Origin of the sequence: Streptomyces sp. NPDC048002 (assembly GCF_040653275.1) — a bacterium.
Lineage (GTDB): Bacteria > Actinomycetota > Actinomycetes > Streptomycetales > Streptomycetaceae > Streptomyces.
This window is the reverse complement of the sequence record NZ_JBEZNL010000057.1, coordinates 1-45,080: the sequence shown is the minus strand read 5'-3', so window position 1 is coordinate 45,080 and position 45,080 is coordinate 1. Positions and strand designations below refer to the sequence as shown.

The following is a 45,080-nucleotide window of genomic DNA, read 5'->3' as shown; positions in this document are numbered from 1 at the left end:
GGCCGATGCCCCGCCATACCGCAACCCCCGTCACGCGCACCTCAACAACACCCGTATGCACAAGTGAACATACAAGGCACGCCAGTTCGAGGCGAAGGAAGAAGGTGAATGCTCCGTCAGAGCCACTCCCCGTCGTCACCACTTCCCAGGTCCGCGGAGAACGCGCGCAGCACCACGACCAACTGCACCGGCGTCTCGGTGCCATCGTGCTTGACCCCGACGAGGAGAACCTTGTCGTTCACTCGCCAGGCCGTGTGCTCGATGTAGTCGGCGCCGCCGGTCAGGCCCTCGTCGGCGAACTCCAGGCGTCCGGCCAATCCTGACTCCAACTGCGCCGCGCAGGAGGGCAGTTCAGCACAAGCAGCGTCCTAGGCATCGTCGCTCCAGGCATCCGGGGCGGACCACTCGACCTCGCCCTCGACCTCGCGATGCCACACCGTGAACTCCACCTGCACCCAGGGGGCCGTCCCCCTGGATCCAGGCGTGCGCGTTGCCCTTGCGCCATGTCGTCGCCCAGGGCTTCGCCGGATTCCGACGCTCGCCCGCCCAGCCCGCAGCGGCCAGCACCGAGGTCACTCCCGAGCCGGTTCCTCGACCCCGATCTCCCGCGGCGTGCCGTCCCGCTCGTCCCACTCCGCGACGAGCCACACCCCGTCCCCGACCACTTGGATGTACGTGTCCATGGCACGACCGCTGAACCGCCCCTCTCGGTTCCAGTGCTGAACCACGGGGTCCAGGGATGGCCCGGAGCCTCAGCGCACGTCTACGAAATCGACCGCGCTCTTCGTGGCGCCGGTCGCCGTGTTGCCGTTGTAGAGCCAGCGCCAGTAGCCGTCGACGGACGCGGTGACCGTCGCGTTCACCGAGCCGGTGCCGCTGGAGGTGACCGTCCTGACGGTCTTGTAGGTCGAGGTGCCCTTCTCACGGAACTGAAGCCGCACCGTACGGCCGCCGTAGCCGTCGTACTTCTTGGTGCTCCAGTTGGCGCGGGTCAGCTTGCCCGTGACGGTGATCTTCTTGCCCTTGGTGACCGGTTCGGGGCTCGCGTTCACCGTGAGCTTCGACGCCCGCCTCAGCTGGACGGTCGCGGTGCGCTTCTCCAGCTCGCCGGCAGCGAGATTGCCGTTGGCCTTGAACAGGAGCAGCGACACACCGACCTTCCAGGTGGTGGCGTCACTGTTGGAGTCGACGTGCTCCTGGCTCGGGTGGGGATCGATGTGCAGGTTCCCCTCGCACTCGGCCTTCTTGGAGCTCTGCTCATAGCAGGTGTATCCGCCCGGACCGATGTAATCGTCCCCGCTGTTGGCGGCGGCACTGATATCGCCGCGGTAGAGGAAGGGGTGCGCGTCGTACCGGAACGGGTCGCTCGTGCTGTACCCGGAGGGCAGCGTAAAACTGAAGCTGAGGGACGGCTCGACCTCCTTGGTCGTGCCGACCACGATCGGCTCACCGTCATTGATGACGATGTTCGACACCGTGATCCCGGTGTCCTTGGCCTGGGCCGCCGGGGCGTTGAGCACGGAGAGCGCGAGTGCGCCCGTCAGCCCGGCCGCAACAGCCGTGGGTCTGCCAGATCTCATACGTACCTCGTGTGGTGATGCGGTGCGGAAAGAGCAGCAGCGTACTCAACTCCGTGATCTTGCAGGACGGCCGGGGCACCTCACTCCACGGGAACGCGAAAAGGCCCGCACGACCGAAGTCGTACGGGCCCCTTCCGGAGACCTAAGGGTCTACCAGGTCAATCAACAGACTTACTTGTTGATCTTGGTGACCTGGCCGGCGCCCACGGTCCGGCCACCCTCACGGATGGCGAACTTCAGGCCCTCTTCCATGGCGATGGGCTGGATGAGCTCCACCTTCATCTCGGTGTTGTCACCCGGCATCACCATCTCGGTGCCCTCGGGGAGGGTCACAACGCCCGTCACGTCCGTCGTACGGAAGTAGAACTGCGGACGGTAGTTGTTGAAGAACGGCGTGTGGCGGCCACCCTCGTCCTTGGACAGGATGTAGGCCTGCGCCTCGAACTCGGTGTGCGGGGTGACCGAGCCCGGCTTGATGATGACCTGACCGCGCTCGACGTCCTCGCGCTTGATGCCGCGGAGCAGCAGACCGACGTTCTCACCGGCCTGGCCCTCGTCGAGCAGCTTGCGGAACATCTCGATACCGGTGACCGTGGTGGTGGTCTTCTCGGTCTTGATGCCGATGATGTCGACGGTCTCGTTGACCTTCAGGACACCACGCTCGATACGGCCGGTGACGACCGTACCGCGACCGGTGATCGTGAAGACGTCCTCGATGGGCATGAGGAACGGCTTGTCGACGTCGCGCTCCGGCTCCGGGATGGCGGTGTCGACGGCGGACATCAGGTCCAGGACCGACTGGCCCCACTCCTTGTCGCCCTCGAGCGCCTTGAGCGCGGAGACCTTGACGACCGGAACGTCGTCGCCCGGGAACTCGTACTCGGAGAGCAGCTCACGGACCTCGAGCTCGACGAGCTCCAGGATCTCCTCGTCGTCCACCATGTCGGCCTTGTTCAGGGCGACGACGATGTACGGAACGCCGACCTGGCGGGCCAGGAGCACGTGCTCCTTGGTCTGCGGCATCGGGCCGTCGGTGGCGGCGACCACGAGGATGGCGCCGTCCATCTGAGCGGCACCCGTGATCATGTTCTTGATGTAGTCCGCGTGACCGGGGCAGTCGACGTGGGCGTAGTGACGGGTCTCCGTCTGGTACTCGACGTGCGCGATGGAGATGGTGATACCGCGCTGGCGCTCCTCAGGAGCCTTGTCGATCTGGTCGAACGCCGAGGCCTCGTTCAGGTCCGGGAACGCGTCGTGCAGCACCTTGGTAATGGCGGCCGTGAGGGTCGTCTTACCGTGGTCGATGTGACCGATGGTGCCGATGTTGACGTGCGGCTTAGTCCGCTCGAACTTCGCCTTCGCCACTGGGGTCCTCCTGTGGAGTGGTTCTGAACGCCTTGCTTCATCGGCGCCAGGTGATCTTTGCTGGAAAGCCCGGGCCCGGGGGCACTCTCACCACGATTGCGGTGGAATGCCCCACGAGGCTCCGGAGTCAAGCCTAAAGCGTGTGAACGCGGTGCGTTACTCGCCCTTGGCCTTCGCGATGATCTCCTCGGCGACGTTCCGCGGAACCTCGGCGTAGGAGTCGAACTGCATGGAGTAGCTCGCACGGCCGGACGTCTTGCTGCGCAGGTCGCCGACGTAGCCGAACATCTCCGAGAGGGGCACGAGGCCCTTCACGACGCGGGCACCGGCCCGCTCCTCCATGGCCTGGATCTGGCCACGGCGGGAGTTGATGTCGCCGATGACCTCACCCATGTAGTCCTCGGGCGTGGTGACCTCGACGGCCATCATCGGCTCAAGGAGCACGGGCGAAGCCTTGCGCGCGGCCTCCTTGAAGGCCTGCGAACCGGCGATCTTGAACGCGAGCTCGGAGGAGTCGACCTCGTGGTAGCCGCCGTCGAGAAGCGTGACGCGGACGCCCGTCATCTCGTAGCCGGCCAGGATGCCGAACTGCATGGCCTCCTGAGCACCGGCGTCCACCGAAGGGATGTACTCCTTCGGGATACGGCCACCGGTGACCTTGTTCACGAACTCGTACGAGGCGTCGCCGCCCTCGATCGGCTCGATCGCGATCTGCACCTTGGCGAACTGGCCGGTACCACCAGTCTGCTTCTTGTGCGTGTAGTCGAGGCGCTCGACGGCCTTGCGGATCGTCTCGCGGTAGGCGACCTGCGGCTTGCCGACGTTGGCCTCGACCTTGAACTCACGGCGCATACGGTCGACCAGCACCTCAAGGTGCAGCTCGCCCATACCACCGATGATGGTCTGGCCCGTCTCCTCGTCCGAGTGGACCTGGAACGACGGGTCCTCCTCGGCCAGGCGCTGGATCGCGACGCCCAGCTTCTCCTGGTCGCCCTTCGACTTGGGCTCGATGGCGACCTGGATGACCGGCGCCGGGAAGTCCATGGACTCCAGGATCACCGGCTGCTTGTCGTCGGACAGCGTCTCACCGGTGGTGGTCTGCTTCAGGCCCATGACGGCGACGATGTCGCCGGCGCCCACCGACTCGATCTCCTCACGCTTGTTCGCGTGCATGCGGTAGATCTTGCCGATGCGCTCCTTCTTGCCCTTGACGGAGTTCAGCACGGCGGTGCCGGACTCCAGGCGACCGGAGTAGATCCGGACGAAGGTGAGCTTGCCGAGGTGCGGGTCGCTCATGATCTTGAACGCCAGAGCCGACAGGGGCTCCTCGTCGGACGGCTTGCGCTTGACGACGACCTCGGGGTCCTTGACGTCGTGGCCCTCGATGGCCTCGACGTCGAGCGGGGTCGGCAGGTAGCGCACGACCGCGTCGAGCAGGGGCTGAACGCCCTTGTTCTTGAACGCGGTGCCGCAGAACACCGGGGTGACCGTGGTGTCCTTCGACTTGCCGGACGCGATGGTGATACGACGGATCGCGGCGTACAGCTGCTCCTCGGTGGGCTCCTGGCCCTCCAGGTACAGCTCCATGATCTCTTCGTCGTTCTCGGCGACGCCCTCGATCAGCTTGCCGCGGTACTCCTCGGCAGCCTCGGTGTGCGTGGCCGGGATGTCGACGACGTCGTACATCTCGCCCTTGGCGGCCTCGGCGGACCACACGAGCGCCTTCATGCGGACCAGGTCCACGACGCCCTTGAAGTCGGCCTCGGCACCGATCGGGAGCTGCATGACGAGCGGCTGGGCGCCCAGACGGTCCGAGATCATGTCCACGCAGCGGTGGAACTCGGCGCCGGTACGGTCCAGCTTGTTCACGAAGCAGATGCGCGGCACGCCGTAACGGTCGGCCTGACGCCACACCGTCTCGGACTGCGGCTCAACACCGGCGACACCGTCGAACACCGTGACGGCACCGTCGAGGACGCGGAGCGAACGCTCCACCTCGACCGTGAAGTCGACGTGTCCCGGGGTGTCGATGATGTTGATCGTGTAGTCGTTGTCCTCAAGCGGCCAGTGACAGGTGGTGGCAGCAGAGGTGATCGTGATGCCACGCTCCTGCTCCTGCTCCATCCAGTCCATGGTGGCGGCGCCGTCGTGGACCTCACCGATCTTGTAGCTGACGCCGGTGTAGAAGAGGATCCGCTCGGTGGTGGTCGTCTTGCCCGCGTCGATGTGGGCCATGATCCCGATGTTGCGGACCCTGGCCAGGTCAAGTGAAGTGGTAGCCATAAGGCTTCAGTCTTCTCTCGGTCTCGATGGGGGTAGCGACTACCAGCGGTAGTGCGCGAAGGCCTTGTTGGACTCGGCCATCTTGTGGGTGTCCTCGCGCTTCTTGACGGCCGCACCGAGGCCGTTCGAAGCGTCGAGAAGCTCGTTGAGCAGGCGCTCGGTCATCGTCTTCTCGCGACGGGCGCGGGAGTAGCCGACCAGCCAGCGCAGCGCGAGCGTGTTGGCGCGACCGGGCTTGACCTCGATCGGAACCTGGTACGTCGCACCACCGACACGGCGGGACTTGACCTCAAGGGTCGGCTTGATGTTCTCCAGCGCGCGCTTCAGCGTGATGATCGGGTCGTTGCCCGTCTTCTCACGCAGACCCTCCATGGCGCCGTAGACGATGCGCTCGGCGGTGGAGCGCTTGCCGTTCAGCAGCACCTTGTTGATGAGGGAGGTCACCAGAGGAGAACCGTAGACCGGGTCGATGATGACCGGGCGCTTCGGGGCGGGGCCCTTACGAGGCATTCTTACTTCTCCTTCTTGGCGCCGTAGCGGCTGCGGGCCTGCTTGCGGTTCTTGACACCCTGGGTGTCGAGGGAACCGCGGATGATCTTGTAGCGAACACCCGGCAGGTCCTTCACACGGCCACCACGCACGAGCACGATGGAGTGCTCCTGCAGGTTGTGTCCCTCACCCGGAATGTAAGCGGTGACCTCGATCCCGCTGGTCAGACGCACACGCGCGACCTTACGCAGGGCCGAGTTCGGCTTCTTCGGGGTGGTCGTGAACACACGCGTGCAGACGCCGCGACGCTGGGGCGAACCCTCAAGTGCGGGCGTCTTGTTCTTCTCGACCTTGTCCTGCCGGCCCTTACGGACCAGCTGCTGGATCGTAGGCACTACTTCTCCGGTTTCTGTGTGCCGAATGGTGAAGCTAACCTGGAACGTCGCCGACCCACGCGGTCGGGTGTGTCGAATCCGGCGGACTCCCGCCGCGAGGCGGAGAGGGCGCAGATTGCGGTGGCCGGTGGAGGCTCGCCATGCGGTTGAAGGCACGCACGAGAGCCAGGGCACACCCCAGGCACAAGGTCTGAGCGTACCTACCTCATTCGCTGCGGTCAAAACAAATGAGGCCCGCTCACATCCCGGCACAGGTCATGTCAAGACCGCCCGCCGTATTCGATCTTCGAATCGGCGATTCCGATCTTGGAATCTACGATCCGGACACCGCGGCCGCGACCATCAGCAGCGTCAGGAACAGGGCCCAGCCGGCCGTCGAGATCCAGCCCAGCACCAGCCCGGTGACCGCCAGCGCGTCGCCGGCCTCACCGGTCCGCCGTATCTCCGCCCGCGCCGAGTGCCCCAGAATGACCGCGGGTATGCCTGTGAGCCCGAAACTGACCACACACAGCATTCCGCACACCCCGGCGCCGACGGCCTTGCCGTTGGTCCCCCGCTGCGGCAGAGGCAGGGGCAGGGCCACGAAGGGCGCCGCGTGCGGCATGGGCCCGTTGGGCAGGTCCGCGACCAGCAGCCCCAGTTCGCCCAGCGTCCGGGCCGCGTAGGCCCGCGCCACCCGCTTCTCGAACTCGTCCCGCTCCAGCCGCCCCTCGGCGAACCCGGCCCGCAGCACGTCCACGGCCCGCTCCCGGTCCGCGTGCGAGGCGAGCATGGCCGCATGACCGCCCCCTGGACCACCCGGGCCGCCAGGACCCCCGCCCCACGGCTGGGGCGGCCCACCACCGTGCCACGGCTGCCACGGCTGCCACGCCGGCTGGCTCATGGAGCACCTCCCCGCAGTTGACCGGAGTCCCTCCATGATGCGCCGGTCCCGCAGTCCAGGCACCGGTCATGAACCCGGATAAAACCCGGATTCGGCCCCGCAGACACCCGGAGACACCCGGACACGCCCCGAACACGCCGAGGGGCGGCCACCCCGCAGGGTGACCGCCCCTCGACTCAAGCGGACGCTCGCTTACTGGTTGTACGGACCGTAGTCGTAGTCCTCCAGCGGAACGGCCTGGCCGGAGCCGGTGCCGAACGGCGAGTAGTCGATGTCGTCGTAGCCGACGGCCGAGTACATCGCGGCCTTGGCCTCCTCGGTCGGCTCGACCCGGATGTTGCGGTAGCGGGACAGACCCGTACCGGCCGGGATGAGCTTACCGATGATGACGTTCTCCTTGAGGCCGATGAGCGAGTCGGACTTGGCGTTGATCGCCGCGTCCGTGAGGACTCGCGTCGTCTCCTGGAAGGACGCCGCCGACAGCCAGGACTCCGTGGCCAGCGAGGCCTTGGTGATACCCATGAGCTGCGGACGACCGGAGGCCGGGTGACCGCCCTCCTGCACCACACGACGGTTCTCGGTCTCGAACTTCGAGCGCTCGACCAGCTCGCCGGGCAGCAGCTCGGCGTCGCCGGACTCGATGATCGTCACACGGCGCAGCATCTGCCGGATGATGATCTCGATGTGCTTGTCGTGGATCGACACACCCTGCGAGTTGTAGACCTTCTGGACCTCGCCGACCAGGTGGACCTGGACGGCACGCTGACCCAGGATGCGCAGCACGTCGTGCGGGTTGGTGGCACCCACGGTGAGCTGCTGGCCCACCTCGACGTGGTCGCCCTCACGGACCAGGACCTTGGCACGCTTCGAGATCGGGAACGCCGTCTCGTCGCTGCCGTCGTCCGGGGTGACGACGAGCTTCTTGGTCTTCTCGGTCTCCTCGATCCGCACGCGGCCGGAGGCCTCGGAGATCGGGGCGACACCCTTCGGGGTACGGGCCTCGAAGAGCTCGACGACACGGGGCAGACCCTGGGTGATGTCGTCACCGGCCACACCACCGGTGTGGAAGGTACGCATCGTCAGCTGGGTACCGGGCTCACCGATGGACTGGGCGGCGATGATGCCGACCGCCTCACCGATGTCGACCAGCTTGCCGGTGGCCAGCGAGCGGCCGTAGCACATGGCGCAGGTGCCGACGGCGGACTCGCAGGTCAGGACCGAGCGGGTCTTGACCGTCTGGACGCCGTACTTGACCAGCTCGTCGATGAGCACGTCACCGAGGTCGGTACCGGCCGGGGCCAGCACCTTGCCGTCGACGACGATGTCCTCGGCGAGGCAGCGCGCGTACACGGACGTCTCGACGTTGTCCGCCTTGCGCAGCACGCCGTCCGCACCGCGCTCGGCGATGTCGAGCTTCAGACCGCGGTCGGTGCCGCAGTCCTCCTCGCGGATGATGACGTCCTGCGAGACGTCCACCAGACGACGGGTCAGGTAACCCGAGTCGGCGGTACGCAGGGCGGTGTCCGCCAGACCCTTACGGGCACCGTGCGTGGAGATGAAGTACTCCAGCACGGACAGGCCCTCACGGAAGGACGCCTTGATGGGACGCGGGATGGTCTCGTTCTTGGCGTTCGACACCAGACCACGCATACCGGCGATCTGCCGCATCTGCATCATGTTTCCTCGGGCACCCGAGTCAACCATCATGAAGATGGGGTTCGTCTTGGGGAAGTTCTCGTTCATCGCCTCGGCGACCTCGTTGGTCGCCTTGGTCCAGATGTTGATCAGTTCCTGAGTGCGCTCTTCCTTGGTGATGAGACCGCGCTCGTACTGCTTCTGGACCTTCTCGTCCTGCGCCTCGTAGCCGCGGACGATCTCCTTCTTCGCCTCGGGAACGACGACGTCGGAGATGGCGACGGTGACACCGGAACGGGTCGCCCAGTAGAAACCGGACGCCTTCAGGTTGTCGAGCGTCGCCGCCACGATGACCTTGGGGTAGCGCTCGGCGAGGTCGTTGACGATCTCGGAGAGCTGCTTCTTGCCCACCGAGTAGTCGACGAACGGGTAGTCCTCGGGCAGCAGCTCGTTGAAGAGCGCACGGCCGAGCGTGGTCTTCAGACGGAAGCTGTCACCCTGCTGCCACTCCGGCTCGCCCTCCTCGCGCACCGGCGGGGTCCAGCCGCGCGGCGGGATGGTGCCCACCGGGAAGCGGATGTCGATCTGCGACTGAAGCGCCAGCTCGCCGGCGTCGAACGCCATGATCGCCTCGGCCGTGGAGCCGAAGGAACGGCCCTCGCCCTTGGTGTCACGCAGCTCGCCGTCGGTGGTGAGGAAGAACAGACCGAGGACCATGTCCTGGGTCGGCATCGTCACCGGACGGCCGTCGGCGGGCTTGAGGATGTTGTTCGAGGACAGCATCAGGATGCGGGCCTCGGCCTGCGCCTCCGCGGAGAGCGGCAGGTGCACGGCCATCTGGTCACCGTCGAAGTCCGCGTTGAAGGCGGTGCAGACGAGCGGGTGGATCTGGATGGCCTTGCCCTCGACCAGCTGCGGCTCGAAGGCCTGGATGCCGAGGCGGTGCAGGGTGGGAGCACGGTTCAGCAGCACCGGGTGCTCGGCGATGACCTCTTCGAGGACGTCGTACACGACCGTGCGGCCGCGCTCCACCATGCGCTTGGCGCTCTTGATGTTCTGCGCGTGGTTCAGGTCGACCAGGCGCTTCATCACGAACGGCTTGAAGAGCTCCAGCGCCATCGCCTTCGGCAGACCGCACTGGTGCAGCTTGAGCTGCGGACCGACGACGATCACGGAACGCGCGGAGTAGTCCACACGCTTGCCGAGCAGGTTCTGACGGAATCGACCCTGCTTGCCCTTCAGCATGTCGCTGAGGGACTTCAGCGGGCGGTTACCGGGACCGGTGACCGGGCGACCACGACGACCGTTGTCGAAGAGGGCGTCAACGGCCTCCTGAAGCATGCGCTTCTCGTTGTTGACGATGATCTCGGGCGCGCCGAGGTCGAGGAGCCTCTTCAGACGGTTGTTGCGGTTGATCACACGGCGGTACAGGTCGTTCAGGTCGGAGGTCGCGAAGCGGCCACCGTCCAGCTGCACCATCGGGCGAAGGTCCGGCGGGATGACCGGCACGCAGTCGAGCACCATGCCCTTGGGGCTGTTGCTGGTCTGCAGGAACGCGGAGACGACCTTGAGGCGCTTGAGCGCACGGGTCTTCTTCTGGCCCTTGCCGGTACGGATGATCTCGCGGAGCTTCTCGGCCTCCTCGTCGAGGTCGAAGGACTCCAGGCGCTTCTGCAGCGCCGCGGCACCCATCGAGCCGTCGAAGTACGTGCCGAAGCGGTCACGCAGCTCGCGGTAGAGGAGCTCGTCGCCCTCCAGGTCCTGGACCTTGAGGTTCTTGAACCGGGTCCAGACCTCGTCGAGGCGGTCGATCTCGCGCTGCGCGCGGTCGCGCAGCTGCTTCATCTCACGCTCGGCACCCTCGCGCACCTTGCGGCGCACGTCGGCCTTGGCGCCCTCGGCCTCCAGCTCGGCCAGGTCGGTCTCGAGCTTCTTGGCGCGGGCCTCGAGGTCGGCGTCGCGACGGTTCTCGATCTGCTGACGCTCCACGGAGACGTGCGCCTCCAGGGAGGGCAGGTCGCGCGTACGGCGCTCCTCGTCGACGAACGTGATCATGTACGCCGCGAAGTAGATGACCTTCTCAAGGTCCTTCGGAGCCAGGTCGAGCAGGTAGCCCAGCCGGCTCGGGACACCCTTGAAGTACCAGATGTGCGTGACGGGAGCGGCCAGCTCGATGTGGCCCATCCGCTCACGGCGCACCTTGGCCCGGGTCACCTCGACGCCGCAGCGCTCACAGATGATGCCCTTGAAGCGGACGCGCTTGTACTTGCCGCAGTAGCACTCCCAGTCCCGGGTCGGACCGAAGATCTTCTCGCAGAAGAGTCCGTCCTTTTCCGGCTTCAGGGTGCGGTAGTTGATGGTCTCGGGCTTCTTGACCTCGCCGTGGCTCCACTGACGGATGTCGTCAGCGGTGGCCAGACCGATCCGGAGCTCGTCGAAGAAGTTGACGTCGAGCACTATGCGTCAATCCCTCTCAGGGTTGTAAGTCATGGGGTCTGATACGGGGGTCCTGGGGCCGGCGGCCTTCATGGCGAAGGCCGCCGGACTCCCGTCAGACCTCTTCGACGCTGCTCGGCTCGCGCCGGGACAGGTCGATGCCAAGCTCCTCCGCAGCGCGGAAGACATCCTCGTCGGTGTCGCGCATCTCGATGGACATGCCGTCCGAGGACAGCACCTCCACGTTGAGGCACAGGGACTGCATCTCCTTGATGAGCACCTTGAAGGACTCGGGGATGCCGGGCTCGGGGATGTTCTCGCCCTTGACGATGGCCTCGTAGACCTTCACGCGGCCGGTGACGTCGTCGGACTTGATGGTCAGCAGCTCCTGGAGGGCGTAGGCGGCGCCGTAAGCCTCCAGCGCCCACACCTCCATCTCACCGAACCGCTGGCCACCGAACTGAGCCTTACCACCCAGCGGCTGCTGGGTGATCATCGAGTACGGACCGGTCGACCGGGCGTGCAGCTTGTCGTCGACCAGGTGGTGCAGCTTCAGGATGTACATGTAGCCGACCGAGATCGGGTCCGGGAACGGCTCACCGCTGCGGCCGTCGAACAGCCGCGCCTTGCCGGACGGGAGCACCATGCGCTCGCCGTCGCGGTTGGGGATGGTGTGCTGGAGCAGACCGGCCAGCTCGTCCTCGCGCGCACCGTCGAAGACCGGGGTCGCGACGTTGGTGCCCGGAGCGACGGAGTCGGCGCCGATCGCCTGGAGGCGCTCGGCCCACTCGTCGGCGAGCCCGGAGACGTCCCAGCCGCGGCTGGCGAGCCAGCCCAGGTGGATCTCCAGGACCTGTCCCGGGTTCATTCGGGACGGGACACCGAGCGGGTTGAGGATGATGTCGACCGGAGTGCCGTCCTCCAGGAACGGCATGTCCTCGATCGGCAGGATCTTGGAGATGACGCCCTTGTTGCCGTGACGGCCGGCGAGCTTGTCACCGTCGGTGATCTTGCGCTTCTGCGCGACGTAGACGCGCACCAGCTGGTTCACACCGGGAGGCAGCTCGTCGCCCTCCTCGCGGTCGAAGACGCGCACGCCGATGATCTTGCCGATCTCGCCGTGCGGCACCTTCAGGGAGGTGTCACGGACCTCGCGGGCCTTCTCACCGAAGATCGCGCGGAGCAGGCGCTCCTCGGGGGTCAGCTCGGTCTCGCCCTTCGGGGTGACCTTGCCGACGAGGATGTCACCGGCGACGACCTCGGCACCGATCCGGATGATGCCGCGCTCGTCGAGGTCGGCGAGGACCTCCTCGGAGACGTTCGGGATGTCCCGGGTGATCTCCTCGGGGCCGAGCTTGGTGTCACGGGCGTCGACCTCGTGCTCCTCGATGTGGATCGAGGAGAGGACGTCGTCCTGCACGAGGCGCTGCGACAGGATGATCGCGTCCTCGTAGTTGTGACCCTCCCACGGCATGAACGCGACCAGCAGGTTCTTGCCGAGCGCCATCTCGCCGTTCTCGGTGGCCGGACCGTCGGCCAGGACCTGGCCCTCGATGATCCGGTCGCCCTCGTTGACGATGACCTTCTGGTTGACCGAGGTGCCCTGGTTGGAGCGGGCGAACTTGGCCAGGCGGTACGTGATGTACGTGCCGTCGTCGTTGGCGGTGGTGATGTAGTCCGCGGAGACCTCCTGGACCACACCCGCCTTCTCCGCCTTGACCACGTCACCGGCGTCGACGGCGGAGCGGTACTCCATGCCGGTGCCGACGAGCGGGGACTCGGACTTAATCAGCGGCACGGCCTGACGCATCATGTTCGCGCCCATGAGGGCACGGTTGGCGTCGTCGTGCTCCAGGAAGGGGATCATGGCGGTCGCGACCGACACCATCTGGCGCGGCGAGACGTCCATGTAGTCCACGTCCTCGGGGCCGACGTAGTCGACCTCGCCGCCACGACGGCGGACCAGCACGCGGGCCTCGGCGAAGCGCATGTCGTCGCCGAGCGTGGCGTTGGCCTGCGCGATGACGAAGCGGTCCTCCTCGTCGGCGGTCAGGTAGTCGACCTCGTCGGTGACCTGTCCGTCGACGACCTTGCGGTACGGGGTCTCGACGAAACCGAACGCGTTGACGCGGCCGTAGGAGGCGAGCGAGCCGATCAGACCGATGTTCGGGCCTTCGGGGGTCTCGATCGGGCACATGCGGCCGTAGTGCGAGGGGTGCACGTCACGGACCTCGAAGCCGGCCCGCTCACGGGAGAGACCACCCGGGCCAAGAGCCGACAGACGGCGCTTGTGGGTGAGACCCGACAGCGGGTTGTTCTGGTCCATGAACTGCGACAGCTGGCTGGTGCCGAAGAACTCCTTGATGGAGGCGACGACCGGCCGGATGTTGATCAGGGTCTGCGGCGTGATCGCCTCGACGTCCTGGGTCGTCATGCGCTCACGCACGACGCGCTCCATACGAGCCAGACCCGTACGGACCTGGTTCTGGATGAGCTCGCCGACGCTGCGCAGACGACGGTTGCCGAAGTGGTCGATGTCGTCGGTCTCGACGACGATCGTGCCGCCGCTGTCCCCAGTGGTCTCGGTCTCGCCGGCGTGCAGCTTGACCAGGTACTTGATCGTCGAGATGACGTCCTCGACGGTCAGGACACCCGCGTCCAGCGGAGCGTCGGCGCCCAGCTTCTTGTTGACCTTGTAGCGGCCGACCTTGGCCAGGTCGTAGCGCTTGGGGTTGAAGTACAGGTTCTCCAGCAGCGTCTGCGCGGCCTCACGCGTGGGGGGCTCGCCCGGACGCAGCTTGCGGTAGATGTCGAGCAGCGCGTCGTCCTGGCCCTGGGTGTGGTCCTTCTCCAGGGTGGCGCGCATGGACTCGTACTCGCCGAACTCCTCAAGAATCTGCTCGGTGGTCCAGCCGAGCGCCTTGAGCAGGACGGTGACGGACTGCTTGCGCTTGCGGTCGATGCGGACACCGACCATGTCGCGCTTGTCGATCTCCATCTCCAGCCAGGCACCCCGGGACGGGATGATCTTGGCCGAGAAGATGTCCTTGTCGGACGTCTTGTCGATGGAGGAGTCGAAGTAGACACCGGGCGAGCGAACCAGCTGGGACACCACGACACGCTCGGTGCCGTTGATGACGAAGGTGCCCTTGTTGGTCATGAGCGGGAAGTCGCCCATGAAGACCGTCTGGGACTTGATCTCGCCGGTCTCGTTGTTGGTGAACTCTGCCGTCACGAAGAGCGGAGCGGCGTACGTGAAGTCGCGCTCCTTGCACTCGTCGATGCTGTTCTTCGGCGGCTCGAAGCGGTGGTCGCGGAAGGTCAGCGACATCGACCCGGAGAAGTCCTCGATCGGGGAGATCTCCTCGAAGATCTCCTCCAGACCGGACTTGGTGGGGACGTCCTGACCGGACTCCAGAGCCTCCTCGACCCGACTCTGCCACGCGGTGTTCCCGAGCAGCCAGTCAAAGCTCTCGGTCTGCAGCGCGAGCAGGTTGGGAACCTCGAGGGGCTCCTTGATCTTTGCAAAGGAGATGCGCAGCGGGGCGGTGCTGGCGCCGTTGTTCGTATTCGCGTTCGAGGCAGTGCGCGAGGCGGCCAAGAGGGGGTCCTTCCGAGGGCTCGGACTCACTACGCGCGTACCGGCCCCTCTCCGGGACACAGCGGACGGTCTTTCCCTCAGATGGCCGTTTGGCCAGGTCAGGGATGGTCCGGTCGTCTGTGCTCAGGTGAGGGCATGCCCCTGGTGACGGGCAGGGGACAGCTAACAGGCAGCGCAAAGGGTCAGTGTAGCCACTTGGCACACTGATGTCCAGTCCGGGTTTTTCCGAACCCTCTTAGCGACCCTCGTCGTCCTCAACGCCCTCGGCATGCCCGCCCTCGATGCACGTTGATACTGCCCTCTTCGCCGTCGATCCATGCCTCGGATTCGGACCGTTGTGACGACGCGTCCTGAGAATTGCGCGCTGCGTGCGGTTCGTCAAGACCTGTCTTGCCCAACCGGGGTCCCGCCGGAGACACGACGAAGATCACCATACCCCTCGTGACCTCAGGTGCAAGGCAACCGCGACCGCCCCTCCAGGAACGCCGAAGAGCGACCACCCGGATGGATGATCGCTCTTCGGTGCGCTCGCGTTACAGCCTTCTCAGGCCGCAATCAGCTCGCTGTGAGTCCGTGCGGACCCGTGAGGTCTTACTTGACCTCGACGGAGGCGCCGGCGCCCTTGAGGGACTCGGCGGCCTTCTCGGCGGCGTCCTTGGCGACCTTCTCGAGAACGGGCTTCGGGGCGCCGTCCACGAGGTCCTTGGCCTCCTTGAGACCCAGGGAGGTCAGCTCGCGCACGACCTTGATGACCTGGATCTTCTTGTCGCCGGCACCGGTGAGGATGACGTCGAACTCGTCCTTCTCCTCCTCGGCCTCGGCAACGGCGCCCGGGCCGGCCGGACCGGCGACGACGGTCGCGGCGGCGGCGGTGACGTCGAACTTCTCCTCGAACGCCTTCACGAACTCGGAGAGCTGGATGAGGGTCATCGTCTCGAACTCGGCGAGCAGTTCGTCCTGGGTGAGAGCCATGGTGGCTTTCCTTCCACTAATTCGGCTGGTGCCGGATGTACATGAATGGCGGGCGTACATTCGGCCCGCGACGACCGCTGCTTCAGGCGCGGGGCCTCAAGCGGCGATCATGATGCGAGCCGAATTACTCGGCACCGCCCTGCTCGTCCTGCTTGGCGCGAAGGGCGTCCACGGTGCGGACGAGCTTCGAGGGAAGCGCCTGGAAGAGCTGCGCAGTCTGCGTCTGCTTGCCCTTCATGGCGCCCGCCAGCTTGGCGAGCAGAACCTCGCGGGACTCAAGGTCCGCAAGCTTCTTGATCTCATCGGCGGACAGCGCCTTACCGTCAAGGACACCGCCCTTGATGATGAGGTTCGGGTTGTCCTTGGCGAAGTCACGAAGACCCTTCGCCGACTCCACCGGGTCACCGGTGACGAAGGCGACGGCAGTCGGACCAGCGAAGAGCTGGTCGTCCAGCGTGATCCCGGCCTCGTTGGCCGCAATCTTGGTCAGCGTGTTCTTCACCACGGCGTACTGGGCGTTCTCACCGAGCGAACGACGCAGCGTCTTGAGCTGCGCCACGGTGAGACCGCGGTACTCGGTCAGCACGGCAGCGCTGGAGCTGCGGAACTTGTCCGTCAGCTCGGCAACCGCGGCAGCCTTGTCGGGCCTCGCCATAGAGCCTCGGCCTCCTTCCGGGTGATTCGGACCGCGCGGACCCGAAGGAGGACTGGGGAAAACGAAACGCCCCGGCGCAGGCGCACGGGGCGTAGCTCAACCGGATGGGATTCCGCTGGAACGGAACCGATCCAGGAGCACTTCCACAGTCACCTGCGCGGGTCGTCCGCAGTTCAGCGGATCCTTCGGCCACCGCGCCCTCTTGCGAGCGCACGGCAACGACCAGCGGTCTTGGGCTTCTCAAGGAGAGTACGTGACCGGATCCCCGCGGGGCAAATCCGGTCCTGGGGCGCTCAGCCCTCCTCCATCTCCTGCATCATCTCGGCCAGGTCGAAGGTGTCCTGGGCGGGCGGCGCCTTCACGGTGACCGGCTGGTTGTAGTCGAGGAAGGTGATGGTCAGGTCGAGCGGGCCCTTGTCCCCCTCGCCCTTCACCCGGAACTGCTTGGTGTGGTCCTCGCCGTCGATCCACATGTCCATCGTGAGCGTCTCGATGCCCATGTCCTCGTACTGCTCAAGGCTCTTCTCGCGCTTCTCCCGGACGTCCTTGTCCTCGTCCTTCAGGGAGTCGCGGAGCGTGTCGAGGGGGACGGTGCCCTTGTAGTGGGTCGTCTCGACGCCGTCGACGGTCTCGGTGCCGACCTTCTCCAGGTCCTTGGAGCCGGTGAGGAGCGTGGAGTCGGCCGCCGGGTTCTGCTCGGCCTGGCTCGCCCCGGGCGCGCCCCCGCCGAGCGCGTCGTCGCCGAGCGCGGACATGTCGAACTTCATCCAGCTCTTGCCGTCCATTTCCTTGGCCATCTCGGGGTTGCCGCCGAGGTACATGGCCTTGTCGACGAGCCGGATCTCGACCGTGCCGTCCGCGCCCTCGTCGAGGGCGGTCATCTTCATGCTCATCGCCAGGTCGGGCTCCATGCGCATGCTGGCCTCGGCCTTGACCCGGCCCGTCTCCGGAACCTCGCCCGACATGCTGTAGCGCAGGGAGGTGATGTCGTCGGAGTTCTTGGCCGCCTCGGCCACGGCGGCCGCGGGAGTCATCTTCGGCGACTCCTCGGCGTCCCCCTTGGAACAGCTCACCGCGCCGGCGGCGAGGGCCACGGCGGCGAGCCCGGCGCCGAGGGCGCGGCGGTGCGTGGAGCGGCGTATGCGGCGTACGGACGTCTTCATCGATTCCCCCCAAGGAACACATGAGCGATGCACAGCGGAGCCGCGAGCGTAACCGATCACCGTGGAAGCGGTCCTCTCAATTCCGGGCCGCTGGGGCGCCGTTGGCGCCGGGGGGAACGGGAACGGGCCCCGCACCGGTGAAGGTGCGGGGCCCGTGACCGACTTCGGTGGGCCGTCAGGCTCAGACCGCGGCCGGGTCCTCCTCGACGAGGAGGTTGCGGGTGCGGTTCGAGTCGAGCGGAATGCCGGGGCCCATCGTGGTGCTGATGGCGGCCTTCTTGATGTAGCGACCCTTGGCGGCGGACGGCTTCAGACGGAGGATCTCCTCCAGGGCCGCGCCGTAGTTCTCCACCAGCTTGGTGTCGTCGAACGACGTCTTGCCGATGATGAAGTGCAGGTTCGAGTGCTTGTCGACGCGGAACTCGATCTTGCCGCCCTTGATGTCGTTGACAGCCTTGGCGACGTCCGGCGTCACGGTGCCGGTCTTCGGGTTCGGCATCAGACCACGCGGACCGAGCACGCGGCCGAGGCGGCCGACCTTGCCCATGAGGTCCGGGGTGGCGACGACGGCGTCGAAGTCCAGACGGCCCTTCGCCACCTCGTCGATCAGTTCGTCGGAGCCGACGATGTCGGCGCCCGCGGCCTCCGCGGCCGCAGCACGGTCACCGGTCGCGAAGACCAGGACCCGGGCAGTCTTGCCGGTGCCGTGCGGCAGGTTCACGGTGCCACGGACCATCTGGTCGGCCTTGCGCGGGTCGACACCCAGACGGAAGGCGACCTCGACGGTGCCGTCGAACTTGGACGTGGAGGTCTCCTTGGCGAGACGGACGGCCTCGAGCGGGGCGTAGAGCTTCTCCCGGTCGATCTTGGCGTCCGCAGCGCGGAGAGACTTGCTGCGCTTGCTCACTACTGCTCCTGGGGTTTCTTAGGAGTCGTGGTCGCGGGCCGAGCAGGCCCTACCACTCTGTCCTGGCTGTGCGGCTTTAGCCGCGTGGCGCGAAGGTGGGGATCAGCCCTCGACCGTGATGCCCATGGAACGGGCGGTGCCGGCGATGATCTTCGCGGCGGCGTCCAGGTCGTTGGCGTTGAGGTCGGGCATCTTGGTGGTGGCGATCTCGCGGACCTGCGCCTCGGTGATCTTGGCGACCTTGGTCTTGTGCGGCTCGCCGGAGCCCTTCTCGACACCAGCGGCCTTGAGGATCATCTTCGCGGCCGGCGGGGTCTTGGTGATGAAGGTGAAGGAACGGTCCTCGTAGACCGTGATCTCCACCGGGATGACCCAACCGCGCTGCGACTCGGTCGCGGCGTTGTACGCCTTGCAGAACTCCATGATGTTGACGCCGTGCTGACCCAGCGCGGGGCCGACCGGCGGAGCCGGGTTGGCGGCACCGGCCTGGATCTGGAGCTTGATGAGCCCCGTGACCTTCTTCTTCTTGGGAGGCATAGCTCTCCGGGTCCTTTCGATTCGGGTCCTGCCTGCGCGCGGGGACCACCCGAACGCAGGCATACCGCACAACGATAACGGGTATGGATGCGCGGTCAAAAACCGAGCAGGTCAGGCAGGACGCGGAAGCGCCCACCTGACCTGGTCGGAAGCGGTGCGGCCAGAGAGAACTAGTTCTTCTGGATCTGGTCGAACGACAGCTCGACCGGCGTCTCCCGGCCGAAGATCTCGACGAGACCCTTGACCTTCTTGGAGTCGGGGTTGATCTCGTTGATCGTGGCCTGGAGGGTGGCGAAGGGGCCGTCGGTGACGGTGACCGCGTCGCCGACCTCGAAGTCCAGCACCTGGACCTCGACCTTGCGCTGCGGCGCCGGCTTGCCCTCGGCCTCGGCCGCCTCACGGGCGGCCTTCTCCTCGGCCTCCGGGGCGAGCATCTTCACGATCTCGTCCAGCGTCAGCGGGTACGGGTCGTAGGCGTTGCCCACGAAGCCGGTGACGCCGGGGGTGTTGCGGACGACACCCCAGGACTCGTTGGTGAGGTCCATGCGGACCAGGACGTAGCCGGGGAGCTTGTTCTGGCGGATCGTCTTGCGGTCGCCGTTCTTGATCTGGACGACCTCTTCCTGCGGCACCTCGGCCTGGAAGATGTAGTCCTCGACGTTCAGCGAGACGGCGCGCTGCTCCAGGTTGGTCTTCACGCGGTTCTCGTAGCCGGCGTAGGTGTGGATCACGTACCACTCGCCGGGCAGGACCCGGAGTTCCTCGCGGAGGGCGGCGATGGGGTCGACCGGCTCCGCCGGCTCCTCCTCGGCCTCTTCGAGGTCGGCCTCGGCGGCCTCGTCCTCGACGTCCTCTTCGGTGACGTCCTCTTCGGTCTCGTCCTCGACGTGAACGGCCGCTTCCTCGGCGGGCTCGCCCGCGTCGGCGTCGGCAGCCTCGACCTCGTCCAGGTCCTCGTCCGCGCCCTCGACGATGTCGAGCTCGTCCTCCACGGACAGGGTCTCGTCCGGCTCGACGGCGTCGTTCAGGTTCTGGTCAGACACGGTGGCTGCTTCTTCCTGGGTACAGGGGGTGGAACACGCGAAAAGGGGCGCCGGTAACCGCGGCGCCCTTCGCTGCTGGCTCAGCCGAAGACGTACTTGGCTGCGTGGTCGAGCCCATAGTCAATCACGGTGACCAGGCCGATCATGATGACGACGAAGACAATCACCACGGTGGTGTACGTCGTGAGCTGACTGCGCGTCGGCCAGACGACCTTGCGGAGCTCTGCGACGACCTGGCGGTAGAAGAGGGCAAGCCGCTTCAGCGGGCCCTTCTTGGCGCGCTTACCGCCCTTGCGTGTCTTCTTCTCGGCATCAGGCATGTCGATGGAGCCCACGGCGTCCGTCACTCGTCCTCACCTGATTCCGGGTCGTGGCCGTGCCGCGCCCGGTTCGAGCCGCACGGCGGTGCATTTCTGTACGTACATGCGCACACATCCCTGGCGAAGGAGTGTGTAGCAGGGCCGGAGGGACTTGAACCCCCAACCGCTGGTTTTGGAGACCAGTGCTCTACCAATTGAGCTACGACCCTTTGTGTGTCCACCAACGTACCGCATCCGGACGGGTGCTCGGTGTGCACCGTACGAGTGCGGGCTGTTGAGGGCCAACGAGGTGAGAGTGTACGTGGTCCGGGGCCCCCCGTCGAACAGAAAGTGCCCGTAGGAGCCTTGGGGGTGGAAGATCGCCCAGCGTGCGGGGTGGATCCGGACGGTTGTTCAGTCGTTGTTCAGTCTGTGAAACCCGCGTGCCGCGGGCGTTTCGGGTCTGAAACGATGGGGCCCATGAGCGCTGCAACCCCTCCCACCGAGCGCCGGGTCTCCGCCCGAATCGGCGCGATCTCCGAGTCCGCCACCCTCGCCGTGGACGCCAAGGCCAAGGCCCTCAAGGCCGCCGGGCGTCCGGTGATCGGCTTCGGCGCGGGCGAGCCCGACTTCCCGACCCCGGACTACGTCGTCGAGGCGGCCGTCGAGGCCTGCAAGAACCCGAAGTACCACCGCTACACCCCGGCCGGCGGTCTGCCCGAGCTGAAGGCCGCCATCGCCGCGAAGACGCTGCGTGACTCCGGCTACGAGCCCGAGGTCTCCCAGATCCTCGTCACCAACGGCGGCAAGCAGGCCATCTACGAGGCCTTCGCCGCGATCCTCGACCCGGGCGACGAGGTCATCGTCCCCGCCCCCTACTGGACGACCTACCCCGAGTCGATCCGGCTGGCCGGCGGTGTCCCGGTGGACGTCGTCGCCGACGAGACGACGAACTACCGCGTCTCCGTCGAGCAGCTGGAGGCGGCCCGCACGGAGAAGACCAAGGTCGTCCTCTTCGTCTCCCCCTCCAACCCGACCGGCGCGGTCTACAGCGTCGAGGAGGCCGAGGCGATCGGCCGCTGGGCCGTGGAGCACGGCCTGTGGGTGATGACGGACGAGATCTACGAGCACCTCGTCTACGGCGACGCGACCTTCACCTCGCTGCCCGCGGTCCTGCCCGAGCTGCGCGACAAGTGCATCGTCGTCAACGGCGTCGCCAAGACGTACGCCATGACGGGCTGGCGGGTCGGCTGGATCATCGGCCCGAAGGACGTCGTCAAGGCCGCGACGAACCTCCAGTCGCACGCCACCTCGAACGTCTCCAACGTCGCCCAGGTCGCGGCGCTGGCCGCCGTCTCGGGCGACCTGGACGCGGTCGCGACCATGCGCGAGGCCTTCGACCGGCGCCGCAAGACGATCGTGCGGATGCTCAACGAGATCGACGGCGTGGTCTGCCCGGAGCCCGAGGGCGCCTTCTACGCGTACCCGTCGGTGAAGGGCCTGCTGGGCAAGGAGATCCGCGGCAAGCGGCCGCAGTCCAGTGTGGAGCTGGCCGAGCTGATCCTGGAGGAGGCCGAGGTCGCGGCCGTCCCGGGCGAGGCCTTCGGTACGCCGGGCTACCTGCGGCTGTCGTACGCGCTCGGTGACGAGGACCTCGTCGAGGGTGTGAGCCGGATCCAGAAGCTGCTGGCCGAGGCCAAGTAACGGCGGGATTTCCTACTGGGCGCCCGGGGACTCCCCGGGCGCCCAGTTCGTTTGTGCGAGCAAGACCACGAACGGGGAAAGCGCTACCGGGACGGCGGTGCCGTACGGCAGGATCCTGGGATGGAGCGTGTACGTGATGTCTCTGACCTGCCGAAGGCCCATCTGCACCTGCACTTCACCGGGTCGATGCGACCCGGCACCGTCCTGGAGCTGGCCGACAAGTACGGCGTACGACTGCCCGAGGTGCTCACCGAGGCACTGACCAGCGGGGAGCCGCCGAAGCTGCGGGCGACGGACGAGCGGGGGTGGTTCCGCTTCCAGCGCCTGTACGACGCGGCGCGCTCCTGCCTGAGGGAGCCCGAGGACATCCAGCGCCTGGTGCGCGAGGCCGCCGAGGAGGATCTGCGGGACGGCTCGGGCTGGTTGGAGATCCAGGTGGACCCGACGTCGTACGCGCCCCGGCTCGGGGGTCTGATCCCGGCGCTGGAGGTCATCCTGGACGCGGTGGAGACGACGTCCCGGGAGACCGGCCTGGGCATGCGGGTCCTGGTGGCGGCGAACCGGATGAAGCACCCGCTGGACGCCCGCACCCTGGCCCGGCTGGCGGTGCGGTACGCGGACCGCGGGGTGGTCGGCTTCGGGCTGTCGAACGACGAACGCCGGGGCATGGCGCGGGACTTCGACCGGGCCTTCGCCATCGCCCGGGAGGGCGGGCTGCTGTCCGCCCCGCACGGCGGCGAGCTGACCGGACCGTCCTCGGTCCGCGACTGCCTCGACGACCTGGACGCCCACCGCATCGGCCACGGGGTACGCGCCGCGGAGGACCCCAGGCTGCTCAAGCGGCTGGCCGACCGGGGCGTGACCTGCGAGGTGTGCCCGGCGTCGAACGTGGCCCTCGGCGTCTACGAGAAGCCCGAGGACGTCCCCCTGCGCCGGCTGTTCGACGCCGGGGTCCCGATGGCCCTCGGCGCGGACGACCCGCTGCTCTTCGGCTCCCGGCTGGCGGCCCAGTACGACATCGCCCGGCAGCACCACGCCTTCAGCGACGCCGAACTGGCGGAGCTGGCACGGCAGTCGGTGCGGGCGTCGGCGGCGCCGGAGGACGTCAAGGGGCGGCTGCTGGGCGGCGTGGACGAGTGGCTGACCCGCCCGGTCGTCTGAAGTGCGCGTAGGGCGGATACGGCTTGAAGCAGATCAGCACCTCGTAGGGGTGCCCGCCGCCCGGTGGCTGGTCCAGCGCCAAGCCGGACATGAACACCGAGTGCCCCTTGCCGACGCCCTTGTGGCGCGGGCCGAAGCCCGCCGCGTAGGCGCATTCGGTGGCGGTGTGGGCGAACAGGCCCGGCGTGCCGAACAGGAAGAACGTACGGGCGTGGGTGGTGTGCCGGAAGTCCTCCCGCAGGTCCGGCCGCCGCTGGGCCGTGTGCCAGGACTCGGCGTGCCGGGCGGTGCGCGCCTCGTCGGTGCGGACGGTGAGCGGGGTGCCCGCGCGCAGTCGGCCGCGCAGCCCGGGCCACCGGCTGGGGCGCAGACCGAGGGTGCGGTGGGCGAGGACCAGGTCGACGCGGTCGCCGAAGCCCTCGTCGGGCGGGACTCCGTCGCGCAGGGGGATGTGCACGACCGTGTGCCGGGAGCGGGCGGCGAAGGCGAACAGGCCCGCGAGCCGGTTCAGGCCGTCGTGGTCGCCGAGCAGCAGGCCGATGGGTTCGGGGGCGGTCAGTGAGGTGTGCCGGAGGGGGGTCCGGGGCTGGACCACGCGGTGTTCGTGGGGTCCGGTCCGGGGTCTGAACTCGGTCAGCCTCAACCGCATGTGCGATGCCTCATGGCCCGAGGGTCCCGGCCGGGCCGCGCTCCGCGCAACGGGGTTTCGCCGCGGGCACAGGCCCGCGCCCGCGCCCGGCTACAGGCTGACGCCGACCGTCACCGGCTCGTTGACCAGCGTGATCCCGAAGGCGTCGCGCACTCCGGCGACGACCTCGCGGGCCAGCGTCAGCAGGTCCTCGGTGGTCGCGGAGCCCCGGTTGGTGAGGGCGAGGGTGTGCTTGCCGGAGATGCGGGCGGGCCCGTCGCCGTAGCCCTTGGTGAAGCCCGCCTTGTCGATCAGCCAGGCGGCGGAGGTCTTGGTGTGCCCCTCCCCCGCCGGGTAGGCCGGGGGCTCCACGCCCTCGCCGAGCCGCTCGCGCACGCGCGCGTGGAAGTGCGCGAACTGCTCGTCGGTGAGGATCGGGTTGGTGAAGAACGATCCGGCGGACCAGGTGTCGTGGTCCTCGGGGTCGAGGACCATGCCCTTGCCGGCCCGCAGCTTCAGCACGGTCTCGCGGGCCGAGGCCAGCGGCACCCGCTCACCGGCCTCGACGCCGAGGGCGCGAGCGGTCTCGGCGTACTTGAGCGGCGCGGAGAGTCCGTCCGCGTCCTCCAGCTCGAAGCGGACGCGCAGGACGACGTACCGCTCGGGGTCGGCCTTGAAGCGGCTGTGGCGGTAGGAGAAGGCGCACTCCTCGTTGGAGAGGGTCACCGTCTCGCCGCCGCGGCGGTCGTAGGCGATCACTTCGGTGATCGTGGAGGAGACCTCCTGGCCGTACGCGCCGACGTTCTGGATCGGGGTCGCGCCGGCCGAGCCGGGGATGCCGGCCAGGCACTCGACGCCGGCCAGTCCGGCCTCCACGGTGCGGGCGACGGCGTCGGTCCACACCTCGCCGGCCGCCAGTTCCAGTCGGGTCCCGGTGAGTTCGAAGCCGCGGGTGGCGATGACGAGCGCGGTGCCCGCGAAGCCCTCGTCACCGATGACCAGGTTCGAGCCGCCGCCGATGACCAGCAGCGGGGTGCCCGCGGCGTCGGCCTCGCGGACGGCGGCGATCACCTCGGCGTCGGTGGTGGCGGTGACCAGCCGGGCGGCCGGCCCGCCGAGCCGGAAGGTGGTCAGAGGGGCGAGCGGGGCGTCATGGAGTTCCTGCACGCGCTCAAGGGTACGAGAACGGCCCCGCCGGTTCGGGCGGGGCCGTTCTCGTGTCCTTCGCGGCGGGTTCTCCGTGCTCAGGTGAGGCGGCGGATCGCCTCGGCCCAGTCGAGCGGGAGTTCGTCGCTCTTCGCCGTCCAGGTGACGTACTTCGCGTCCTTCATCTGCGGGGCCAGGCCGCGCGAGGTGGGGGCGTGGGTGCCGGACCGGGCGAAGGCCCGCAGGGCCTGCGGCGACTCCCACGCGGAGAGGGTCCAGAAGGTGCGGCGCAGCGGCTGGGCCCTGAGGGTGGCCCCGTAGGCGCCCGGGGCGCGGCTGACCTGGCGCCACACGCCGGGGGTGCGGAGGAAGAACTTCAGGGCGCCCCAGTGGCTGCTGGTCTCGAACCGGGAGGCGAAGACGTGTACCTCGGCGCCGGCGGGCGGGGTGTTCGGAACGGTCCAGGGAAGGGTCGGCACGGTGTCCTCCTCAGCGTCCGGCGGGTTCGAGCACGGGGGCGGGGGTGTCCTGGGCGTCGGTGTGCCCGGCACCGCGGCGGCCCGGGATGCACAGGGCGGCGACACCGGCGACGGCGACCAGGGCGGCACCGGTCACCAGGGCGGGCTTGAGTCCGTCGACGAAGGTCTGGCCGGTCTCGTAGCCGCCCTGCGCCGCGAAGATCGACGACATGATCGCGATACCGAGCGCGCCGCCCACCTCGCGCAGCGCGTTGTTGGCGCCGGAGGCGATGCCCTGCTCGGAGGTGCGGACGCTGGACATCACCAGGGCGGAGGCCGGCGCGAAGAACAGGGCCATGCCGATGCCGCTGACGATCAGTCCGGGCAGCTGGGCGCCGTAGGAGGCGTCGGCGGTGATCACGGAGGCCAGGTAGCCGAGGCCGGCCGCCTGAAGGAAGAGGCCGGCGGCGACGACCGGGCGGCCGCCGACCCGGTCGGAGAGGATGCCGGCGATCGGCGCGACGAGCATCGGCATACCGGTCCAGGGCAGCATGCGCAGGCCCGCCTCGGTCGGCGAGTAGCCCAGCACGCCCTGCATGTACTGGCTGAGCAGGAAGATCGAGCCGAACATGCCGAGGAACATCAGCATGCTGGCGGCGTTGATCCCGGAGAAGGCGCGGGAGCGGAACAGCCGCATCGGGAGCATGGGGTTCCTGGCGTGGATGCCGTGGTAGACGAACCCGACGAGCAGGGCGCCGCCGGCGAACAGGCCGGTCAGGACCAGGGGCGCGGTCCAGCCGTCGGCGGGGCCGCGGACCAGGCCGTAGACGATGCCGAAGAGGCCGCCGCTGGCCAGCAGGGTGCCGACGATGTCGAGCCGGGCTCCGGTGCCGTGGGACTCGGCGAGGCGCAGGCGGGCGAGGGGCAGCAGGATCAGGCCCAGCGGAACGTTCAGCCAGAAGATCCACTGCCAGGAGATGTGTTCGGTGAGGCTGCCGCCGATGAGGGGTCCGGAGGCGACCGCGAGCCCGTTGACCGCGCCCCAGATCCCGAACGCCATCCCGCGCTTGGCCGCGGGCACGGCGGCGGTCAGCAGGGTCAGGGTCAGGGGCATCATGATGGCCGCGCCGACGCCCTGGACCGCGCGGGCGGCGATCAGGGAGTCGATGCCGGGTGCCATGGCGGCCGCGGCGGAGGCTCCGGTGAAGATCGTGATGCCGACCAGGAAGAGCCGGCGGCGGCCGAACCGGTCACCGAGCGCCGCGCCGAACATCAGCAGGACGGCGAAGGTGAGGGTGTACGCGCTCACCGTCCACTCCAGGTCGTGCAGGCCTCCGCCGAGGTCCTCGCGGATGGAGGGCAGCGCGGTGGTGACGACCAGGTTGTCGAGGGCCGCCATGAATCCGGCGACGCTGGTGATGACGAGGGCCCAGACGGGCCCCGAACGAGGTGCGGTCTGCTGTGACATCTCTCCCCCAGAGGGTGCTCACGTGGCACTTGGTTAGTTATTGATGACTAAGTTTCCAGGGCGCGGAAAGGCGCCGAACGCCCTTCTCTCAGCCCCCCGTACCGGACTACCTCAGTGCTGAAGCCGGCCGCTGTCGCGCACGTCCGGGTAGAGCCCCGACCACACCCGGTGCTCGGGCGGGAACCCCATCGCGGTCAGGCAGTTGATGAGCATGCCGATCGCCATGAAGGTGGTCGTCTGCCCGATCTCCGCGCCGAGCGGCAGATGAACGGTGTCCCACAGGCGCAGCCAGCCGTCGCGCACCGTGGCACCGAACTCGTGGTCGCCCTCCGCCTCGGCGGCCGCCACGGCGACGTACATCTGCATCTGCATGAGCATCCGCTCGGGGTGCTCCACGATGACCCTGGTGTACGCGTTCGCCATGGCGTGCAGGGCCTCCTCGCCCTCCAGCCCCTCGGACGCCTCCTCGAAGGTGCGGATCGTGTCCTCGACACACCGCTCCGCCGCGGCCAGGAAGATCGCTTTCTTGCCCGGGAAGAGCCGGAAGAGATACGGCTGCGACACTCCGACCCGCTTGGCGATCGCCTCGGTCGACGTGCCGTGATAGCCGCCCCTGGCGAACTCGGTGGTCGCCGCCCGGATGACGCTCTCGCGCCTCTCTTCTGCGCTCATCCTGACCATGCGATTAAGTTAGTACTCAATCACTAACTAAGTCAAGCGGACCGCGGCGGGTTCCTCGCACACCCGCACGCACGCACACCCGCCCGCACGCACGCAGTAAGGGGCGCCCCGCCATGGAGGACGCCCCTTACCTCACCGCACTCACTCGTGCGTCACGCCAGCCGTACGACCGCCCGCGACATGCCGAGCACCTTCTGCCCGGCGCAGGTCGCGGTCAGGTCCACCCGCACGGTGTTGTCGTCGAGCTTGGCCGCCACCTTGCCGCTGACCTCGATGACCGCACCGCGGTCGTCGTTGGGGACGACGACCGGCTTGGTGAAGCGGACGCCGTACTCGACGACCGCGCCCGGGTCGCCGGTCCAGTCGGTGACCACCCGGACCGCCTCGGCCATGGTGAACATGCCGTGCGCGATCACGTCCGGCAGCCCGACCTCCTGGGCGAACTTCTCGTTCCAGTGGATCGGGTTGAAGTCGCCCGACGCGCCCGCGTACTGGACGAGCGTGGCGCGGGTCACGGGAAACGACTGCGCGGGCAGCTCGGTGCCGACCGCGACGTCGGCGTACGAAATCTTCGCCGTCATGGGATTGCTCACGCCTCCTCGGCCGCGCGGGCGACCAGCTTCGTCCAGGCGGTCACGACGTGCTCCCCCGCCTCGTCGTGGACCTCTCCGCGGATGTCCAGGATGTCGTTGCCCGCGAGGGACTTGATCGCCTCGATCGTGGAGGTGACCGAGAGCCGGTCGCCGGCCCGCACCGGGCGGGTGTAGGCGAACTTCTGGTCGCCGTGCACGACCCGGCTGTAGTCCAGGCCGAGCTGCGGATCGGCGACGACCTCGCCGGCCGCCTTGAAGGTGATCGCGAAGACGAAGGTCGGCGGGGCGATCACATCGGGGTGGCCGAGCGCCTTGGCGGCCTCCGCGTCCGTGTACGCGGGGTTGGCGTCACCCACCGCCTCCGCGAACTCGCGGATCTTCTCCCGGCCCACCTCGTAGGGGTCGGTGGGCGGATAGGTCCGCCCGACGAAGGACTGGTCGAGCGCCATGGGCTCGGCACCTCCTGATGTCTGCGAGTGGTTTCCGGAGCCGTCGGCCGGGCGGTGTGCCCGCACGTGGATCCCGGAGCCGTCCGGCCGGGCGGCGGTCTGCGAACCGACCGGTAACCGGTCGGCCGAAACGACACGAGGCCGCCCCCCGAACTGCGGGGGCGGCCTCGTGTACGAGCCTTGTTATCGCGTTTCGCGGTGCGCGGTGTGCGCGTTGCAACGCGGGCAGTGCTTCTTCATCTCAAGACGGTCCGGGTTGTTACGCCGGTTCTTCTTGGTGATGTAGTTCCGCTCCTTGCACTCCACGCAGGCCAGCGTGATCTTCGGGCGGACGTCGGTGGCAGCCACGTGAGTGCTCCTTGACGAACGGATGGGATGGTTTAACGCATAAAAAGAGTAGCCGATTGAAGGACCGACCCCGCAATCGGCTACTGTCCGTAGCGGTGACCGGACTTGAACCGGTGACACAGCGATTATGAGCCGCTTGCTCTACCGACTGAGCTACACCGCTGTGATGCGATCAGTTCCCGCCTCGCGACGGGAACCTCACACACCAGAGCCCCAAAACGGAATCGAACCGTTGACCTTCTCCTTACCATGGAGACGCTCTGCCGACTGAGCTATTGGGGCGAGCGATGAAGACATTACACGCTCCGCCGCCGTTCACCCAAATCCGTTTCCCGGCCCCCGCGGCGCCCCGATCCGACGGGCTTCCCGGCCGTCCCGAGGGTCCCCGTGGCACCCCCCTCCGCACAGCTCACGGGGCCCGGACCACACCGGTACGACTATTGCGCTCCTCCCTGCTGTGAGCGGATCACCGCCCTAGGCTCGACTCACTCTGCGTGATCTTGCGCCCCGGCGCAGTCCGCGGTGCCGTCCCGAGCACGGAGCACCTGGAGCGCGATGCCCGACAGCCACTCCCAGCCGCCCCACTCGTCGTCCTCGTCGTCCTCGTCGCCGGGGCACCCCGGCCGGGCCGCCCTGCTGCTGTGCGGCGCGCGTCTCACCGACGGCCGTACCGTGGACGTGCGGCTGGACGGCGGGCACATCGAGGCGGTGGGCACGGCCGGGAGCCTGGCGGGCGGCGGCACGCGCGCGGGCGGCACCCGCGTCGACCTCACCGGCTACCTCCTGCTGCCCGCCCCCGCCGATCCGCACGCCCACGGCGACAGCGCGCTCTCCGCCGACTCCGACGGCCCGGTCTCCGACGACCCCGAGGACGTCCAGCGCCGGGCGACGGAGGCCGCGCTGCTCCAACTCGGCCACGGGGCGACGGCGGTTCGGGCCCATGTGCGGGTGGGCGACGTCCAGGGCCTCGGCGCGCTGGCCGCCGTACTGCGCGCGCGGCGCTCCCTGCGAGGGCTCACCGAACTGACGGCGGTGGCCATGCCCCGGCTGCTGACCGGGGTGGCCGGGGCGGACGGGCTGGCGATGCTGCGGGACGCGCTGAAGATGGGCGCGGCCGTGGTGGGCGGACGCCCGGACCTGGACCCCGATCCGACGGGGTACGTGGAGGCGGTCCTGGAACTGGCCGCCGAACACGGCTGCCCCGTCGACCTGCACACCGACGCCGACGACCCGGCCCGGCTGTCCCGGCTGGCCGCGATGGCCGGCGGACTGCGCCCCGGAGTGACCCTCGGCCCCTGCGGCGGGCTCGGCCGGCTGCCGGCCGACGCGGCGGCCCGCACGGCGGACCAACTCGCCGCCGCCGGAGTGGCGGTGGTGTGTCTGCCGCAGGGCGGCTGCGGCGGGTCGGACCGCCGCGGTACGGCACCGGTACGGCTGCTGCGCGCGGCCGGGGTGCGGGTGGCGGCGGGGAGCGGAGCGCTGCGGGACGTGTCCAACCCGGTGGGGCGCGGCGACCCCTTGGAGGCGGCCTATCTCCTGGCCTCCCGGTACGGGTTGAGCCCCGAGGACGCCTACGACACGGTGAGTTCGGCGGCCCGCGCGGTGCTCGGGCTGCCCGAGGTGCGCGTCGAGGCGGGCTTCCCGGCCGACCTGCTGGCCGTGCGCGGGGACCGGCTGGCGGGGGCGCTGTCGTTGGCGTACAGCCGGATCGTCGTGCACCGGGGGCGCGTTGTGGCGCGGACCAGCGCGGTCCGGGAGTACTGCAACTCGGCGGCCGCGGCGGAACTGGGGCTGCCCCGGCAGGGGCGCGGCGAGGTGTCCTGAGCGCGGCTGAATTCGGCCCTCGGGCGGCCTCGGGGCCGGGGGCCGTGGTGGGCTGTCGCGGGGCCGTGGTGGGGGCTTGGTGCGTCCGCGGTGGGCCCTGGCGGGCGGCTGCCGCGGACGGGGTTCACGCGTGTTCCGGGGCGGGGCACGGGGCTTGGGGGTTCGTGCGGCGGATGCGTCCGGCCGGGCGTACGGTCGAAGACATGCGCATTGTCATCGCTGGTGGTCATGGACAGATCGCGCTGCGGCTGGAGCGGCTGCTCTCCGCGCGCGGGGACGAGGTCGCGGGCATCATCCGCCGCGCCGAACAGGGCGACGATCTGCGGGAGGCGGGTGCCGAACCGGTCCTGCTGGACCTGGAGTCGGCGTCGGTGGAGGAGGTCGCGGCGCATCTCCAGGGTGCGGACGCGGCGGTGTTCGCGGCGGGCGCGGGACCGGGGAGCGGAGCGGGCCGCAAGGAGACGGTGGACAAGGACGCCGCGATCCTCTTCGCGGACGCGGCGGTACGGGCGGGGGTACGCCGCTACGTCGTCGTGTCGTCGATGGGCGCCGACCCCGGTCACGAGGGACGCGAGGTCTTCGACGTCTACCTGCGCGCCAAGGGCGAGGCGGACCGGTACGTCAGCGGCCTGGACGCGCTGGACTGGACGATCCTGCGGCCCGGCATGCTCACCGATGACGCCGGTACCGGCCTGGTCCGCCTGGAGGCCCGCACGGGCCGCGGACCGATCCCGCGCGACGACGTGGCCGCCGTCCTGGCGGAACTGGTCGACTCCCCCGCGACGGCCGGACTGACCCTGGAACTGATCAGCGGCTCCGCACCGGTGACGGTGGCCGTGAAGTCGGTCGCGGGCAACTGAGGACCACCTCAGAACAGCGGCAACTGCCCGGGGAACTCGGGCACGACGTATCCGTCCAACGAGGGCTGCGCCGCGCCGACTTCGGCCGGTCGGCGCGACCCGGCACAGGAGACGAGCCCTCCGCCACCCCGGGCCCCGGGCGGATCGTGCCGTGCGAACCGTCCGGCAACCACGGCGATCTCCCGACGGCACTCGGGACACCTTCTGCGACGAGTGGACATGGGGCCAGTCTGCCCGGCGACGGGGCGGGACGGGCGCGGCCACCCGGGGCGCCGCCGCGCGCGCATACGAAGAGACCCCCTGGGATTGCGTTTCCACAATCCCAGGGGGTCTTCCCCAAGTGGCGGCGCCAGGATTCGAACCTGGGAAGGCTGAGCCGGCAGATTTACAGTCTGCTCCCTTTGGCCGCTCGGGCACACCGCCGGGGTTGATGCCTTTCGAACGGGCTTTCGGCCGCGTTCCCTGGCAACGACGTAAACAATACCCGATACGGAGGGGTGCTTCGCCACTCGATTCGTCTCCGCCCCGGCAGGCGGGGATGGCTAGGCTTGTCCGGATGCGGTCCGGCCCCACGCCGGGCTCGGCGCTCTCCCCCACGTACGCCGATACGCACCCCACCAGCACCCCGATACAAGGAGCCACAGGACATGGCCGACTCCAGTTTCGACATCGTCTCGAAGGTCGAGCGGCAGGAGGTCGACAACGCCCTCAACCAGACCGCCAAGGAGATCTCGCAGCGTTACGACTTCAAGGGCGTGGGCGCCTCGATCTCGTGGTCCGGGGAGAAGATCCTCATGGAGGCGAACTCCGAGGACCGGGTCAACGCCGTCCTCGACGTCTTCCAGTCCAAGCTGATCAAGCGTGGCATCTCGCTGAAGGCGCTGGACGCGGGCGAGCCGCAGCTCTCCGGCAAGGAGTACAAGATCTTCGCCACGATCGAGGAGGGCATCTCCCAGGAGAACGCCAAGAAGGTGGCGAAGATCATCCGCGACGAGGGCCCGAAGGGTGTCAAGGCGCAGGTCCAGGGCGAGGAGCTGCGCGTCAGCTCCAAGAGCCGCGACGACCTGCAGACCATCATCGCCCTGCTGAAGGGCAAGGACTTCGACTTCGCGCTGCAGTTCGTCAACTACCGGTAGGACGAACGGGCCACGGCACGTCGGTACGGGGAAGGGCGGGCACCTGCCGGTGCCCGCCCTTCCCGTCCGCCGGCTGCGGTTGAGGGTGTCCGTCGGGTCAGTCGCGTCAGTCGCGCGAGTTGCCGAACAGGATGCGGTAGGCGACCAGGAGGACCAGCGAGCCGCCTATCGCGGCCGCCCAGGTGGCTCCGTCGTAGAAGTCCTTGCTGATGGGGTGGTCCAGCCAGCGGGCCGATATCCAGCCGCCGATGAACGCGCCCACGATGCCGATGACGGTCGTGCCGACGAAGCCGCCCGGGTCACGGCCCGGCAGCAGAAACTTGGCGATGGCTCCGGCCAGCAGCCCCAGGATGATCCAACTGATGATGCCCATGCCCTGAACCTGCCCCTTCCCGCTGTGCCTGCACTGTCCGAGCGGTGTGATCTTCATCTGCCCGGACTGTGCCCGTGCCACTGTTCGCTCCCCGTTGGTGACAAGGACGCCGTCACCGCACCCGGCGGTTGCGACGCTCACTAGGGTTCGGCGCATGACTCGGTCCCCCGCCGGACTCCGGCGCACCCTCGGTATGGGCGACGCCGTGGTCGTCGGGCTCGGCTCGATGGTCGGGGCCGGTGTCTTCGCCGCCCTGGCTCCGGCGGCGCGCGCCGCCGGCACCGGACTGCTGCTGGGCCTCGCCGTCGCGGCCGTGGTCGCCTACTGCAACGCCACCTCCTCGGCGCGTCTCGCCGCCCTGTACCCGGCCTCGGGCGGCACCTATGTGTACGGCCGCGAGCGGCTCGGGGAGTTCTGGGGTTACCTCGCGGGCTGGGCGTTCGTGGTCGGGAAGACCGCCTCGTGCGCCGCGATGGCGCTGACCGTGGGCGCGTACGTCTGGCCGGACCAGGCGCACGCGGTGGCGGTGGCGGCCGTGGTGGCGCTGACCGCGGTGAACTACGGCGGCGTCCAGAAGTCCGCCTGGCTGACGCGGGTGATCGTGGCTGTGGTGCTGGCTGTCCTCGCCTCCGTGGTGGTCGTGTGCGTGACGTCCGGGCAGGCCGACGCCGGGCGGCTTGACCTCGGCGCCTCCAGCGGTCCTGGCGGGGTGCTTCAGGCGGCCGGCCTGCTCTTCTTCGCCTTCGCCGGGTACGCGCGGATCGCCACGCTAGGCGAGGAGGTCCGGGATCCGGCGCGCACCATTCCCCGGGCGATCCCGGTCGCCCTGGGTATCGCGCTGACGGTGTACGCGTGCGTGGCGGTGGCGGTCCTGTCCGTGCTCGGCGCCGACGCGCTCGGTCTCGCCACGGCGCCCCTCACGGACGCGGTCCGGGCAGCCGGGGTGCCGGGTCTGGTGCCGGTGGTACGGGTCGGTGCCGCCGTGGCCGCGCTCGGCTCGCTGCTGGCGCTGATTCTGGGCGTCTCCCGGACGACCCTCGCCATGGCCCGTGACCGGCATCTGCCCGGCGCCCTGGCGGTGGTGCACCCCCGGTTCCAGGTGCCGCACCGGGCGGAGCTGGCCGTGGGTGCGGTGGTCGCGGTACTGGCCGCCACGGTGGACGTGCGCGGAGCCATCGGGTTCTCCTCCTTCGGTGTGCTGGCGTACTACGCGGTGGCCAACGCCTCGGCCTGGACGCTGCGGCCGGGCCCGGCCGCGCGAATCGTGCCGGCGGTCGGGCTGCTCGGCTGCGTGGTCCTCGCGTTCGCGCTGCCCTGGGCTTCGGTGGTCGTGGGCACGTGTGTGCTGCTGGTGGGTGTGGCTGCTTACGGGGTGCGGCGACGGCTGCGCGCGGCGTCCGCACGGTAGGCGGTACGGCTGGCTGTCCCTCGCGGGCGGAGCGGCTGGGCTGGGCTGGGCTGGCCTGTCGGGCGGAGGGGTCAGGGGGTCCGGGACGTCCGTATGCGGAATCCGGGCCATGGGGCCAGGTCCATGTCGTCGTTCTCTTCCTCGTACCAGCCGGTGCCGTCGACCCAGTTGCGCAGCCAGGCTTCGAGGCTGGGCGCGTCCACGTACCAGGCGCCGTCGCTGGTGTCGGCGTTCGGCTCGAAGAGCAGGACCGTCGCCTCGGGGGCCAGGCAGTCCACGCAGGCGTACATGGCGCAGCCCCAGTGGGATATCGGCAGCACTCCCTCCGGCCACGGCCAGTCGGGGTCCTTGCGGCCGCTCTCGCGGTTGGCGAGGTACTGCACGACGGCGGCCGGCTCCCCGGAGGGCGGGCCGTCGAGCAGGGGCAGCAGGCCGTACTCCGGGCCGAAGCCGCCGTCCCCTATGCGCAGGTACAGGTCGGCGAGCAGGGGCGGCAGCGGGAAGCCCAGCGCGGCCTCGGCACGGGCCGGGGCCGTCCCGTCCACGGGCTCGGGGAGGGAATTCCATCCCCAGGGACGGGTGTTGCGGGCCTTGTCGGCCACCCGCTCCAGCAACTGCTCGATCTCGGTCATGCGTTCATGATGCAAGCCGCCACTGACAATCGTGCCGGCCTGTGGACAACTCAAGCGCTGTGGACAACAGCAGCGCCGTGGACACCGAAGCGCTGTGGACAACTCGGCGGTTGCAAGCAGCCGCCGGGCCGGCGAACGCGCCGCCCGCTACCAGCGCGACGACGCGAACGCCTCGTCGGTCCGCACGATCTCGCGGCCCAGCGGCAGCAGCGACACCGGGATCAGCTTGAAGTTCGCGAAGCCGAGGGGGATGCCGATGATCGTGAGGCAGAGGAGGAGGCCGGTCACGATGTGCCCGAGGGCCAGCCACCAGCCCGCCAGGACCAGCCACAGGACGTTGCCGACGCACGAGGGCGCGCCGGCGTCCCGGCGTTCGACCGTGGTGTACCCGAAGGGCCACAGGGCGTAGACGCCGATACGGAACGCGGCGATGCCGAACGGAATTCCGATGATCGTGATGCACAGGAGCACGCCCGCGAGCAGGTAGGCGAGGAACAGCCAGAAGCCGCTGAGGACGAGCCAGATGACGTTCAGGATTGTCTTCACTGGTGGGGACCTGCCATCTTCTCGAGCCGGGCGATCCGCTCGGCCATAGGCGGGTGTGTGGAGAACATCTTGGAGAGCCCCTGCCCCGGCCGGAAGGGGTTGGCGATCATCATGTGGCTCGCCGTCTCGATGCGGGGCTCGGGTGGCAGCGGGAGCTGCTTGGTGCCCGCTTCGAGTTTGCGCAGGGCGCTCGCGAGGGCGAGCGGGTCGCCGGTGAGCTGGGCTCCGGAGGCGTCCGCCTCGTACTCCCTGGAGCGGCTGATCGCCAGCTGGATGAGGCTGGCGGCGAGCGGGCCCAGGATCATGATCAGCAGCATGCCGAGCAGTCCCGGGCCGTCGTCGTCGTCCGAGCGGCCGATGGGGATCAGCCAGGCGAAGTTGACCAGGAACATGATCACGGAGGCGAGGGCGCCGGCCACGGACGAGATCAGGATGTCGCGGTTGTAGACATGGCTGAGCTCGTGGCCGATGACTCCGCGCAGTTCGCGCTCGTCCAGCAGACGCAGGATGCCCTCGGTGCAGCACACCGCGGCGTTGCGCGGGTTCCGGCCGGTCGCGAAGGCGTTCGGGGCCTCGGTGGGCGAGATGTACAGGCGCGGCATGGGCTGCCTGGCCTGGGTGGAGAGCTCGCGGACCATGCGGTACAGCGCCGGGGCCTCGAACTCACTCACCGGGCGGGCCCGCATCGCGCGCAGAGCGAGCTTGTCGCTGTTCCAGTACGCGTACGCGTTGGTGCCCAGCGCGACGAAGACAGCGACGACGAGGCCCGTGCGGCCGAAGAAGCTGCCGATGACGATGATGAGCGCGGACAGTCCCCCGAGGAGTACTGCGGTCCTGAGCCCGTTGTGCCGGCGGTGCACGGTACGCCCTCCAAGTCGTGCCGCAGGGGAACCCTTTGCTGATCGATCTTCGATGCCACTGGTGTCGTGGTGACACGTCCAGTGGACCCTCCCGTACTGGTCAACGCCAGGCGAGGGGCTGGGGTTCCCCGGGGCACACGGACCCGGGCATGGGCCGTACGGGTGAGGCGGCGCCGTCGTCCGAGGGCTCAGAACAGTCCGGTGTCGGCGAAACGCAGGACGAGCTGGGGGGCTCCGGAGAGGGCGACGCCGAGGACCGCGGTGACGGCGATGGCGGCCGTGACCGGGGCGGGCATGCGGTGCCGGACGGGCTCTCCCTCGGGGGCGCGGAACAGCAGGGCCGTCCACTGGAGGTAGTAGAACAGCGCGATCACGACGTTGACGGCCATGACCACGGCCAGCCAGCCCAGGCCCGCGTCGACGGCCGCCGAGAACACGGTGACCTTGGCGAAGAGGCCGATGATGCCCGGGGGCAGTCCGGCGAGGCAGAGCAGGAAGAAGGCCAGGACGAGCGCGGAGACCGGGTTCTTCGCGTAGAGGCCGCGGTAGTCGGTGAGGCGGTTCAGCGGCCGGGTGCGGCCCACCAGGGCGGCCACCGCGAAGGCGCCGAGGTTCACGGCGCCGTACATGAGGGCGTAGGCGAGCGTGGAGCCGACGGAGCGCTCCGGGTCGTCGGAGTACGCGGCGGCGGCGATCGGTACGAGGAGGTAGCCCGCCTGGCCGACCGACGACCAGGCGAGCAGCCGGACCGCGCTGTACGCGCGCGTGGCCTGCTGGCGCAGGGCGCCCACGTTGCCGACGGTCATGGTGAGGGCGGCGAGCGCGGCGAGGGCGGGGCCCCAGACGTCCGCGTACGACGGCAGGGCGACGACGGTGACGAGGATCAGGCCGGAGAAGCCGACGGCCTTGCCGACGACGGAGAGGTACGCGGCGACCGGGAGGGGCGCGCCCACGTAGGTGTCGGGGACCCAGAAGTGGAAGGGGACGGCGGCCGTCTTGAAGGCGAAGCCGACGAGGGTGAGGACGACGCCGGTCTGGGTGAGGGTGTGGAGCTGGCCGTCTACGTCCTGGACGCGCTCGGCGATCTGCGTCAGGTAGAGGGTGCCCGTGGAGGCGTACACGAAGCTGATGCCCATCAGGCTGACCGCGGTGGCGGTGACCGAGGACAGGAAGAACTTGAGGGCGGCCTCGGAGGACTTCCGGTCGCCGTACCGGAGGCCGACCAGGGCGAAGGCGGGCAGCGAGGCGACTTCCAGGGCGACGACCAGGGTGGCGAGGTCGCGGGAGGCGGGCAGCAGGGCGGCACCGGCGGCGGAGGACAGCAGCAGGAACCAGAACTCCCCCTCCGGGAGCCGCTTGTCGGACTCCTTCAGGGCGGTGACCGACAGCAGGGCGGCCACGAGGGCGCCGCCGAGGACCAGGAGTTGCAGGACGAGCGTGAAGCGGTCGGCGGTGTAGCTGCACGTCTCGGGGGCGCCGGTGAGGCAGAAGGTGGAGCGGTCGCCGTCCAGGAGCGGCAGCAGCATGAGCGTCGCGGCGGCCAGACCCACGACCGATGTCCAGCCGAGCAGTGCCTTCCGGTGCTCCGCGAGGAAGAGGTCGGCGACCAGGACGACGAGTCCGGCGACGGCCGCGATGGTGGGCGGCGCGATGGCGAGCCAGTCGACGTCCTGGACGACGGACGCGGCCAGCGGCTGGGCCGGGGAGCTCATCGGGTGCCTCCTGCGAGAAGCTGCTGCACGGCCGGGTCGGTCAGGCCGAGGAGGGTCTTCGGCCACAGACCGGCGATGACGGTGAGGGCGACGAGCGGGGTCCAGGCCACGAATTCGTACGTCTGTACGTCGGCGAGCTTGGGTGCCTGCTGCGGTACGGCGCCCATGCACACCCGGCGGACCACGATCAGCAGGTAGGCGGCGGTGAGCAGGGTGCCGAACGCGCCGATCGTCATGAAGGTGAGGAAGGCGGGGCGGCTGAGGCCCTCGGCGGGCTCGAAGGCGCCGAAGAGGGCAAGCATCTCGCCCCAGAACCCGGCGAGGCCGGGCAGGCCCAGCGAGGCGACCGCGGCGAAGGCGAGCAGGCCGCCGAGGCGCGGGGCCTTGCCGTACAGCGCCGCTCCCGTCTCCTCGGCGAGGGTGTCCAGGTCGGTGGTGCCGGTGCGGTCCTTCAGGGCGCCGACCAGGAAGAAGAGCAGGCCGGTGATGAGGCCGTGGGCGACGTTGGCGAACAGGGCGCCGTTCACGCCGGTCGGCGTCATGGTCGCGATGCCGAGCAGGACGAAGCCCATGTGGCCGACGGAGGAGTAGGCGATGAGCCGCTTCAGGTCGCCCTTCGCGCCCTGCTTGGCCAGGGCCAGGCAGGCCAGGGACCCGTAGACGATCCCGACGACGGCGAAGGCGGCCAGGTAGGGGGCGAAGTCCGCGAACCCCTCGGGGGCGATCGGGAGGAGGATGCGGACGAAACCGTAGGTGCCCATCTTCAGCATGACGCCGGCCAGCAGGACCGAGCCGACGGTCGGGGCGGCGGTGTGGGCGTCGGGCAGCCAGCTGTGCAGCGGCCACATCGGGGTCTTGACCGCGAGCCCGATCCCGATCGACAGAACGGCGATGACCTGCACGGATGTGGTCAGGGACCGGCCGTTGTCAGTGGCGAGTGCCACCATGTCGAATGTGCCCGCCTCCAGCCCGATCAGGAGCAGGCCGAGCAGCATGACGACCGAACCGAGCAGCGTGTAGAGGATGAACTTCCAGGCGGCCTGGGTCCTGCCCGCACCGCCCCAGCGGGCGATGAGGAAGTACATCGGGATGAGGACCATCTCGAAGGCGAGGAAGAACAGCAGCAGGTCGAGGACGGCGAAGGTGGCGAGGGTGCCGGACTCCAGGACGAGGACCAGGGCGACGAACGCCTTCGGGGACGGGCCCGAGGGCATCTTGAAGTACGAGTAGAGCGCGCACAGGAAGGTCAGCAGCGCGGTCAGGACCAGAAGGGGGAGGGAGATGCCGTCGATGCCGAGGTGGATCCGCACGTCCAGCGCGGGGATCCAGCTGATGTCGGTCGTGGCCTGCATCTTCGAGGGCTGGTCGTGGTCGAAGCCGAGGACGAGGACGATCGCGGCGGCGAGGATCGCGCCGGTGACGGTCACCCCGTGGCGCAGCACGGCCTGCTCGGGGGACTTCCCCTTCAGTCCGGGCGGCGCCGGCAGCAGAGCGGCGGCGGCCCCGAGGAGCGGGCCGACGACGACGAACGCCAGAAGGAACTGCATCACGGACTCGCTGATATCGATCACGCCTGCTCACGCTCCCGCGGCGACGAGGACGGCGGCGACCGCCAGGACGACGGTTCCGGCGAGCAGCGCGCTCACATAGGTCTGCACGTTGCCGGTCTGGGCCCGGCGTACGGCGACGCCGAGCCAGCGGGGCAGCGCGCCCGCCCCGCGGACGTAGGTGTCGACGACCTCGCGGTCGAGGAACCGGACGAGGCTCGCGCCCGCCTGCACCGGACGGACGAACAGGGCCGTGTACACGGCGTCCAGATGGAAGCCGACGGCCGCGTGCCGATGCAGCGGACCGAGCAGGAGTCGGCCGGGGTCGGCCGGGTCGGGGGCGGAGGCCACGTCTCCGTAGGCGGCCGCGTGGCCGGCGATGGCCTCGGCCTCGACCAGACCGGCGTCGCCCTCCGGGTGGGCCGCGACCGCACCCAGCGGGACGCGGGCCGCGAACACGGAGGTGTGCCGCCAGGCTCCGTAGGTGACGATGGCGCCGACCAGAGCCATGCCGGTGCCGAGGACCGAGGTGGTCAGGGTCGGGGCGAGATCGCGGCCGTCGAACCAGTCCGGGAGCGTGCCGTAGGCGAAGCCGCCGAAGGCGAGTGACGGGACCGCCAGCACCCACAGCACCGCGGTCATGGTGACGGGCTCGCGACCGTGGTCCGGGGCCTCCTCGCCGTGGCCGCGGAACGTCAGCAGCCACAGGCGGGTGGCGTACCCGGCGGTGAGCACGGCCGTGAGCAGGGCGGAGATCAGGACGAGCCAGCCGGCGGCGCCGGGGGCGTGCTCGGTGTGGCCGGTGGCGACGTGCTCGGCGGCGCCGAGGACCGACTCCTTGGAGAAGAAGCCGCTGAACGGGGGGATCGCGGCGAGCGCGAGGAGCGCCACGGTCATCGTCCAGTAGGCGTCGGGGACGCGGGCCTTGAGGTCCTTCATCCGGGACATCGCGGCCAGCGAGTTGGTGCCGGCCGCGTGGATGATCACGCCGGCCGCGAGGAACAGCAGCGCCTTGAAGGCGCCGTGCGACAGGAGGTGGAAGACCGCGGCACCGCGGTCGGCGACGGCGAGCGCGCCGGTCATGTAGCCGAGCTGGCCGATCGTCGAGTAGGCGAGGACGCGTTTGATGTCGTCCTGGGCGAGCGCGGCGAGGCCCGAGCCGAGCATGGTGACGGCGGCCATCGCGGCGAGGACGACCATGGCGGCCTGGGACGCCTCGAAGACCGGGAGGAGACGGGCGACGAAGTAGACACCGGCGGCGACCATCGTCGCGGCGTGGATCAGCGCGGAGACGGGGGTCGGGCCCGCCATCGCGTCGGGGAGCCAGGTGTGCAGCGGGAACTGCGCCGACTTGCCGGCCACGCCCGCGAGGAGCAGCAGCGCGATCAGCGTCGGGTGGTCGAGGCCGCCGCTCGCGACGGTGCCCAGGATCTTCGTGATGCTGAACGAGCCGGCGTCGGTGGCCAGGGCGAACAGACCGATCAGGAAGGGGACGTCACCGAGCTTGGTCACCAGGAAGGCCTTGAGGGAGGCGGCGCGGGCCTCCGGGGTCTCCCAGTAGTGGCCGACCAGGAAGTACGAGCAGATGCCCATGATCTCCCAGCCGACCAGCAGCACCATCAGGTCGCCGGAGTAGACGACGAGCAGCATCGCGGAGGTGAACAGGGAGACGAGCGCGGCGTACGAGGGGTAGCGGGGGTCCTCACGCAGGTAGCCGGTCGAGTAGATCTGCACGCAGGTGGCGACGAGACCGACCACGACGGCGACGAGGGCGGCGAAGCCGTCGATGTGCAGGGCGAGTTCGATCGGCACGGAGCCGGTGGGCGTCAGCTCGGTGGCGGCGTTCAGGGCCCGGTCCCCGCCCTGGTCGACGGCGACCAGTACGGCGAGGACGAAGGAGGTGAGGGTCGGCAGGACCGCCAGGGGGCGGACGTAGCCGGGTGCCGTGCGGCCCAGGAGCAGGCCGGCGGCGGCGCCCAGGAAGGGGAGGACGGGGACGAGGACGGCGAGGGTGGTCGTGGTCACGCGGTGGCCTCAGCCTTCTCGTCGGCCTGCTCGCCTGCTGCCTCGTCGGCCGGGGCCTCGCCGTCGGGGGCGTCGCTCTCGTGCCCCTCGGCGGTGTCGCGGAGTTTGTCGATGTCCGCGGTGCCGCGGTTGCGGTGGACGGCGAGGACGATCGCCAGGCCGATGCCGATCTCGGCGGCGGCGATGGCGATGGTGAACAGGGTCAGGGCCTGGCCGGAGTGCAGGGTCTCCTCGGCGGCCCGGCTGAGCCAGACGTCGAAGGCGACCAGGTTGAGGTTGACGGCGTTGAGCATCAGCTCGACCGACATCAGGACCAGGATCGCGTTGCGGCGGGCGAGGACGCCGTACAGGCCCGTGCAGAACAGGAGGGTGGAGAGCACGGCGGGGTAGGCGAGGTGCATCAGCGGGCGCCTTCCTTCCCGTCGGCCGCGGGCGGGGCGTCGGCCTTCGCCTTGCGGGACAGGACGATCGCGCCGACCAGGGCGGCGAGGAGGAGGACGGAGAGGGCCTCGAAGGGGAGGACCCAGTTCTGGAAGAGGGCCTTGCCGGTCACCTCGGTGGAGCCCGCGGGGGCACCGTCGAGGTCGATCCAGGTGGTGCGGAAGGCGTCGACGACCACCCAGATCAGGGCGGCCGCCGCGGCCACGGCCACCGTGAGGGCGACCCAGCGGTTGCCGGAGTCGGCGTCCGGGGAGCGGCCGATGGGGGCCCGCGTCAGCATCAGTCCGAAGAGGAGGAGCACGACGACGGAACCGACGTAGATGAGGACCTGCACCCAGGCGATGAACTCGGCGGTGAGCAGGAGGTACTCGACGGCGAGCCCGCCGAGGGCGACGACCAGCCAGAGGGCGGCGTGCACCAGCTGGCGGGTGGTGACGGTGATCAGGGCCGCGCCGAAGGTGACCAGGCCGACGAGGAGGAAGGCGATCTCCACCCCGGTCGGGGAGAGGAAACCGTGCGTGTCTGCGGCGAGGGTCACGACTCTCCCTCCTGGGGTCCGGACGGGTCGGGCTGGTGCGGGGCGGGCTCGGCACGGGCGGTGGCGAGCTTCTCCGCCGTCTTGCGGGCGGCGGCGATCTCCTTGGGCTCCTCGGCGGCGGGGTCCAGGGCGGGCGGCGCCGGAACCGTCCACATCCACTCGCGGAGCTTGTCGCGCTCGTGGGTCAGCTCGTGGATGTCGGTCTCGGCGTACTCGAACTCCGGGGACCAGAAGAGCGCGTCGAAGGGGCAGACCTCGATGCAGATACCGCAGTACATGCACAGGGAGAAGTCGATGGCGAAGCGGTCGAGGACGTTGCGGCTGCGTTCGCGTCCGCCGGGGGCCGCCGCCGGGACCGTCTCCTTGTGGGAGTCGATGTAGATGCACCAGTCGGGGCACTCACGGGCGCAGAGCATGCAGACCGTGCAGTTCTCCTCGAACAGGCCGATCACGCCGCGGGTCCGGGGCGGCAGGCCGGGCTGTGTCTCGGGGTACTGCTTGGTGACCGACTTGCGCGTCATCGTGCGAAGGGTGACGGCCAGGCCCTTGGCGAGGCCGCTTCCGGGAATGGGGGCCATGGTTACTGGATCACCACCTTGACGACGCCGGTGAGGGCGATCTGGGCGAGGGCGAGGGGGACGAGGAGGGTCCAGGAGAGCTTCTGGAGCTGGTCCTCGCGGAGTCGGGGATAGGTGACACGCAGCCAGATGACGACGAAGGCGAGGAGTGCGGTCTTCAGCAGCGTCCAGACCCAGCCGAGTCCGTCGGCGCCCCAGGGGCCGTGCCAGCCGCCCAGGAAGAGCACGGTGGTCAGCCCGCACAGGACGACGATCCCGGCGTACTCGGCAAGCAGGAAGAGCGCGAAACGCAGGCCCGTGTACTCGGTGTACGCGCCGAAGATGATCTCCGAGTCGGCGACCGGCATGTCGAAGGGCGGGCGTTGCAGCTCGGCGAGTCCCGCGACGAAGAACACGATCGCGCCGACGATCTGCCAGGGCAGCCACCACCATTCGAAGGCGTCGAGGATGCCGGGCAGGGAGACCGTGCCGGCCGCCATGGCGACGGAGGCGGCGGCGAGGAGCATCGGGAGTTCGTAGGCGAGCAGCTGCGCGGCCGTGCGCAAGCCACCGAGCAGGGAGAACTTGTTGGCGGAGGCCCAGCCGGCCATGAGCGCGCCGAGGACTCCGACGCCCATGACGGCGAGCACGAAGAAGACGCCCGCGTCGATGACCTCGCCGACGGCGCCCTCACCGGGGCCGATCGGGATGGCGAGGAGGACGAGCAGGTACGGCAGCAGGGCGACGGCGGGAGCGAGTTGGAAGACACGGCGGTCGGCGCCGGCCGGGACCACGTCCTCCTTCTGCGCGAACTTCACTCCGTCGGCGACGAGTTGGGCCCAGCCGTGGAAGCCGCCCGCGTACATGGGGCCGAGGCGGCCCTGCATGTGGGCCATCACCTTGTGCTCGGTCTGCCCGATGAGCAGCGGGAAGGTGAGGAAGACGACGAAGACGATCAGGAGTCGCAGGGTGACGTCGAGCGCGTCGTTCACCGCGGGCCTCCTGCGGGGTTGTCGGGATCCTCGGGGCGGGCCTCGCCGGAGGATTCGGCCGGGGCGTCGGCGCCGGGTTCCTCCGGGGTTTCGGCATCAGGACCCGCCGGGGTTTCCGCATCGGGACCCGCAGGGGCTTCGGCGCCGGACTCCTCCGGGGTCTCGGGGGTCTCGGGTGTCGGCTTGGGCCCGGCCTCCGGGGCTTCGGGGGTCTCGGGCGCCGGCTTCGGCGCGGCATCCGGGGCTTCGGGCGCTGCCTCCGACTCCTCGAAGGCCGGTCGGGCGTGGTGCCAGGGCGCGTCGGAGCTGCGGGGCGCGCGGGGCGCGGCCGACGAGTCCTCGGCCGCTGCGGGCCGGGTCCGCTGGGAGGCGGAACCCTCGCTCACGCTGCGGGAACGGCGTACGGGACGGCCACCGGTTCCCGTGCCGGGTTCGGGGCGGGTTGCCGCCAGGGCCGCCGTACTGGATTCGGCACCGGTTGCCGCCGGGGCGTCCGTACCCGGTCCGGTCCCGGTCCCCGCCGGGGCGTCCGTACCCGGTCCGGTCCCGGTCCCCGCCGGGGCGTCCGTGCCGGGTCCGGTGTCGGCCGGACCGGCGGTCCCGCCCTCCGGCGTACCGGCCCGCTGACTCGCCGACCCCTCGCCGGCACTGCGCGACCGGCGCGGCGAGGCCGCGGCGGGCGCCGCCGGTGCGACCCTGCTGCCCATCAACCTATTCGGATCGATTCCGGATCGGATCTTTGGTCAGATG

At 69.2% G+C, this 45,080-nt stretch carries 43 protein-coding genes and 4 tRNA genes; 6 read left to right on the top strand and 41 right to left on the bottom strand.

Annotated elements, in window-relative coordinates; translation table 11 throughout:
• Window positions 1-116: 116 nt before the first annotated feature.
• The 17 genes from AB0E07_RS37545 to AB0E07_RS37465 form a co-directional block, all read right to left on the bottom strand.
• Window positions 117-317, bottom strand: coding sequence for a hypothetical protein (locus tag AB0E07_RS37545; RefSeq protein ID WP_362262250.1), 201 nt, complete (start codon window positions 315-317; stop codon window positions 117-119).
• Window positions 318-752: 435 nt separating this feature from the next.
• Window positions 753-1,580 (bottom strand): hypothetical protein, encoded by an 828-nt coding sequence (locus tag AB0E07_RS37540; RefSeq protein ID WP_362262247.1) that lies wholly within the window; start codon window positions 1,578-1,580, stop codon window positions 753-755.
• A gap of 171 nt (window positions 1,581-1,751) precedes the next feature.
• Entirely contained in the window at window positions 1,752-2,945 is a 1,194-nt protein-coding gene (gene tuf / locus AB0E07_RS37535) for an elongation factor Tu (RefSeq protein ID WP_361265053.1), read from the bottom strand.
• Window positions 2,946-3,101: 156 nt separating this feature from the next.
• Window positions 3,102-5,228, bottom strand: a complete 2,127-nt coding sequence (gene fusA / locus AB0E07_RS37530; protein ID WP_362262243.1) for an elongation factor G — start codon at window positions 5,226-5,228, stop codon at window positions 3,102-3,104.
• Window positions 5,229-5,267: 39 nt separating this feature from the next.
• Entirely contained in the window at window positions 5,268-5,738 is a 471-nt protein-coding gene (gene rpsG / locus AB0E07_RS37525) for a 30S ribosomal protein S7 (protein WP_003992340.1), read from the bottom strand.
• A 2-nt stretch (window positions 5,739-5,740) separates the two neighbouring features.
• Window positions 5,741-6,112, bottom strand: coding sequence for a 30S ribosomal protein S12 (rpsL, locus tag AB0E07_RS37520; RefSeq protein WP_003948652.1), 372 nt, complete (start codon window positions 6,110-6,112; stop codon window positions 5,741-5,743).
• 313 nt (window positions 6,113-6,425) lie between these two features.
• A complete protein-coding gene (locus AB0E07_RS37515; protein WP_362262240.1) occupies window positions 6,426-6,995 on the bottom strand; it encodes a DUF1707 and DUF4190 domain-containing protein in 570 nt (189 codons plus the stop codon).
• 192 nt (window positions 6,996-7,187) lie between these two features.
• Entirely contained in the window at window positions 7,188-11,087 is a 3,900-nt protein-coding gene (locus AB0E07_RS37510) for a DNA-directed RNA polymerase subunit beta' (RefSeq protein WP_362262237.1), read from the bottom strand.
• A 94-nt stretch (window positions 11,088-11,181) separates the two neighbouring features.
• On the bottom strand, window positions 11,182-14,667 hold the full coding sequence (gene rpoB / locus AB0E07_RS37505; RefSeq protein ID WP_362262234.1) for a DNA-directed RNA polymerase subunit beta: 3,486 nt from the start codon (window positions 14,665-14,667) through the stop codon (window positions 11,182-11,184).
• Window positions 14,668-15,258: 591 nt separating this feature from the next.
• The gene (gene rplL, locus AB0E07_RS37500) at window positions 15,259-15,639 is read right to left on the bottom strand and encodes a 50S ribosomal protein L7/L12 (protein ID WP_362262231.1); all 381 of its coding nucleotides are present in this window, start codon (window positions 15,637-15,639) and stop codon (window positions 15,259-15,261) included.
• Window positions 15,640-15,763: 124 nt separating this feature from the next.
• Window positions 15,764-16,294 (bottom strand): 50S ribosomal protein L10, encoded by a 531-nt coding sequence (gene rplJ / locus AB0E07_RS37495; protein ID WP_362262228.1) that lies wholly within the window; start codon window positions 16,292-16,294, stop codon window positions 15,764-15,766.
• 293 nt (window positions 16,295-16,587) lie between these two features.
• Window positions 16,588-17,457: a DUF1396 domain-containing protein gene (locus tag AB0E07_RS37490; RefSeq protein WP_362262226.1), complete on the bottom strand. Its 870-nt coding sequence runs from the start codon at window positions 17,455-17,457 to the stop codon at window positions 16,588-16,590.
• Between the two features lie 181 nt (window positions 17,458-17,638).
• Window positions 17,639-18,364, bottom strand: coding sequence for a 50S ribosomal protein L1 (gene rplA / locus AB0E07_RS37485; protein ID WP_362262223.1), 726 nt, complete (start codon window positions 18,362-18,364; stop codon window positions 17,639-17,641).
• A gap of 102 nt (window positions 18,365-18,466) precedes the next feature.
• Entirely contained in the window at window positions 18,467-18,901 is a 435-nt protein-coding gene (gene rplK / locus AB0E07_RS37480; RefSeq protein WP_028805116.1) for a 50S ribosomal protein L11, read from the bottom strand.
• A 170-nt stretch (window positions 18,902-19,071) separates the two neighbouring features.
• Window positions 19,072-19,944 carry a transcription termination/antitermination protein NusG gene (gene nusG, locus AB0E07_RS37475; protein WP_362262221.1) on the bottom strand — a complete coding sequence of 291 codons (873 nt, stop codon included), beginning with the start codon at window positions 19,942-19,944 and terminating at the stop codon, window positions 19,072-19,074.
• 80 nt (window positions 19,945-20,024) lie between these two features.
• On the bottom strand, window positions 20,025-20,291 hold the full coding sequence (secE, locus tag AB0E07_RS37470) for a preprotein translocase subunit SecE (RefSeq protein WP_362262218.1): 267 nt from the start codon (window positions 20,289-20,291) through the stop codon (window positions 20,025-20,027).
• A gap of 109 nt (window positions 20,292-20,400) precedes the next feature.
• Window positions 20,401-20,473 (bottom strand) — tRNA-Trp (locus AB0E07_RS37465).
• 250 nt (window positions 20,474-20,723) lie between these two features.
• Between AB0E07_RS37465 and AB0E07_RS37460 the strand changes: the two genes are divergently transcribed.
• Window positions 20,724-21,947: a pyridoxal phosphate-dependent aminotransferase gene (locus AB0E07_RS37460; protein WP_362262215.1), complete on the top strand. Its 1,224-nt coding sequence runs from the start codon at window positions 20,724-20,726 to the stop codon at window positions 21,945-21,947.
• 120 nt (window positions 21,948-22,067) lie between these two features.
• Entirely contained in the window at window positions 22,068-23,108 is a 1,041-nt protein-coding gene (locus tag AB0E07_RS37455) for an adenosine deaminase (RefSeq protein ID WP_362262212.1), read from the top strand.
• On the opposite strand, the gene AB0E07_RS37450 is transcribed toward AB0E07_RS37455, so the two are convergent.
• The 10 genes from AB0E07_RS37450 to AB0E07_RS37405 all read right to left on the bottom strand — a co-directional run bounded on the left by AB0E07_RS37450 (window position 23,053) and on the right by AB0E07_RS37405 (window position 29,161).
• A complete protein-coding gene (locus tag AB0E07_RS37450) occupies window positions 23,053-23,757 on the bottom strand; it encodes a hypothetical protein (RefSeq protein ID WP_362262209.1) in 705 nt (234 codons plus the stop codon). The genes AB0E07_RS37455 and AB0E07_RS37450 overlap by 56 nt on opposite strands.
• 90 nt (window positions 23,758-23,847) lie before the next feature.
• Complete coding sequence (locus AB0E07_RS37445) at window positions 23,848-24,984, bottom strand: UDP-N-acetylmuramate dehydrogenase (RefSeq protein ID WP_362262253.1); 1,137 nt, start codon at window positions 24,982-24,984, stop codon at window positions 23,848-23,850.
• Window positions 24,981-25,361 carry a DUF3291 domain-containing protein gene (locus AB0E07_RS37440; RefSeq protein WP_362262206.1) on the bottom strand — a complete coding sequence of 127 codons (381 nt, stop codon included), beginning with the start codon at window positions 25,359-25,361 and terminating at the stop codon, window positions 24,981-24,983. The genes AB0E07_RS37445 and AB0E07_RS37440 overlap by 4 nt, the downstream gene beginning before the upstream one ends.
• A 10-nt stretch (window positions 25,362-25,371) precedes the next feature.
• Entirely contained in the window at window positions 25,372-26,808 is a 1,437-nt protein-coding gene (locus AB0E07_RS37435; RefSeq protein ID WP_362262204.1) for an MFS transporter, read from the bottom strand.
• Between the two features lie 111 nt (window positions 26,809-26,919).
• Window positions 26,920-27,489 carry a TetR/AcrR family transcriptional regulator gene (locus AB0E07_RS37430; protein ID WP_362262201.1) on the bottom strand — a complete coding sequence of 190 codons (570 nt, stop codon included), beginning with the start codon at window positions 27,487-27,489 and terminating at the stop codon, window positions 26,920-26,922.
• 152 nt (window positions 27,490-27,641) lie between these two features.
• Window positions 27,642-28,070: a MaoC family dehydratase gene (locus tag AB0E07_RS37425; protein WP_362262198.1), complete on the bottom strand. Its 429-nt coding sequence runs from the start codon at window positions 28,068-28,070 to the stop codon at window positions 27,642-27,644.
• An 8-nt stretch (window positions 28,071-28,078) separates the two neighbouring features.
• A complete protein-coding gene (locus AB0E07_RS37420; RefSeq protein WP_362262196.1) occupies window positions 28,079-28,531 on the bottom strand; it encodes a MaoC family dehydratase N-terminal domain-containing protein in 453 nt (150 codons plus the stop codon).
• Between the two features lie 183 nt (window positions 28,532-28,714).
• Window positions 28,715-28,879 (bottom strand): 50S ribosomal protein L33, encoded by a 165-nt coding sequence (gene rpmG, locus AB0E07_RS37415; protein ID WP_003948671.1) that lies wholly within the window; start codon window positions 28,877-28,879, stop codon window positions 28,715-28,717.
• Between the two features lie 90 nt (window positions 28,880-28,969).
• Window positions 28,970-29,042, bottom strand: a tRNA-Met gene (locus tag AB0E07_RS37410).
• A gap of 46 nt (window positions 29,043-29,088) precedes the next feature.
• Window positions 29,089-29,161: transfer RNA gene (locus AB0E07_RS37405), tRNA-Thr, on the bottom strand.
• Window positions 29,162-29,434: 273 nt separating this feature from the next.
• Between AB0E07_RS37405 and AB0E07_RS37400 the strand changes: the two genes are divergently transcribed.
• Both AB0E07_RS37400 and AB0E07_RS37395 read left to right on the top strand, forming a co-directional pair.
• Complete coding sequence (locus tag AB0E07_RS37400; RefSeq protein ID WP_362262193.1) at window positions 29,435-30,703, top strand: amidohydrolase family protein; 1,269 nt, start codon at window positions 29,435-29,437, stop codon at window positions 30,701-30,703.
• A gap of 203 nt (window positions 30,704-30,906) precedes the next feature.
• Entirely contained in the window at window positions 30,907-31,563 is a 657-nt protein-coding gene (locus AB0E07_RS37395; protein WP_362262191.1) for an SDR family oxidoreductase, read from the top strand.
• Window positions 31,564-31,571: 8 nt separating this feature from the next.
• On the opposite strand, the gene AB0E07_RS37390 is transcribed toward AB0E07_RS37395, so the two are convergent.
• Together AB0E07_RS37390 and AB0E07_RS37385 are read right to left on the bottom strand one after the other, a co-directional pair.
• The gene (locus AB0E07_RS37390) at window positions 31,572-31,784 is read right to left on the bottom strand and encodes a hypothetical protein (protein ID WP_362262188.1); all 213 of its coding nucleotides are present in this window, start codon (window positions 31,782-31,784) and stop codon (window positions 31,572-31,574) included.
• A gap of 120 nt (window positions 31,785-31,904) precedes the next feature.
• Window positions 31,905-31,986 (bottom strand) — tRNA-Tyr (locus AB0E07_RS37385).
• A 224-nt stretch (window positions 31,987-32,210) separates the two neighbouring features.
• Between AB0E07_RS37385 and AB0E07_RS37380 the strand changes: the two genes are divergently transcribed.
• Window positions 32,211-32,699 (top strand): YajQ family cyclic di-GMP-binding protein, encoded by a 489-nt coding sequence (locus AB0E07_RS37380; RefSeq protein WP_351933118.1) that lies wholly within the window; start codon window positions 32,211-32,213, stop codon window positions 32,697-32,699.
• 106 nt (window positions 32,700-32,805) lie between these two features.
• Here the strand turns inward: AB0E07_RS37380 and AB0E07_RS37375 are convergent, their stop codons facing one another.
• Entirely contained in the window at window positions 32,806-33,072 is a 267-nt protein-coding gene (locus AB0E07_RS37375; RefSeq protein ID WP_362262183.1) for a GlsB/YeaQ/YmgE family stress response membrane protein, read from the bottom strand.
• 154 nt (window positions 33,073-33,226) lie between these two features.
• Between AB0E07_RS37375 and AB0E07_RS37370 the strand changes: the two genes are divergently transcribed.
• Complete coding sequence (locus AB0E07_RS37370) at window positions 33,227-34,480, top strand: APC family permease (protein WP_362262180.1); 1,254 nt, start codon at window positions 33,227-33,229, stop codon at window positions 34,478-34,480.
• Window positions 34,481-34,551: 71 nt separating this feature from the next.
• On the opposite strand, the gene AB0E07_RS37365 is transcribed toward AB0E07_RS37370, so the two are convergent.
• The 11 genes from AB0E07_RS37365 to AB0E07_RS37315 all read right to left on the bottom strand — a co-directional run bounded on the left by AB0E07_RS37365 (window position 34,552) and on the right by AB0E07_RS37315 (window position 45,037).
• Window positions 34,552-35,112, bottom strand: coding sequence for an SMI1/KNR4 family protein (locus AB0E07_RS37365; protein ID WP_362262178.1), 561 nt, complete (start codon window positions 35,110-35,112; stop codon window positions 34,552-34,554).
• A 147-nt stretch (window positions 35,113-35,259) separates the two neighbouring features.
• Entirely contained in the window at window positions 35,260-35,658 is a 399-nt protein-coding gene (locus tag AB0E07_RS37360; protein WP_362262175.1) for a YccF domain-containing protein, read from the bottom strand.
• Window positions 35,655-36,518, bottom strand: a complete 864-nt coding sequence (gene htpX, locus AB0E07_RS37355; protein WP_362262172.1) for a zinc metalloprotease HtpX — start codon at window positions 36,516-36,518, stop codon at window positions 35,655-35,657. Before htpX ends, AB0E07_RS37360 begins: the two co-directional genes overlap by 4 nt.
• A gap of 188 nt (window positions 36,519-36,706) precedes the next feature.
• Window positions 36,707-38,230 carry an NADH-quinone oxidoreductase subunit N gene (locus AB0E07_RS37350; protein ID WP_362262170.1) on the bottom strand — a complete coding sequence of 508 codons (1,524 nt, stop codon included), beginning with the start codon at window positions 38,228-38,230 and terminating at the stop codon, window positions 36,707-36,709.
• The gene (locus AB0E07_RS37345) at window positions 38,227-39,801 is read right to left on the bottom strand and encodes an NADH-quinone oxidoreductase subunit M (RefSeq protein WP_362262167.1); all 1,575 of its coding nucleotides are present in this window, start codon (window positions 39,799-39,801) and stop codon (window positions 38,227-38,229) included. Before AB0E07_RS37345 ends, AB0E07_RS37350 begins: the two co-directional genes overlap by 4 nt.
• Before the next feature lie 6 nt (window positions 39,802-39,807).
• Window positions 39,808-41,802, bottom strand: coding sequence for an NADH-quinone oxidoreductase subunit L (locus AB0E07_RS37340; RefSeq protein ID WP_362262165.1), 1,995 nt, complete (start codon window positions 41,800-41,802; stop codon window positions 39,808-39,810).
• Window positions 41,799-42,203 carry an NADH-quinone oxidoreductase subunit NuoK gene (gene nuoK / locus AB0E07_RS37335; protein WP_362262162.1) on the bottom strand — a complete coding sequence of 135 codons (405 nt, stop codon included), beginning with the start codon at window positions 42,201-42,203 and terminating at the stop codon, window positions 41,799-41,801. Before nuoK ends, AB0E07_RS37340 begins: the two co-directional genes overlap by 4 nt.
• Window positions 42,203-42,781 carry an NADH-quinone oxidoreductase subunit J gene (locus AB0E07_RS37330; protein WP_362262159.1) on the bottom strand — a complete coding sequence of 193 codons (579 nt, stop codon included), beginning with the start codon at window positions 42,779-42,781 and terminating at the stop codon, window positions 42,203-42,205. Before AB0E07_RS37330 ends, nuoK begins: the two co-directional genes overlap by 1 nt.
• Complete coding sequence (locus AB0E07_RS37325; RefSeq protein ID WP_362262157.1) at window positions 42,778-43,359, bottom strand: NADH-quinone oxidoreductase subunit I; 582 nt, start codon at window positions 43,357-43,359, stop codon at window positions 42,778-42,780. Before AB0E07_RS37325 ends, AB0E07_RS37330 begins: the two co-directional genes overlap by 4 nt.
• A gap of 2 nt (window positions 43,360-43,361) precedes the next feature.
• On the bottom strand, window positions 43,362-44,330 hold the full coding sequence (locus AB0E07_RS37320; protein ID WP_362262154.1) for a complex I subunit 1 family protein: 969 nt from the start codon (window positions 44,328-44,330) through the stop codon (window positions 43,362-43,364).
• Window positions 44,327-45,037, bottom strand: coding sequence for a hypothetical protein (locus tag AB0E07_RS37315; RefSeq protein ID WP_362262151.1), 711 nt, complete (start codon window positions 45,035-45,037; stop codon window positions 44,327-44,329). Before AB0E07_RS37315 ends, AB0E07_RS37320 begins: the two co-directional genes overlap by 4 nt.
• Window positions 45,038-45,080: the final 43 nt, after the last annotated feature.

Coding starts and splice junctions, on each gene's coding strand:
- AB0E07_RS37540 (WP_362262247.1), bottom strand. CDS start 1,580: ATGAGATCTGGCAGACCCACGGCTGTTGCGGCCGGGCTGACGGGCGCA.
- fusA (WP_362262243.1), bottom strand. CDS start 5,228: ATGGCTACCACTTCACTTGACCTGGCCAGGGTCCGCAACATCGGGATC.
- rpsG (WP_003992340.1), bottom strand. CDS start 5,738: ATGCCTCGTAAGGGCCCCGCCCCGAAGCGCCCGGTCATCATCGACCCG.
- AB0E07_RS37515 (WP_362262240.1), bottom strand. CDS start 6,995: ATGAGCCAGCCGGCGTGGCAGCCGTGGCAGCCGTGGCACGGTGGTGGG.
- rplL (WP_362262231.1), bottom strand. CDS start 15,639: ATGGCTCTCACCCAGGACGAACTGCTCGCCGAGTTCGAGACGATGACC.
- rplJ (WP_362262228.1), bottom strand. CDS start 16,294: ATGGCGAGGCCCGACAAGGCTGCCGCGGTTGCCGAGCTGACGGACAAG.
- AB0E07_RS37490 (WP_362262226.1), bottom strand. CDS start 17,457: ATGAAGACGTCCGTACGCCGCATACGCCGCTCCACGCACCGCCGCGCC.
- rplK (WP_028805116.1), bottom strand. CDS start 18,901: ATGCCTCCCAAGAAGAAGAAGGTCACGGGGCTCATCAAGCTCCAGATC.
- AB0E07_RS37460 (WP_362262215.1), top strand. CDS start 20,724: ATGAGCGCTGCAACCCCTCCCACCGAGCGCCGGGTCTCCGCCCGAATC.
- AB0E07_RS37455 (WP_362262212.1), top strand. CDS start 22,068: ATGGAGCGTGTACGTGATGTCTCTGACCTGCCGAAGGCCCATCTGCAC.
- AB0E07_RS37450 (WP_362262209.1), bottom strand. CDS start 23,757: ATGCGGTTGAGGCTGACCGAGTTCAGACCCCGGACCGGACCCCACGAA.
- AB0E07_RS37435 (WP_362262204.1), bottom strand. CDS start 26,808: ATGTCACAGCAGACCGCACCTCGTTCGGGGCCCGTCTGGGCCCTCGTC.
- AB0E07_RS37430 (WP_362262201.1), bottom strand. CDS start 27,489: ATGGTCAGGATGAGCGCAGAAGAGAGGCGCGAGAGCGTCATCCGGGCG.
- AB0E07_RS37425 (WP_362262198.1), bottom strand. CDS start 28,070: ATGACGGCGAAGATTTCGTACGCCGACGTCGCGGTCGGCACCGAGCTG.
- AB0E07_RS37420 (WP_362262196.1), bottom strand. CDS start 28,531: ATGGCGCTCGACCAGTCCTTCGTCGGGCGGACCTATCCGCCCACCGAC.
- AB0E07_RS37400 (WP_362262193.1), top strand. CDS start 29,435: ATGCCCGACAGCCACTCCCAGCCGCCCCACTCGTCGTCCTCGTCGTCC.
- AB0E07_RS37395 (WP_362262191.1), top strand. CDS start 30,907: ATGCGCATTGTCATCGCTGGTGGTCATGGACAGATCGCGCTGCGGCTG.
- AB0E07_RS37390 (WP_362262188.1), bottom strand. CDS start 31,784: ATGTCCACTCGTCGCAGAAGGTGTCCCGAGTGCCGTCGGGAGATCGCC.
- AB0E07_RS37380 (WP_351933118.1), top strand. CDS start 32,211: ATGGCCGACTCCAGTTTCGACATCGTCTCGAAGGTCGAGCGGCAGGAG.
- AB0E07_RS37375 (WP_362262183.1), bottom strand. CDS start 33,072: ATGGGCATCATCAGTTGGATCATCCTGGGGCTGCTGGCCGGAGCCATC.
- AB0E07_RS37370 (WP_362262180.1), top strand. CDS start 33,227: ATGACTCGGTCCCCCGCCGGACTCCGGCGCACCCTCGGTATGGGCGAC.
- AB0E07_RS37365 (WP_362262178.1), bottom strand. CDS start 35,112: ATGACCGAGATCGAGCAGTTGCTGGAGCGGGTGGCCGACAAGGCCCGC.
- AB0E07_RS37350 (WP_362262170.1), bottom strand. CDS start 38,230: ATGAGCTCCCCGGCCCAGCCGCTGGCCGCGTCCGTCGTCCAGGACGTC.
- nuoK (WP_362262162.1), bottom strand. CDS start 42,203: ATGCACCTCGCCTACCCCGCCGTGCTCTCCACCCTCCTGTTCTGCACG.
- AB0E07_RS37325 (WP_362262157.1), bottom strand. CDS start 43,359: ATGGCCCCCATTCCCGGAAGCGGCCTCGCCAAGGGCCTGGCCGTCACC.
- AB0E07_RS37315 (WP_362262151.1), bottom strand. CDS start 45,037: ATGGGCAGCAGGGTCGCACCGGCGGCGCCCGCCGCGGCCTCGCCGCGC.